This window comes from Sphingobacteriaceae bacterium, assembly GCA_016715905.1.
Taxonomy (GTDB): Bacteria; Bacteroidota; Bacteroidia; order B-17B0; family Aurantibacillaceae; genus Aurantibacillus.
On the sequence record JADJXI010000007.1, the window covers coordinates 57672 to 115342 of the forward strand.

At 35.6% G+C, this 57671-nt stretch carries 41 protein-coding genes and 5 pseudogenes (2 of these 46 cut by a window edge); 33 read left to right on the forward strand and 13 right to left on the reverse strand.

Features of this window, described 5'->3' with window-relative positions; translation table 11 throughout:
• A protein-coding gene (locus IPM51_10580) for an AAA family ATPase (GenBank protein ID MBK9284747.1) crosses the window boundary here: on the forward strand, positions 1-531 show its final stretch. The gene continues 768 nt to the left of window position 1, outside the view; the window shows 531 of its 1299 coding nt (coding positions 769-1299); its start codon lies beyond the left edge, outside the window; it ends in the stop codon at positions 529-531.
• Between the two features lie 274 nt (positions 532-805).
• Here the strand turns inward: IPM51_10580 and IPM51_10585 are convergent, their stop codons facing one another.
• Complete coding sequence (locus IPM51_10585; GenBank protein MBK9284748.1) at positions 806-1507, reverse strand: hypothetical protein; 702 nt, start codon at positions 1505-1507, stop codon at positions 806-808.
• A gap of 560 nt (positions 1508-2067) precedes the next feature.
• Between IPM51_10585 and IPM51_10590 the strand changes: the two genes are divergently transcribed.
• The 3 genes from IPM51_10590 to IPM51_10600 all read left to right on the forward strand — a co-directional run bounded on the left by IPM51_10590 (position 2068) and on the right by IPM51_10600 (position 4738).
• Complete coding sequence (locus IPM51_10590) at positions 2068-2592, forward strand: hypothetical protein (protein MBK9284749.1); 525 nt, start codon at positions 2068-2070, stop codon at positions 2590-2592.
• Between the two features lie 274 nt (positions 2593-2866).
• Positions 2867-3571: a hypothetical protein gene (locus IPM51_10595; protein ID MBK9284750.1), complete on the forward strand. Its 705-nt coding sequence runs from the start codon at positions 2867-2869 to the stop codon at positions 3569-3571.
• A 513-nt stretch (positions 3572-4084) separates the two neighbouring features.
• Entirely contained in the window at positions 4085-4738 is a 654-nt protein-coding gene (locus IPM51_10600; GenBank protein MBK9284751.1) for a hypothetical protein, read from the forward strand.
• 91 nt (positions 4739-4829) lie between these two features.
• Here IPM51_10600 and IPM51_10605 read toward each other — a convergent pair whose 3' ends face one another.
• On the reverse strand, positions 4830-5045 hold the full coding sequence (locus IPM51_10605) for a helix-turn-helix transcriptional regulator (GenBank protein ID MBK9284752.1): 216 nt from the start codon (positions 5043-5045) through the stop codon (positions 4830-4832).
• A gap of 173 nt (positions 5046-5218) precedes the next feature.
• Between IPM51_10605 and IPM51_10610 the strand changes: the two genes are divergently transcribed.
• Positions 5219-5692 carry a hypothetical protein gene (locus IPM51_10610; GenBank protein MBK9284753.1) on the forward strand — a complete coding sequence of 158 codons (474 nt, stop codon included), beginning with the start codon at positions 5219-5221 and terminating at the stop codon, positions 5690-5692.
• A gap of 13 nt (positions 5693-5705) precedes the next feature.
• Positions 5706-8759, forward strand: a complete 3054-nt coding sequence (locus tag IPM51_10615; GenBank protein MBK9284754.1) for a T9SS type A sorting domain-containing protein — start codon at positions 5706-5708, stop codon at positions 8757-8759.
• Between the two features lie 49 nt (positions 8760-8808).
• On the opposite strand, the gene IPM51_10620 is transcribed toward IPM51_10615, so the two are convergent.
• The 3 genes from IPM51_10620 to IPM51_10630 are packed head-to-tail and all read right to left on the reverse strand — an operon-like array spanning position 8809 to position 9936.
• Positions 8809-9123: a hypothetical protein gene (locus tag IPM51_10620; protein ID MBK9284755.1), complete on the reverse strand. Its 315-nt coding sequence runs from the start codon at positions 9121-9123 to the stop codon at positions 8809-8811.
• A gap of 44 nt (positions 9124-9167) precedes the next feature.
• Positions 9168-9581: a hypothetical protein gene (locus IPM51_10625; protein MBK9284756.1), complete on the reverse strand. Its 414-nt coding sequence runs from the start codon at positions 9579-9581 to the stop codon at positions 9168-9170.
• The gene (locus IPM51_10630; GenBank protein MBK9284757.1) at positions 9532-9936 is read right to left on the reverse strand and encodes a hypothetical protein; all 405 of its coding nucleotides are present in this window, start codon (positions 9934-9936) and stop codon (positions 9532-9534) included. The genes IPM51_10625 and IPM51_10630 overlap by 50 nt, the downstream gene beginning before the upstream one ends.
• A 1769-nt stretch (positions 9937-11705) precedes the next feature.
• Between IPM51_10630 and IPM51_10635 the strand changes: the two genes are divergently transcribed.
• From IPM51_10635 to IPM51_10680, 10 genes are all read left to right on the forward strand, one after another.
• On the forward strand, positions 11706-12005 hold the full coding sequence (locus IPM51_10635; protein MBK9284758.1) for a hypothetical protein: 300 nt from the start codon (positions 11706-11708) through the stop codon (positions 12003-12005).
• Positions 12006-12089: 84 nt separating this feature from the next.
• The gene (locus IPM51_10640; protein ID MBK9284759.1) at positions 12090-12401 is read left to right on the forward strand and encodes a hypothetical protein; all 312 of its coding nucleotides are present in this window, start codon (positions 12090-12092) and stop codon (positions 12399-12401) included.
• 152 nt (positions 12402-12553) lie between these two features.
• Positions 12554-12823 carry a hypothetical protein gene (locus tag IPM51_10645; protein ID MBK9284760.1) on the forward strand — a complete coding sequence of 90 codons (270 nt, stop codon included), beginning with the start codon at positions 12554-12556 and terminating at the stop codon, positions 12821-12823.
• Complete coding sequence (locus tag IPM51_10650) at positions 12811-13284, forward strand: Appr-1-p processing protein (protein ID MBK9284761.1); 474 nt, start codon at positions 12811-12813, stop codon at positions 13282-13284. The genes IPM51_10645 and IPM51_10650 overlap by 13 nt, the downstream gene beginning before the upstream one ends.
• 166 nt (positions 13285-13450) lie before the next feature.
• Positions 13451-13915 carry a hypothetical protein gene (locus IPM51_10655; protein ID MBK9284762.1) on the forward strand — a complete coding sequence of 155 codons (465 nt, stop codon included), beginning with the start codon at positions 13451-13453 and terminating at the stop codon, positions 13913-13915.
• A gap of 339 nt (positions 13916-14254) precedes the next feature.
• Positions 14255-14563 carry a helix-turn-helix transcriptional regulator gene (locus tag IPM51_10660; GenBank protein ID MBK9284763.1) on the forward strand — a complete coding sequence of 103 codons (309 nt, stop codon included), beginning with the start codon at positions 14255-14257 and terminating at the stop codon, positions 14561-14563.
• A 2-nt stretch (positions 14564-14565) separates the two neighbouring features.
• A complete protein-coding gene (gene dcm, locus IPM51_10665; GenBank protein MBK9284764.1) occupies positions 14566-15936 on the forward strand; it encodes a DNA (cytosine-5-)-methyltransferase in 1371 nt (456 codons plus the stop codon).
• Between the two features lie 2 nt (positions 15937-15938).
• Complete coding sequence (locus IPM51_10670; GenBank protein ID MBK9284765.1) at positions 15939-17000, forward strand: hypothetical protein; 1062 nt, start codon at positions 15939-15941, stop codon at positions 16998-17000.
• Positions 17001-17285: 285 nt separating this feature from the next.
• Entirely contained in the window at positions 17286-17840 is a 555-nt protein-coding gene (locus IPM51_10675) for a hypothetical protein (protein ID MBK9284766.1), read from the forward strand.
• Positions 17841-18043: 203 nt separating this feature from the next.
• On the forward strand, positions 18044-19609 hold the full coding sequence (locus IPM51_10680) for a T9SS type A sorting domain-containing protein (protein ID MBK9284767.1): 1566 nt from the start codon (positions 18044-18046) through the stop codon (positions 19607-19609).
• Positions 19610-19941: 332 nt separating this feature from the next.
• Here the strand turns inward: IPM51_10680 and IPM51_10685 are convergent.
• A pseudogene (locus IPM51_10685) lies at positions 19942-21383 on the reverse strand (IS1182 family transposase).
• 179 nt (positions 21384-21562) lie between these two features.
• Here IPM51_10685 and IPM51_10690 point away from each other — a divergent pair.
• The 6 genes and pseudogenes from IPM51_10690 to IPM51_10715 all read left to right on the forward strand — a co-directional run bounded on the left by IPM51_10690 (position 21563) and on the right by IPM51_10715 (position 31281).
• Positions 21563-22955 (forward strand): annotated as a pseudogene (locus tag IPM51_10690) (BamA/TamA family outer membrane protein).
• A gap of 357 nt (positions 22956-23312) precedes the next feature.
• A complete protein-coding gene (locus tag IPM51_10695; protein ID MBK9284768.1) occupies positions 23313-23660 on the forward strand; it encodes a hypothetical protein in 348 nt (115 codons plus the stop codon).
• A gap of 545 nt (positions 23661-24205) precedes the next feature.
• Positions 24206-26988: pseudogene (locus IPM51_10700) on the forward strand (DEAD/DEAH box helicase family protein).
• A 137-nt stretch (positions 26989-27125) separates the two neighbouring features.
• Positions 27126-28428, forward strand: a pseudogene (locus IPM51_10705) (IS3 family transposase).
• A gap of 100 nt (positions 28429-28528) precedes the next feature.
• Positions 28529-29803, forward strand: coding sequence for a T9SS type A sorting domain-containing protein (locus IPM51_10710; protein ID MBK9284769.1), 1275 nt, complete (start codon positions 28529-28531; stop codon positions 29801-29803).
• Positions 29804-30483: 680 nt separating this feature from the next.
• Positions 30484-31281, forward strand: coding sequence for an IS21 family transposase (locus IPM51_10715; GenBank protein ID MBK9284770.1), 798 nt, complete (start codon positions 30484-30486; stop codon positions 31279-31281).
• A 56-nt stretch (positions 31282-31337) separates the two neighbouring features.
• Here IPM51_10715 and IPM51_10720 read toward each other — a convergent pair.
• Positions 31338-32702 (reverse strand): annotated as a pseudogene (locus IPM51_10720) (IS3 family transposase).
• 616 nt (positions 32703-33318) lie between these two features.
• Between IPM51_10720 and IPM51_10725 the strand changes: the two are divergent.
• The 7 genes from IPM51_10725 to IPM51_10755 all read left to right on the forward strand — a co-directional run bounded on the left by IPM51_10725 (position 33319) and on the right by IPM51_10755 (position 38245).
• Positions 33319-33915 (forward strand): hypothetical protein, encoded by a 597-nt coding sequence (locus tag IPM51_10725; protein ID MBK9284771.1) that lies wholly within the window; start codon positions 33319-33321, stop codon positions 33913-33915.
• A gap of 119 nt (positions 33916-34034) precedes the next feature.
• Positions 34035-34457, forward strand: a complete 423-nt coding sequence (locus tag IPM51_10730; protein ID MBK9284772.1) for a hypothetical protein — start codon at positions 34035-34037, stop codon at positions 34455-34457.
• Positions 34458-34677: 220 nt separating this feature from the next.
• Positions 34678-34881, forward strand: coding sequence for a hypothetical protein (locus IPM51_10735; GenBank protein ID MBK9284773.1), 204 nt, complete (start codon positions 34678-34680; stop codon positions 34879-34881).
• Positions 34882-34903: 22 nt separating this feature from the next.
• Positions 34904-35284: a hypothetical protein gene (locus IPM51_10740; GenBank protein ID MBK9284774.1), complete on the forward strand. Its 381-nt coding sequence runs from the start codon at positions 34904-34906 to the stop codon at positions 35282-35284.
• 154 nt (positions 35285-35438) lie between these two features.
• Positions 35439-37022 (forward strand): sulfatase-like hydrolase/transferase, encoded by a 1584-nt coding sequence (locus tag IPM51_10745; GenBank protein MBK9284775.1) that lies wholly within the window; start codon positions 35439-35441, stop codon positions 37020-37022.
• Between the two features lie 153 nt (positions 37023-37175).
• On the forward strand, positions 37176-37448 hold the full coding sequence (locus tag IPM51_10750; protein MBK9284776.1) for a heavy-metal-associated domain-containing protein: 273 nt from the start codon (positions 37176-37178) through the stop codon (positions 37446-37448).
• A 134-nt stretch (positions 37449-37582) separates the two neighbouring features.
• Positions 37583-38245: a DUF1801 domain-containing protein gene (locus tag IPM51_10755; GenBank protein ID MBK9284777.1), complete on the forward strand. Its 663-nt coding sequence runs from the start codon at positions 37583-37585 to the stop codon at positions 38243-38245.
• On the opposite strand, the gene IPM51_10760 is transcribed toward IPM51_10755, so the two are convergent.
• Positions 38229-44453, reverse strand: a complete 6225-nt coding sequence (locus IPM51_10760) for a hypothetical protein (GenBank protein MBK9284778.1) — start codon at positions 44451-44453, stop codon at positions 38229-38231. The two genes, IPM51_10755 and IPM51_10760, sit on opposite strands and share 17 nt — an antisense overlap.
• 192 nt (positions 44454-44645) lie before the next feature.
• Between IPM51_10760 and IPM51_10765 the strand changes: the two genes are divergently transcribed.
• From IPM51_10765 to IPM51_10780, 4 genes are read left to right on the forward strand one after another with little or no spacing between them, the layout of a single operon-like run.
• The gene (locus IPM51_10765) at positions 44646-45170 is read left to right on the forward strand and encodes a hypothetical protein (protein ID MBK9284779.1); all 525 of its coding nucleotides are present in this window, start codon (positions 44646-44648) and stop codon (positions 45168-45170) included.
• 9 nt (positions 45171-45179) lie between these two features.
• On the forward strand, positions 45180-46526 hold the full coding sequence (locus IPM51_10770; protein MBK9284780.1) for a hypothetical protein: 1347 nt from the start codon (positions 45180-45182) through the stop codon (positions 46524-46526).
• A 15-nt stretch (positions 46527-46541) separates the two neighbouring features.
• Positions 46542-48668 (forward strand): methylmalonyl-CoA mutase, encoded by a 2127-nt coding sequence (gene scpA / locus IPM51_10775; protein ID MBK9284781.1) that lies wholly within the window; start codon positions 46542-46544, stop codon positions 48666-48668.
• A gap of 8 nt (positions 48669-48676) precedes the next feature.
• Positions 48677-50692, forward strand: coding sequence for a SpoIIE family protein phosphatase (locus tag IPM51_10780; protein MBK9284782.1), 2016 nt, complete (start codon positions 48677-48679; stop codon positions 50690-50692).
• On the opposite strand, the gene IPM51_10785 is transcribed toward IPM51_10780, so the two are convergent.
• From IPM51_10785 to IPM51_10805, 5 genes are all read right to left on the reverse strand, one after another.
• On the reverse strand, positions 50689-51063 hold the full coding sequence (locus tag IPM51_10785; protein MBK9284783.1) for a DUF1987 domain-containing protein: 375 nt from the start codon (positions 51061-51063) through the stop codon (positions 50689-50691). The two genes, IPM51_10780 and IPM51_10785, sit on opposite strands and share 4 nt — an antisense overlap.
• Before the next feature lie 61 nt (positions 51064-51124).
• A complete protein-coding gene (locus IPM51_10790; protein ID MBK9284784.1) occupies positions 51125-53134 on the reverse strand; it encodes a hypothetical protein in 2010 nt (669 codons plus the stop codon).
• A complete protein-coding gene (locus IPM51_10795) occupies positions 53131-54123 on the reverse strand; it encodes a MoxR family ATPase (GenBank protein ID MBK9284785.1) in 993 nt (330 codons plus the stop codon). The genes IPM51_10790 and IPM51_10795 overlap by 4 nt, the downstream gene beginning before the upstream one ends.
• A gap of 1 nt (position 54124) precedes the next feature.
• Positions 54125-56707, reverse strand: a complete 2583-nt coding sequence (locus tag IPM51_10800; GenBank protein MBK9284786.1) for a transglutaminase domain-containing protein — start codon at positions 56705-56707, stop codon at positions 54125-54127.
• 29 nt (positions 56708-56736) lie between these two features.
• Positions 56737-57671: the 3' portion of a DUF58 domain-containing protein gene (locus IPM51_10805; protein MBK9284787.1), read on the reverse strand. The gene runs 445 nt beyond the window's last position; only the last 935 of its 1380 coding nucleotides appear in the window; its start codon lies beyond the right edge, outside the window; the stop codon is at positions 56737-56739.

Here is a 57671-nt window from a genome sequence, read left to right on the forward strand (position 1 = left end):
AAAACAGATGAAATAATAAATAGTTCCTTGAACGGAATTCTTTTTATAGACGAAGCATATACGTTAAAACGTGGCGACTCCTCAAATGATTATGGCCAAGAGGCCATTGACATTTTGCTCAAAAGAATGGAAGATCATCGTGATGAACTAATAATTATTGTAGCTGGGTATAAAAAAGAAATGGTAAATTTCATCGAATCTAACCCCGGTTTAAAATCACGTTTTAATAAATATTTTAATTTTTTAGACTACGAACCCTTGGAGCTCGTTAAAATTTATGAAAAAATGATTGGTGCATCTGGTTTTATTATCGAACCGGACGCTCTTGAAAATATCTCAACGCTCTTTACAACATTGCACGATCGCAAAGATGATAGGTTTGGAAATGCCCGTTTAGTCAGAAATATATTTGAAAAGACTTTCGAAAAACAAAGCAATAGAAATGCAAGCTCCGAAAATATTACAAAGGAAATGCTAATAACGATAAAGTCCGTAGACATTCCAATAAACGAATTTACCCCTTTAAATTAGTTCTATGAATCTTATAAAATCTAGTTTAATCATAATACTTCCAATAATCGCGGCGATTATTTCATGGATATTTTCGGGATATTTTCTTTCAAGAAAAGATAATTATCAAAATAGCAAATATAAAATCTTTAGGAAAAAAATCAGCTGGAGCTTTTTCTGGTTAATTTTCACTCTGTTAGTAGCATTAAAAGTACTCGGCAAATAATGATTTTTATTACATTATCTGTGATACAGAACAAAGTTGTTTAATTTCTTGACCTTTTTAGAATTTCTGTTATTTTCTAAAATAAGGCTCCATTTCTGTGAGATTTCTAAAAATAAATGATCGCCATCCAGCAGTTTTATATCCTCTGCTCCCAGATGGATGATTGATGAAAATAACAATTAATTCATAACCAGTCGTGTGGCTAATTTTATAACATCTTTCATAAATACCTAGCTCATTATTTTTAATTATTTCCGGGCTCTCTAAAAAGTCCCAATCGGTATTTTGATTAATCTCATTTATAAAAATCCCATCTCCAGCTATACCAAATTTAATACAGCATTTAGGTTTTAGTATCAACAATACCTTTAGCATTACACGCCAGCCTTTTTGAAAATCTTCTCCTGTTGGCCTATCATATATTCCATCCTCAACCTTAACAGCTCTTTGTGATAAATTCAAATACGCAACACTTGACCAAAGCAATTTCCTTTTGTTAATATCATAAGCATATTCGTTCAAAAAAGTCTTTTCTACAGAACGAAGTAACCTTGAGTTACCGTTTTTCGATAATTCTTTGTTGAAGCCTTGATCGAAAATAAAATCTCTGGTCCAGTTAACTTTTTCATCGACATTTCCCCCGTCTTCATAATTACTATCACCTATAAACAATGTCTTTAAGGCTTCATAATTTAATCCAATCCACGGCAACCATTTTAGTTCCTCTTTTTGAATCAAAGGATTAATTTCATTATCGTAATCTATATTCATAATGCAATATAATTAATCTTTAAATAATTACAAAGTGTTTCCAAATCTCTTGTGCCGAAAACATTACTTACTGGTCTGTCAGTTGAGACCTTTACATCACCACTACCCTTAGACCAAAACCCGTTCACCAGTACTTACCAACCGCACATTTTGCAAGCACTTGTGTCGCTTTTAGATTAAGGCAGATAATTTATTTGGCGCCACAAAAGCTTGCAAAATCTTCCGCCCTCCTGTGTGTATCGAACTGTGTGTAAAAAGCCGACGCAAAAAAATTTTAAAAAGGGGCCGGTGTTAAAAAGACATTCGGAGAGCTGCTTTCCTCCCCTGCAATCACGTAGCAAAAAAAATGTATGCAGACACGTAACCAGTCGCCTGATCTGGGTGCGCCCCTACGACGCTATAACACCACCTACACGTAATTGGCGCATTTGAGGTAATAAAAAGTTTTGTATCTTTAAATAACCTTTTGTCGGTATAGACAGTTGAGTGTTCCAAAACGCCAACTACGCGTAGCCGGAAAACGTTAGCGGTCAGTTTGCGGACAGACATTCCGGTTGAAAATGACAATAAACGAAGACGAAATAATCAAAACAATAATAGCGAAAGTCCCAAAAGGACCTTTTCATAAGGACGTTCATACTGCGACAGACGCTTCTTTAAATAGACAAGAAAAGGCCTATGCGCTCGGACTCTTCTTCGAAAAAATTAAAGCGGATCAAGATCTTTACAATTCATTGAATAAAGACTTCGGCAAATTGGCAGACACTTATAAAGCGTTAGACCTTGACAAATATTTCTCTTTAAAAATAGTAGCGCGTAAGCAAACGAAGGCTACGACATATGAAATTATCTTAGGACTGATAAGTATAATTTTTATAGTTGCAGGTTTAACAAGACCATTCTCATATTCAATCCTTCATACTAAAAGTAACACGCCTGTTTCGGTAACCGGCATTTCTGTAATTTGCCTAGGACTTATACTAATTTATGTAACACTTTCATTTTATCGACGCAGACAAAGACTTAAAGTATTTTATTTAAATAGTAACGGACAAAACAACGGCGGACACGTGAGCGAGACGTAAACTGTGTGCGCAAACCGAACCGCTAACAGCACCTACTTGCAATTTTTTGCGGGTTAGCGCTCAAATGCGTAACTTGACATAGCAAAAAACTGCAAGTAGCTGCAAAACGTTATAACTAAGCCGCCGGGACATCGGAAATGAAAAAAAATTTCACACTGACAATAACACTTCTACTTTTATTTGGCTTTTCGGTCGGACAGATAACCTCTAAAACAATTTTACTTAAAGGTCGCGACTCGACAATAGTAATAATGAGGCTATTCCTTTCGCAACAGTGGTAATCAAAGGGACGAAAATTCATTGTACCACAGACAATTTAGGTAATTACTCAATAGACCTAACGACTATTGCGGACACATTGAAAAACGTGATATTATACTGCTCTTATGTCGGCTACAACACAAAAGAAATTCCCATAAAACATAAAATTACCAAGACAATTACTCTTGACTTTAAATTAACTAATCGACCTGCGTGTGAAATGCCTGACCCATGGAGCGCGATAAAAATAAATAATTCGGACACCGCTCAGTTTACAAAAATTCTTAAGCGCGGTCTCGACACATTAACATTTTATAGGCGACATAGTAATTGTGACACAGTGACCTATTACAAATTTCAGGTCTTCAAGCAATCTCAGACATATGGCATACGTACTTTTATTCCAGTAAAATATGCGCAACCAAAAAGATGCAAAGACTTATTTTCTGCTGACCCAAATAAAATAGTTTTTAAAGTAGCGCAATCTTGTCTTCACTCTCCCGCTACAATAAATTTTACGAACGCGTTTGAACAAGGCATACGAAATATAAAACGCGACACTGCGACTTGCTCGAATAAAATACAATATTCGATGACAATCGGGACTAAAAATTATAAAAGTAAAATAAAGACTTGCAATCAAGACATCGAAAGACTAATGAATATGTATTTTGGTTGCGCAATTGTTGACGAAAAGACAATACAGAATGGCTATTAAACTGTGTGCGGCGGCCAAGTTATAACAGCACCTACTTGCAATTTTTTGCGGGTTAGCGCTCAAATGTGTAACTTGGACATAGCAAAAAACTGCAAGTAGCTGCAAACCGTTATAACCAATGGCGGCGGACTTTCGCTCCGTAGACAACTTTACGATAGACAAAAAACTTTTCGTCCGGCCTTTAAGGACAGCTTTAATGTTCCATAGACACATTTGAGGTAAATAGATAGGTGTACTTGTTATTGCTTTCCTTTCGCTCTTCGGGCGGACACGCCCGTTAGTACAGCTATCGCGACATCCCAACGCACTTTTGTGGTTTTTTCAAAACCATTTTGGCTAACCCAAACTGCGGTCATTTGTAATTTTTCCGTTACACTCCAAAATTCCAAATCACCTCGCGCAAACGCACACAATAAGGTGCGGGGCGACAGCCCCGCGTTTGTGCGCCTCTCGCTCCGCTCAGTCAAAGGCGCAAGCCACAGGCGTATGGTTTTTTTTGCTAACTTTAATATTATGAACCCTTTTTTAGAATTTTTAATTTGTGACGATGCGCAGTTATATTCTTATAAAGCAATGCAAAAACAATTTTCTAATATCATTAAAAGCATTAAACCTTCAATTTTAAAATCTCTACCGCAACTACAACTCAATGGAATTTATATTTCTGATTCTGTTTTTGCAAATAGTGGAGATGTTATAATTCGCTCAATGGATCTTTCAAGTTTAGATAAACGAATAGAGCATTATGGAATTGTCTACGGAACCACTACCGTAGGAGAAAAACTAATATTTGATATGTCGCCTCAAACAAACGTAATTTACAAAACATTGGATGATTTCATGGACGGCTTTTTTGAAATAACCATTAAATCCAAACCAAGCGGTACTAGTTTTGAAGAAATATTAAAAAGAATTGAAGAATGGGAATACGAAAGTTATTGTTTCTATGACAAAAACTGCCAGCAATTTGCAAACTATTGTGTTTTTGGCGAAAAATTCAGCCCAGGAATAGAATTTGTAAAAGAATTATCACTACCTCTTGTTGATTTAAGACTCTCAATATGGCTAAATCGTAAAAACAATCCAGAAAACTCCAAATATTTAGATTTAATAAACAATAGAATAAAATGTTTATCGAAACTGAAATCAGAGCTTATAAAAAAATAGTTTGCCGTTCCCCTTTGGGTCGGGCTTTTCATTTCAATCTTTGCAGGAGGCAGGCAAAGGATTTCCATTGCAATCCCTAACGGAAATAAAACTAAAAATTAAAGATGTCAGAAACCCTTACACCCAAAGCGTCCGCTAGTTCTTTAAGATAAAATGCTGTTGGATTTGATTTGCCGTTTTCAATGCGTTCAATACTTTGTGGCTCTTTACCGCATTCGAATGCAAGGTCACGTTGCGACCAACCCTTTTTCTTTCTGAGTTCAACGATTCTTTCGCCTAATTTTTTAAGGTAGCGTTGCTTTTGCATTATCAACACAAATCAACATATAAGCTGATTTTTTTACATCAACAGATGTGTTGATAATTGTATTTATTTCCTATATTTGATGTGCAAAACAATCAATTACAGCTTTATACACAGTTTTGGTGACAAAAAGGATAAATTATTATATTAGTAAAAGAATTAAGGGTATCATTTAAATGCGTTTTAAAACTTCATTCCTGATTAATAGCTCAAAGCTTCCTATATTGGTAGCCTTAACTTTTGTCCTACTAGCATTCTCAATTATTAAGTGTGATTTAAAATTAGTTGGGGCTACATCGGAAAGATGGAATAGCGGTATTAATGGAGGAGGCAGTGGAACGGAGTATTATTTTAACATAAAAATCAACACGGCTAAAAATTTACAGTTTGATTCCGTTTGGGTAAATGGTAAATGTCTCCCCACGTACATTTCCAATACAAGTTTATCTGTTTCTCAAAATCCTGTAAACTTTAAAAAAAACGAAACGATCACTTTGAGGGCATCTGACCTTAGTTTAAATAACACTATTTCTATATCTAAACCAGTCAAATATAAAGGTGATGCATTAATAAGATATTATTTAGATGACAAGACTAAATATTTAATTATCAAAAAAATTACTCCAAAAGAAAGTATAAATCGCCCTTAAAAAAGTAAAAAGAATGAGAAATAAAAACCTACTTACAATTGCAATTTTATTTATTGCGTTAATTGCTAAATCGCAAGAGTGGACAAAAAATTTAAAATCTGAAAATCCAAACTTTTTCGAAATTCAAAAGGCATTTAATGACTATTGGAAAGATAAACCTGTTGAAAAAGGAAAAGGTTACAAACAATTTAAAAGATGGGAATGGTATTGGTCTCAGCGTGTTGGGCAAAATGGTGAATTTCCTAAAGCAACTGCTTTATATGATGAATTTGAGAAGTATAATAGTTCAAATGCAAGTCAAAAAATGCAAAGTGCAGTTTCAGCCACAACAGCTAATTGGACTTTTAAAGGGCCAAGTTCTAGTCCAGGAGGATACAGAGGTTTAGGTCGTATTAATTGTATTGCGTTTCACCCTACAAACGCCAATACATTTTGGGTTGGTACTCCTGCAGGAGGTTTATGGAAAACAACCGATGCTGGAACAACATGGACTACCAATACCGATAATCTTCCTGTATTAGGAATTAGTGATATTGCAATTGACCCAACGAATGCAAACATTATGTATGTCGCAACTGGGGATGGCGATGCAGCAATTAGTTTATCAAATGGTGAAGGAGATACAAAAAGTATTGGAATACTAAAATCAACCAATGGGGGTTTAACATGGTCTTCAGTACTTACTGCTTCAGTATCACAGAATGTTCTAATAAGACGTTTAATAATTAACCCTAGTAATCCTCAAAATTTATTGGCAGCTACTAGTATCGGTATTTGGCGCACAAATGATGGCGGCACAACTTGGAACGCCGTTACTTCGACAGGTTTATGGTTTATGGATGTAGAATTTAAACCTACTGACCCGAATTTTGTTTACGCTGCAACTTATAGCCCTGCGGGTAATGCGCAAATATTCACTTCATCTAACAACGGTGTCACTTGGTCACAGGTTACGAGTTTCACTGGCTACACAAGAATTAATCTTGCAGTCACCGCAAACTCACCTGCGTTAGTTGATGCCGTATGCGTAAACTCCTCATATGGCTTAGGTGGTCTTTGGTTTTCAAGTAATAGCGGTGCTTCTTACACTCAATACTTTAATGCTAATTGCACTAATAATTTATTACACAATACTTTCAACGGCTCAGGATGCGGCGGACAAGGTAATTACGACCTTGCATATGCAATAAACCCCTCTAACATGAATGAAATTTGGTTGGGCGGCATCAATAGCTGGCGTTCAACTAACGGAGGCAGCAATTGGTTTTTAAATAATATATGGTCGTCCTCACAAACGACACTAGTTCCTGAAGTTCACGCAGACAAACATTTTATCGCATTTCATCCATTAAATAATTCTTTTGTTTACGAGTGTAATGATGGGGGATTATATGTTACAAATAATGGCGGAAGCTCTTGGTTTGATATAACGAATGGAATGGGTATTAGTCAAATATACAGAATTGGAACAAGTGCAACTGTAGCTAATAAAGTAATATGCGGCTTACAAGATAATGGGACTAAAGAAGTGCAAACAAGTACTTGGTATGAACGTACAGGTGGCGATGGAATGGAATGTATTATTGATTATACAAATTCAAATATTCAATATGCAACTTATGTTGAAGGTTTAATTTACAAAACAACTAATAACTGGTCAACCTTCACGACAATAGTTCAAAATAATGGCACTGGGGTTAACGCTCCGGGTGCTTGGGTGACACCTTACATTATGCACCCGACAAATAACAATATATTACTTGTTGGAAAGGCTCAAGTATATCAATCTACAAATGGCGGCTCAACTTGGTCACAACTTGGGAGTTTGCCAGGTGCAATTGGCAATTTAATTTCAATGGCATACGCTCCTTCAAATCCAGCTGTAATTTATGCTGCAACTGCCACCCAAGTATTCAGAACAACTAACGGTGGTTCAACATGGTCATTGATGGGAACTTCCACTACACGTATCACCTATATTTCAGTAGATCCAACAAACTCACAAAGAATTTGGGTGACGAAATCTGGGTACACAGCCGCTGATAAAGTTTGGTACTCTCCCGATGGCGGTACTACTTGGACTAATTTTTCTGGTTCTTTACCTAATTTACCTGTAAACTGTATAGTTTATCAAAATGGTTCTGCGGATGGCTTATATATCGGAACAGATGTAGGAGTTTACTTCCGTGACGCAACAATGGCTGATTGGATTTTTTATAATACTGGCTTACCAAATGTGATTGTTAATGAATTAGAAATATCATATGTAAATAATAAACTTTGGGCAGGCACTTTTGGTAGAGGTTTATGGAATACTGACTTATATTGCGCAACTCCTAATCAGCATTCTGCAATAAACGGCATAACAAATATGTGCGCTGGTAGTGGCTCAACTCAATACAGCATTGCCGCAGTTTCAGGTGCAACATCATATGTTTGGACTTTACCAGGTGGATGGTCTGGTTCAAGTTCTACTAATTTGATTAATGCAACGCCAGGTAATTCAGGTAATATTACTGTTGCTGCAAGTAACTCGTGTGGTTTGTCTCCAACACAAAATATATTTGTAACAATAAATCCTCTGCCAACAATCAACGCATCAAGCTCAACTAGTATGCTCTGTGTTGGACAATCAGCAACTTTATCAGCAACAGGGGCGTTAAATTACACTTGGAATCCGGGTGGTACAGGCTCTAGCATCATAGTTTCTCCGACAAGCAATACAACATATACTGTAACTGGTATTAATGGCAACAACTGTACTAATACTTCATTATTTACACAAAACGTATCTGCTTGTACAACCATTAATCAGTTAACAAATATTTCAGAACAAATATCAATTTATCCTAACCCATTTAATTCCAAATTAACCCTATTGTTTAAGTCAACTGTTTGTGAAAATTGCAACATAACTGTGTTTAGTTCATTAGGTACTCTTATTCATAAACAGAATATAACTAGTTCTGTTACTGAAATTGATTTAAGTGAATTAAGTTCCGGCATTTACTTTATAAAAATATATGACGGCTCAACAACCTTTACAAACAAAATAATAAAAGAATAAAAAAAACGCCTCGAAATATCGAGGCGTTTTTTTTTTGATATTTAAAGATCTATTGCCCTTTACCACCAAAAACAACTTTAAGTTTTCGGCTTAAAGTTTCAGTTATGATAGGAACAACACGCCCTGCATCAGCTTTTGTTAGTTTTGCTCCTTCAGCAATTGCATCAATCAATTTTGTTTTGCTTGTGCCGAAGTAAATATTTATCAGCTCTTCATCTGTAAATCCTTTTGCAATTCTTCCTGCATCTGCTTTTGAAAGTTTCGCGCTTGCTGCAATAGCATCTATTAATGCCACTTTATCTTTTTTACTCATGGTTGACATTGTATCAATAATGAGCATTTTAATTATTTCATTTGCTTTCATCTTTTCTGTTTTTAAAAAGGAGCGGGTTGCCCCGCACCTCTTGTTTACTTCATTTTTCTGAACTTTAATTTACTCACTTGTTTGTACTGTGAACTTGTTGCTCCGTAAATTGACTTCACATAGTTTTTACATTCTAAAGCAACGTCAATCAGTCCAGTGGTTTTCTTATACAACAAATCATTTCTCACAATTCTTGCATTACTCCATGTTGTGTAAGCATTAATCACAGCTGTGTTCGCAGCTTTTAAACTTGTAAGCAAAGTGTTTAGTGAAGAAACTTTCAGTTCGTTCTCATTCGGGTTATAAGCAGGTATTGAACTTAAAAGATTGATGAGCTTTTCTAAGTGTTCAATCATGCTGTCATAACTTTGTTGAGACACGCTTATTTGTTTCGGTTCTTCTGGTACTTCAACAGGTGGGTCTTGCGGAGCAATTTTGTTCGCATTTTTTTCCCGCATCTGCTTTGGTAAGTTTACCACGCTTACCTTGTATTTTGTGATTTATCGTTAGTGCATCACTTATAGTAAGGTCGTTTGCGCCACTGGCTTTTAAAGCAGCCATAACTTTTGTGATTAACTTTTTCACTGGTTCAAATGCAAGTTCCCTGCTATTGGTTGAGTTTTTAAAAGCGGTATGCGCTGTTATTGCAGCCGTTAAAGAGTTGCTTGCGTTTGATTTTAAAGTATTCATGTTCGCTACCTTAATTGCGTTAAGAATTGGATTATAAGTTACACCGTATCCGATGCAAAAGCTTATAAGATCTTCAAAATTGGCTACATTCTTAGCATGGCCAACTTCACTAATTGATGCCATAATTATATTCTTTTAATTGTTCGTTTTTAATTTTGCCCGATTCTAAATCCCGATTATCATCGGAACTTTTGCATGAGGAATAGTATCGGAAAAGAAAAACCCCACTATAAACGGCCAAGTGTTGGTGGCTTATAGAAATATACCTATGTTTTGTTGAGGCTCCATTTTTACCTTCCTTTCTTTTTTTAATTAATAACTATAACGCACATCTTATGCCGAAGTATACATTCATTTTGTGAATGAACGTTAAACACATGAAATTTTCTAATATGTGGTTATCTAAAACATATTAGTGCGCAGTACTATTTTAAGTTATTTGAGTAAAAATGAAAGTGCAAACAGTATTCTTGTAACTGCACCGAGTATTTTTCTTTATGCACGGAGTGTTTTGCTTTATGTACGCAGTATTCTTTCAACTGCACACAGTGTTTTTTCTTATGCACAGAGCGTTTTTCTTTATGCACGCAGTAAGCTCTCGAATGCACGTAGTATTTTTTGTTTGTGCGCTGAGTATTTTTCTTTATGTACAGAGTATTCTGCTAACTGCTCAGAGTATTCTTGTTTGAGCACGGTGTATTTTCCCACGCACTTATAACGATACGCCTTCGGCGGACTTTTTTTTTAACGGACGCCAATTAGTTTAAATTGGCGCCATTGCGTTAGGGTGCTAAAGTACAATGTATGCAGACACCTGTATGTTGTGTGTAAGCCCTCGCACAAAATGCAAGCACATGTGCCGCTTGCTTTTTAATGGTAGAAATTTTAGTTGGCGTCACATAAGCTTGCATTTTTTCCTGCCCCATGCGTGAGGTGCTAAAGAACGGGCGGTTTGACAAAACCGCTTTTTGCCATCGCACGCAATAACAAGTACAAGTGCAATAAACAAACATGGGTGGACAAAGGCCGGAAAAGAATTTACGGTTTGACTTTCGTAACGGGACAATTGACAGCTATAAACAACCATTTTCCTAAGTAATGAGCGGACGTGTTTCATAGACACATGGGGAAACTTCTGTGTGGCCGCCACTGGGTTATAACACCACCTTGGCTCAATGCGGGCAGACGAGGTAACAGAAAGTTTAGTATCTTTATATAACCATTTTCGGTATAGACACAGGAAGGTTCCAAAAGCCGCACTGAAGCCAAGCCGGAAAACGTTAGGTTCCATTTGTAACGCACCTGTGTGTGTTAAGCTAGACGTAGCAGTAGAAATTTTTTTTTAAGTTGCGGGACGTTAAAGCAAGGCGTAAAAATTTTTGATTTTTTTATTAAATAAATCCTGACCTTTTGTCTAAGCAGTTTTTTTGAAAAAAAAACGTTTTGCTTAGCAAAACAAAACGATTAGTGGATTTGGAGTGTTGCGAGTGCACTCGCATAAGTGACAAAGACGCTAAGCGTTTTTGCTTAGACAAAGGTAGCGAAAATTTTTTACAAAGTCAACGGTTTGACAAGGGGTAGACTTTGTTTTTATAAACAAAATCAAAAATTTTTACCCTTTTATTTTGTCCCGACAACTTAAAAGTTGGCTTTCTAAGACTGCGTCAAGCTGTCGCGCTTGAAGCAATAATAGAAAGCCTAAAATTTCTCCTGTGGACCCTAGACTTTAAAAGCTTGACCGCTGCTGCGGTCAGTGCGCCACAAACGAAACCTAACAACGGCTAAGCACAATGCCTTTTTCTTTTATCTATTGTTACCTTCATTTCATTTCGGTAACTTTGAATATGGAAAAAGGCACTGATGCCTAGCCGTTATCCGTTATGTGTAACCTTATGACGACAGAAACCGACAAAAAGAAACTAATTGAACTGCTCGACAAAGCAGAACATTTGGCTGGACAATATTCAGGTGGTTACTCTGGACAATTTTTATCAGCAGAAGAATTTCATTCGGCATTGGTTGACAGCATAACAAAACTCAAAAACGGAGACAATTCGCAACTTGACAAACTTGATATTTGGTTTTTGCCGACTTCTTGTTGGGACGACTTTGTAGGCAGTGACGGTCAGGACTTGGCAAATCAAATAAGTGACCTATTAATTAAAATGACAAATGATAAAACTCGAAAATAACTGGCGACAAAAATCACTTGAAAGTCTTGAAAAGAAGACCTGGCCAGCGTTAAGTGCAGACGAAGGTTCTTATTTAATTAAAACTTGCAACTCGTTACGAAAAAACAACTTCAAGACTTTACGACCGAAGACTTGCGAATAATGATTGGACAGGAAATTGGACTTTATTTTTTAATGCCATTAGCAATTGAAACATTAACAAATGACTTGTTTGCTGAAGGTGATATGTATGAAGGTGATTTATTGAAAAACGTATTAGAAGTGGACACTAAGTTTTGGGACGACAATAAAAATTACTGGCAACAATTAAACGACATAATTAAAGACAGACGACAAGAAATAACAAAAATAAAGTTTGATATTTCTAAATTTGACAACTGCAAACACAGACAATGAGAAGAAAGGCTACACATAACAGCACCTACAAGAAATTGGCGGTTCAGTGGTTAAATGAAGCTTTGTGCTTCGTATCAAGTTTTGTGGTGGCAGACAGTTTTCGTCTCCGAAATCGCCAACTTCTTGTAGCTGCAAAACGTTAGTGGCAACCTATGACGACACAATACTATAAACGACATTTTGACGAACCTCGGACAGAACAATCCGAAGTTTGGGGAACTTGTGACTATTACTTTGAAACAAATCAGAACGGAGAAGTACTTCGACAAATTGAAGTTTATGAAAATGGAAAAACATTAAAATATGGCGAACAATTTATCAAAGATGAATTTGGATTTCTTGCCGACCAACCCCTTATCCTTTCCGATTTTGAAAACTTTGCAATAAATAAAACTGACTTTGAATATCAATGGCAAAAGTGAATTACATAACTGGTGACGCTACAAATCCGCAGAAAAATGGAAACAGAATCATTGTTCACGTTTGCAATGACATTGGTGGTTGGGGCAAGGGTTTTGTAATGGCAATTTCTAAACGTTGGAAAGAACCTGAACATGAATATAGACAATGGTTTAAATCAAATGACAATTTCAGCCTTGGACAAGTTCAATTTGTGCAAGTCGAAGAAGAACTCTGGGTTGCTAATTTAATAGGACAACATAAAATCAAAAAAGGCGAAAATGGTTACGCACCAATTAGATATGAAGCAATTTTGTTAGGTCTTGAAAAAGTGGGACAATTCGCCATTGACAAAAAAGCCACAGTACATATGCCAAGAATTGGTTGCGGACTTGCAGGTGGAACTTGGGACAAAATTGAACCATTGATAAACAAATCACTTTTAGAAAACGAAATTGAGACTTATGTTTATGACTTTGACTAAAAGAAGGGCAGCCACTAACAGCACCTACCCAAAAGGCGGGGTTTCGTGTTCCAAAGACAGTTTGGTGGTTAATCAAATATTCGTTTTTCAAATCAAGTTTTGTGGTAAAAGTCCCGCCCTTCGGGTAGCTGCAAAACGTTACCGGTAATTTATAGACGACCAAAACATGACACCTGAATTTCCACTAATTTCAGTTTATAAAGACCGCGGTCTGAATGTTTTTAAAGACGATTCACTATTTCGTAAGGTTACGACCTATACGCTCATTTCTCAAAACCCAGACGAGAATAATTTTTACGACCGCTATGGAAAACGCTGGACATTTAGATTTATTAACGACAAAATAAAAAACGACTTTAAAACACGCCTTTTAGCAAATACTATTTATAATCCAATGGTAAGTGTCGACCTTGACTGGAAACTAAATGGTAGCTACGACTTGAGTGAATTAAAGAATGCTATATTTCTGTGTGTTGACAAAGACGATGATATAATAACTCAATTCGAGGAAGCAGACATTATTAAAAATGCAATACGCAACTGCGAGACTTTTGACGACATTGTTTTCGCGCTTAACAAGTATGTGTTTGAGGTAGACGAACAAAGACTTTTGAAAGAACGAGGCAACTAAACTGAAAATTAAACTACCGGTAACACAGGTCTGGCGCCATTTGGGCATTTTGCTTCGCAAGACAAATTATATTAACTTTGAAATCAGGCTTCGCAATTAAAAATATAGTAAGAAACCCAAACGAGCGCCAGGCCTGAAAACGTTATAGCCAATGCTTAGACGGACAAACCAGACGCACATTTTAGCACTTTTGGTTTTGCCCGACAATATATCCGACCCTTCGCAAAACCAAAAGTGCTAAAATCTTCCCACCGCACGACTGTTAATAATTTCCCTACAAACAATTTGCACTTTCGGACTTGACCAATTACATTTGACAATTATTGTCAATTAAATAAAATGGAAACAGTAGGGCAAATTATTAGAGCAAAGAGAGAAGCTCAAGGACTGCTTTTAAGGCAGGTTGCAGCTTATCTCGACATCGATCAAGCAATATTGAGCAAAATCGAAAGAAGTGAACGCAAGCCGACAAAAGAGAATATTCTAAAGCTTTCTGAAATTCTAAAACTCGACAAAGACGAGCTAATGGTTCAATTCATGAGCGACAAAATCGCTTATGAAATTGCAGACGAAGATTGCGCTAATCGAGTTTTAAAAGTAGCAGAGAAAAAAGTAAAATATTTAAAGGCTCATCCCATTAAAAGCTAATAATGAAAGACACTTATCAAAAAACTTCAACTCTTAGTGTAGTTGAAGAACCTCAATTAGATATGCGATTTTCTATAAATCCTGCTTATCAGACAAACACAAAAAAAAATAATGCAACAGAAACTTTAAATGTACTCTCACTGTTTTCTGGTTGTGGTGGTATGGACTTAGGTTTTGAGGGTGGATTTTCAGTTTTATCTTCATCAATAAATGAAATTTTAACACCTCATTTTATTGAGAAGAAAATTGATAAAAAGTTTATTCAACTCAAAAAGACGAGATTTAAAACTGTATTTGCCAATGATATTTTAACCGATGCAAGAAATGCTTGGGTAAATCACTTTTCAAAAAAAGGACACAATGCCGAAGCGTTTTATACGGACAGCATCGTTGATTTGGTGAAGCTACATAAAAACGGAACAGAAATTTTCCCAAAAAATATTGACGTTGTAACAGGCGGATTTCCTTGCCAAGATTTTAGTATTGCGGGTAAAAGAAATGGTTTTAAGTCTCACAAAAATCATAAGGGTGAAATAAGTGCAAAAAAAATTCCTTCAACAGAAACTCGCGGGCAACTTTATATGTGGATGAAAGAAGTTATTGAAATTACAAAACCAAAAATATTTATAGCCGAAAATGTAAAAGGCTTGGTTAATTTATCTAACGTAAAGGAAATAATTCAAAATGACTTTTCATCTGCTGGCGACAATGGATATATTGTTTTAGACCCTCAAGTTTTGCATGCGGCTGATTATGGTGTTCCACAATCAAGAGAAAGAGTAATTTTTATTGGTATAAGAAAATCTGCGCTTAAAAAATCTGCGCTTGAAGAATTAGAAAAACTAAACATTTCAGAAAAATATAATCCATATCCAAATCCGACACATTCATACACTGTTGAGGGAGAAGATTTGAAAAGACACGTGGAATTAAAGGAAGTATTTAGTGTATTGGACGAACCCGAAAAAACAAATGACCTTTCTCAAAAGTATTATTCAAAAGCAAAATACATGGGTGCACACTGCCAAGGTCAGACTGAAATAAAACCAGCAGGTATTGGTCCGACAATAAGAGCAGAGCATCACGGAAATATTGAATTTAGAAGACTATCTAAAAAAAATGGCGGCAAAATCATAGAAGAACTTTCAAAGGGACTAAAAGAAAGACGCTTAACGCCAAGAGAATGTGCATTAATTCAAACGTTTCCGCCCGACTACGATTTTGTAATTGAAAATAAAAGCGGAAGAAAAGGTTCGTTTTTAGTTAGTCCCTCACAAGCATATAAAATTATTGGTAACGCAGTTCCACCACTTCTTGCATATAATCTGGCAAAAAGACTTGAAGACGTTTGGGATTTATATTTCAAAAAATAATTATGATAATTTCAGCTAATTCAGAACCTAACAGAAAAGAGTTTAATAGTTTATTAGATTCAACAGTCGCAGAACTAAGTAGCCATGCAAACAAATCATCAAAATCTATCTCAAAGCTTTTGGGTCGAGACCTTGAACCCTATGTCAAAGATGTAATGACTGATTTAGCTGTTGGAACTGCTTTTGAAAATTCAATTGAATTAATTGGCGGACAGAAATTTCCAGATATAGTTGCGAAAAAATATTACGGAATTGAAGTAAAAACGACAACACAAAATCATTGGAAAACAACTGGAAATAGTGTTTTAGAAGGAACAAGAGTTGAAGATGTTGAAAGAATATTTATGCTTTTCGCAAAGTTAGCAAGCCCAATTGAATTCAGATGCAGACCTTATGAAGAATGCTTATCAGAAGTGGTAGTAACGCATTCGCCACGATATTTAATTGATATGAATTTAGAAAAGGGTAAAACTATTTTCGATAAAATAAAAGTGCCTTACGACACTTTACGAAAAAAAGAAAATCCGATCAGACCAATTGTTGATTATTACAAAAGCAAACTAAAACCTGGTGAAGACCTATGGTGGATTGACCAAGAGAATAGTAAAGCAAGTAATCTTGTTATAAAAATTTGGACGAATTTGAGCGTGACAGAAAAACAAGAAGTGAAAAATAAAGCAATGGTTTATTTTCCCGAGTTGTTTAGTAATAGTGGCGACAAATTCGCTAGACTTGCAATTTGGTTAGTTACTCGTGAAGGAGTTGTTTGCCCAAACATTCGGGACTTATTTACCGCTGGTGGCAAAGGACAAATATTAGTTGGTAAAAAAACTTACAAAAATGTTCCTCGAATATTCTTAAATCTATTCGACAACTTAGATTTTATAATTGAAACCATCGGACAGACTTCATCAATTGAGCTATCTGACTATTGGGGCATAAAGACAAGTGAAAAGAAAAAAATTGCAGACTGGATTGAATTGATTTCTTTGCAATCGAAAAAAATATCGGACGCAAAACACTTAAACGTAAAACAAATACTGACAGAAATAATTGCAGAATGAGCCTAACCCTTCGCAGTCATACACATTTGCAAGCCGCACAAATCAGTGCACAACCAAAGCTTACAAATAAGTATGCCTGCCCGACACACACCGACAGACATAAAAGCACTGGCTATAACAGCACCTACCCAAAAGTGGCGCAGACGTGGTTAAACGAACATTTGTGTTCCAAACAAACTTTGGTACGTATAGACAATTTAGTGTTTCAAAACGCCACCTTCGGGTAGCTGCAAACCGTTAGCAGTAATTGTAAGACCTGAACCCGACACGAACGAAAAGACAACTATGGATGACGCATCAGTGCAAAAAGAATGGGACAGATTTTCAAAGTCAATTGGCGGACGTGTTGAAAAGAGAAAAGAAAATTATTCTAATCCAGACAACATTTATAGAATTGTTACCGACAAAAATACAATTGAACTTACGTGGGCAAACCGACCTCAAAAGGGAAGAGGATTTTATTTAATATTTGAATCGTTATTAACTTACGAACTTACCAATTCTGAAACTATAAAATTAAAAGTGCAGCCGACAGACTTTCTTTCAAAAATATTTAGCTTCTTAACCCAGAGTAGAAAAAAGACTGGTATTAAAGAACTTGACAACGCTTACATCTTTATATGTAATAGCGACAGTTTAATTCTCGAATTGACAGATGAATTTATATCGTTTTATAAAAACAATACTTACAAGAATTTCAACATTGAAATTGAGACAATAACTGACAAGCGGACATTAAGAATATTCATCCCCGAACTATTGACATCGCAAGAGAAACTTGAATACTATTATAACTTTGGACAGCGAATAGCGAAAATCATTGACGGTGGAAAACACTAATTTGACAAGCAAAAAGAACAACTACTGCTAACACAGGCTCACACGCAATGCGGAGTTCGTGCAAGTTGCAAATGCATTTTTTCAGCGGCAGAATATTTTTTGCATTTGCCATTTAGTTCAGTACATTTAATAAAGTTTTTCGGTCAAGACAGTTTTGTGGTTATTTAATCCGCACTGCGTGTAGCCTGAAAACGTTACCAGTAATGCTAAAAAAAACGACCATATTCCTATCAATTAGCATACTGACTTTCACAGTATCAGGACAAAGTATTTTTCAAAAGACATTTGGAACGACAGCTTACGAAGAAATTTGGGGTCTCGACAAAACTTATGACGAAGGATTTGTTCTAGGTGGATATACTGGATTTGGAAATGCTTACATAATCAAGCTAACTGCTATCGGAGACACATCTTGGACAAGAAATATTAATGTCGGAGGAATGGATTTGATTTATACAATTCAACAAACTAACGACAGCGGATTTATTGCAGCAGGACGAACTAATGGATTTGGAGCAGGAGGATTAGACATGTTATTAGTAAAATTAGATGCTAATGGAAACAACCAATGGAACAAAGCGATCGGAGGAAGTGCTGATGAAACTGTAAATTCAATCGAGCAAACATTGGACGGAGGATTTATTATTGCTGGAAATACTTATAGCTTTAGTTCTGGGCTCAATGACTTTTATATTGTTAAAACAAACTCAATCGGAAATATTGTTTGGAGTAAAAGTATTGGAGGCGCTGGAAATGATAATGCATATTCAATTATTCAGAATACCGACAGCAGTTATACCGCAGTTGGTTTAACTTCAAGTGTTGGAGCTGGGGGCAACGACCTTCTTGCAACTAAACTTGACAAAAATGGAAATGTGACGTGGATGAAAACTTATGGAAGCGGAGGAGATGACAGGGCAAATTCAATTCAACAAACTTCCGATGGAGGATTTATTATTTCTGGAGTAACGAACAGCTTTGGCGCTGGGAATTACGATTTTTATTTAATCAAAACAGATAATAGCGGAAATCCTACTTTTCAAAAAACATTTGGAGGAGTTGGGAATGAATGGTCTTATTGTGTTCAGCAGACAAATGATTTAGGATATATGTTGACGGGATATACAACAAGTTTTGGAGCAGGGAGTTCAGATTATTACTTTATCAAAACTAATTCAATCGGAGATACAACTTGGACAAAAACATTTGGTGGTTCAATGGACGACTATGCAACAAACGTAAAACAAACTCCCGACAATGGCTACGCCATTGTTGGTTATGGGCAGAGTTTTGGTGCTGGAAGTCATGATTTTTATTTTGTGAAAACCGATAGCAATGGAAATGGAATTTGCAATCAAAATACGACAGCCACAATCGTGAACTCTCCAATCTCAACTGCAACTATTCCAACTTTGACAATTTCTAGTGGCGGGACTGTGAATAGCGCAATTCCAATTTTAAATACCGGAACAATAATAAACACATTGTGTACAAATGTTGGAATAGAAATAATTCCAAAGGAAAACGGAGACGTTAATTTTTTTCCGAATCCTTTGACAGATTATGCCACACTGAATTTTGAAAATCCTGAAAACAGAAAATACACTTTTAATTTATATAATGTTCAAGGACAATTGGTTCGTAAAATTGAGCAAGTAACAACAGAAACAATAATTCTTGAGAGACAGAATTTATTGAATGGTTTATATTTCTTCCAACTTATAACAGACGCTGGAGTTGAAATGAATGGTAAATTGATAATTGAATAAAGCACAACTGGTAACACAGGTCTGGCGCCATTTGGGCATTTTGCTTCGGAATACAAATTTGAGTACATTTGATAATCAGGCTTCGCAATTAAAAATATAGTAAAAAACCCAAACGAGCGCCAGGCCTGGGAACGTCAGGTTGTGAAAAAATTCAGTTTATTTTTTGGATAGCAAATTTTTGATTGTAAAATTTATTGAGGCTTACATAATTTGTATATAGGGATAGCAAAATTTTAGGCTGCCATTTTTACTTCAAAAAATAATGTTCTTATAACAGCTTCTTTTTTGTTAGTTTTTTGTGCATAAAGCCATCCCTTGTTATACTTTGGCTTCCAGGCATGGAGTTTTTGCATCAGTTCTTCAAAACCAAGTATGTTTATTGTTCGTTTTATGTTATAAACTGTCATAATTAATGCCCATTCCCCATTTACTTTTTTTAATCCTTTAAGGTTAGTGTAATTATAGCCCCAAACTCTTTTTATCGTGCCAAAAATATGCTCATTAATTTCTTGTCGTTTGCGATAGAGCCCGTATTGTTCTTTGTAATTTTTATTATTTATTTCTATTGCCTCTGCATATTCGCTTCGTTCTATTTCCCTTCTACCATCAGCCTTTGCTGTGCATAGTTTTAAAGCAGCACAGGTTTTACATGCTGTGGTTCGGTATTTTTTAAATTTATGAGAACCATTGTCGCGTTTCTTTGTGTGCCAGGTACCGGTTGTTGTTAGTGTTTGCTTTTGCGGGCAGGTGTATGTGTCATTCTCTTTATTATACGTGAATTTAGTTACTAAATAATCTTTAGTGGTGCCTTTATCGTTACTGTTAACTATCTCTTGTTGCGCTACAATGGTGCTTAATCCGTGTTGTTGACACGTTTGTATTTCCTTTGCATTGTTATATCCTTTATCTGCTAACACGGTAAAGGTCTCTGCTTGTATATTTTCTTTAGTCTCTAATGCTATGTTGCTTAATGCATTTCTATCGTTACGATTAATTGTGTGGGTTGCTACTACTAATTTATGCTTGTCATCTACTGCCGCTTGTGTATTGTAACTTACCTCTACTACTTGACCTTGTATTAATAAGGCTCTTGCATCTGCATCCGTTGTGCTTATTTGCGGTTCGTTACTTTTAGTTAAGTAATCCTGAAGTTGATCATACTTTATCTTTTGCGTTTTAAGTCTTCCTAATTTCTCTTCTATGTTTTTTACTTTTTCGTTTTGTTCGTTTTTATCGCAGGCATCTAATTCTTTGAGATATTGATTGGCTTTTTCTTCAATGTATGCAAAATGTCTATCTATCTTTTTTTGGTTATAGTTGTTTTTCTTACTATTGTGTGCCCTTACTTTGGTGCCATCTATGGCTATAACTTCTCCTGCTACTAAATCAGCATCTTTTAAAACAATACAAATAATTTAAACGTGTTGCGCAAGGCTTGGGGATTAACTTTTTCTGAAATCCGCTATGGAATGATAGTTTGGTGTTAAGCCATTACACAACCATTGCATTTCAATATTACGGCTACTTTCTTTTGACAATTTACGTGATGAACGGATTCCATTCATATACCCGTAAATGTAAATTTTTAAAAATAACTGATTAGTAAAACTCGGACGGCCTTCTGATTTTACAGATTTATTTACAAAAATAGTTTTTCTAATTCCAACTTCTCTACAAAGGCATCTATAAATCTAACTGTATTTTCTTTTTCTATACAATCTTCAAGGCTTTTAAACTCAATCTGACTGCGGTTTTTAGAGATTACATTTGGCATAATCAAAGATAATTCATATTCGTTTTTTTTATTTATCTTTATTTCAGTAATAACAAACAGTTGCTGTTAATAACAATGTGTTTTTTCACAGGCTGACGTTATAGCTAATGCGGCGGACAGCCCTAAAGACTGACAAATGACAACAGAATTAAAATAGAATTGCAAGGTATCTTTGACTTATGAGCCGAATCATATTAACTCTCTCTTTATTTCTTTTAGGTTTCTCTTTCCTTAAATCACAAGACAAAGACACTCTTTCATTTATTAAATCAAAAAAAATGTCTGACGCCGACCTTGCTAAAAAAAAGGAAGGTACTTTTTGGACAGGCATCCCCGACATTTCATCCGACCCCGTGACAGGTTTTGGCTTTGGTTTGCGAAGTAATATTTACTGGAATGGTACTCGTGAAAATCCTCTCTTTGCTTACACTCCATATCTCGCCAAGCTAAAAGCAAACGCCGCATATTACACGACCAATGCGCGCGAACTTATTTTATCGTTTGATGTTCCTTACTACAAAGGCTCGTTGGCGTTTCAGAGTTGATTTTAAAGCGCAACAAAATCCTTCTAATTTGTATTTCGGTTCAAGCGAGCGAACACTTGGTGCACTTCGTTTGCCTTCGACGCCGACCGGCGGACAGACATACGCAACTTTCAACGAGTATGATAAAGCAAGAAAAACGCTTAGACCTGGCGACTCGACCGAATACGCTTTCGTGACTGACGCGCTCTCAAATCGTTTCCGAGAAACTGAATATATGCTAAACCTTAAAGCAGACCGCGCTCTTGGTAAAGGAAAGTGGCGAGTAATGTGCGGTTACGAAATACAACATTTGAGTTACAAGACTTTTGAGGGGTTTAAAGCCGAAGCTATTGACTCGACAGGTAAAACAACGACAGCACCAAACGGTACTTCGCTACTTAGACGCGATTATGAACAAGGACTAATACATGGACTTAATGGTGGCTGGGTTTCCTTATTTCAAACAGCTTTAATTTATGACACAAGAGATTTCGAGCCTGATCCTTCTCGCGGACTTTACTTTGAACTTGCAAATGAGTTTTCAAATCCAATTATCGGCTCGCAATTCGACTTCAATAAAATATTTGTTCAAGGGCGTTACTACCAAAAAATACCTGTCGGACCTCGGACAGTTTTTACAGCCCGACTTGGAGCAGGAAATATTTTTGGTTCTAAAGCACCGTTCTTTGAGTATCAAGACCAATGGAGTCCCGATGGAAGTATTAACGCAATGGGTGGCCGACAATCGTTAAGGGGTTATCGCGCGAACAGGTTTTTATCTCGGTCTATGTGGTTCAGTAATTTTGAACTTCGCGTAAGACTTGCTGAAACAAAAATTCGTAAGCAACGCTTTTCATTTACCTTGGTTCCGTTCTTTGACGCAGGGACTGTTCGCGACAAGTGGCAAGACCTGAACTTTAATAACGTAAAGACTTCTTACGGCGGTGCATTTAGAATTGCGTGGAATCAGTCAACGGTTTTGTCCTTTGATTATGGCATTTCAAACGAAGACAAATTGTTCTTCTTTGGCATTGGACAAATATTTTAAGCGGACACGTAAGCAAGACGTAAGCTGTATGCGCCGCACAAGCTATAACAGCAACTAATGGCCATTGGGCGGAAGAGGGTCATCGCCGCGCGCTATTAACAAGGTCGCTAGCGCGAATTTTTATTTGCGGCGGCTAATAAACATTGGTATCTTTAAATAACCTTTTGTCGGTTAAGAAAGTTGAGTGTTCCAAAAGCCCAACGGCCATTAGTCGCAAAACGTTATGCGTAAGCTTAAAGACGATAAATGAAACGACACTTTTTGACCATCATCGGAGTTTTAGGACTTCAAATTATTTATTGTCAAAACAAGACAAAGCTTTTTGAATACGAAAAAAGCCTGGAGCCTTCGGTATCAATGTATGTCAATATTTTTATACCATCATTCCAAAAAATAACCGCCGACACTCCGCAAATAGCACTTAAACGCAAAAATGACGTTTGGATATATGTTGGCTATCGTTATCAGACAAAGAAAAAAACTTCGTTGGACACCTGTTATATTTCAACATATACGGAGAGTAAAAGACAATATTACGAAAGCGCCGGAATGACCACTTCGCAAATTGCACAGACTCATGAAGGGCCTTGTTACGACTACTCTAGTGGTTATTGCAATTTCATCATTTCGTCATCAGAAGTGCATTACGTTAGATTTCGCTCAGGACAAAAAACTAAGACTTACAAACTAATAGTCACGGACTGAAAAGCCAACGCATAACAGCAACTAATGGCCATTGGGCGGAATTGGGTCATCGCCGCGCGCTATTAACAAGGTCGCTTCGCGAATTTAATTTGCGGCGGCTAATTACCTTTAGTATCTTTAAATAACCTTTTGTCGGTTAAGAAAGTTGAGTGTTCCAAAAGCCCAACGGCCATTAGTCGCAAAACGTTACCAGCAAGCGTAAAGACAGACACGACATCATTAAACAGACCACCAAAAACTGAGAAAAAGTAAACCATTTTGACAGGTGAAAACAGACATAGAAACGATACAACAAACGGACAACGAGTAAGCCGACACTCATTGCCGACCTTCGTGTTTTATTTTTTTTCCCACCGCACAAAAAATTTTGAAATTCTATTAGCCCGCATTGGCACATTTGGTTTTGCCCCTACCCACAAGCCGACACACAGGCAAAACCAAAAGAGCCAATCTTGCCACCGCACCAAAGACCGAGAATAACATCGAAAACAAGGTTTATTTTGCGTATTTTAAACCGACTAAAAATTGTAAATATTTAAGTAAAAGTGAATCAAGACCCAGAACAAATAGCAAGAGATAACATTGACAAGCAATTGATTGCTTGCGGCTGGGTTATTCAGGACAAAGACAAGATAAACCTGAATGTAGGAATCGGTGTGGTTGTTCGTTACTATTTGACACAAGACGGAAAAGAAACAGATTACGTTTTATTCGTTGACAAAAAACCAGTCGGAATTATTGAAGCGAAAAGAGAAGAAGAAGGATTTCGATTAACAACTGTTGAAGAACAATCGAAGGAATACGCTGATAGTAAATTAAAATACTTAAACAACGACCCTTTGCCTTTCGTGTATGAAAGCACAGGAGATGTAACTCGGTTCACTGACTTTCGTGACCCAAAGCCACGTTCAAGATCAGTATTTACTTTTCACAGACCAGAAACTTTCAGGACTTGGTTAAAAACAGAAAATCACTTCGTAAAAGTTTGTTGGACATTCCTGTTTTGCAGACAGAAGGTTTAAGAGATTGCCAAATAAAAGCCATAACCAAACTTGAAAGTTCTTTCAAAGAATTTAAGCCAAAGGCTTTAATTCAAATGGCTACTGGTTCAGGTAAAACCTTTACAGCAATTTCTTTCATTTACCGTTTGCTGAAATTTACAGAAGCAAAAAGGATTTTGTTTTTGGTTGACACCAAAAACCTTGGAGAACAAGCGGAACAAGAGTTCATGTCCTTTCTACCAAATGACGACAACAGAAAATTTACTGAATTGTATGGAGTGCATCGCTTGAAATCAAGCTTTGTGCCTACCGACAATCATGTTTATATCAGCACTATACAAAGGCTTTATTCTATTCTGAAAGGAACTGAATTAGAAGAAACAGCCGAAGAAGAAAATCCGAATGAATCTCGTTGGCAAGCCAAAGAGCCTATGCCAGTAGTTTACAGCGAGAAATTACCAATTGAATTTTTCGACTTCATTGTAATTGACGAATGCCACCGCAGTATTTATAACTTGTGGATGCAGGTTATTCAATATTATGATGCTTTTCAAATTGGCTTAACAGCAACTCCAGATAATAGAACCTTTGGTTATTTCAATCAAAACATTGTGAGTGAATACACCCACGAACAAGCTATTGCAGACGGGGTAAATGTTGGCTTTGATGTTTTCTTAATTGAAACACAAATAACCCAACAAGGCGGAACCATTTGGCAAGGTGAATATGTAGAACGTAGAGAAAAGCTATCAAGAAAGAAACGTTGGGAATTACAAGACGAAAACGAAAACTACTTAGCCAATCAGCTTGACAAGGAAATTGTAAATCCGAATCAAATCAGGCTAATCATAAAAACATTTAAAGAACATTTACCCGAAATATTTCCAGACCGCTTAACGGAAAACGGAGAATTTGAAATTCCGAAAACTTTAATCTTCGCAAAAACAGATTCACACGCTGACGACATCATCAATATTGTGAGAGAAGAATTTGGAGAAGGAAATAGTTTCTGCAAAAAGATTACATACAGAAACAAAGACGAAGACCCAAAGTCGGTTTTAGCACAATTCCGAAATGATTATTTTCCAAGAATAGCGGTGACCGTTGACATGATTGCAACTGGAACAGATGTAAAACCTTTGGAGTGTTTGCTTTTTATGCGAGACGTAAGAAGCAGAAACTACTTTGAGCAAATGAAAGGCAGAGGAACAAGAATTATTACCCTTGATGATTTAAGAAAAGTAACGCCAAGTGCAAAATACACTAAAGACCATTTTGTAATTGTGGATGCCGTTGGTGTTACAAAAAGTATTAAATCTGACAGCCGACCATTGGAAAAGAAACCAGGCGTTCCGCTTAAAGATTTGTTGGGAGCAATTGCAGTTGGAAACCGTGATGAAGATTTGTTTTCATCATTAGCAAATCGATTGTCAAGATTAGAAAAGCAAGTTACCGAACAGGAAAAGCAACAGTTCAGCGAAAAAGCGGAAGGCAAATCCATAAAACAGGTTGTAAATGAATTGCTACAAGCATACAATCCAGATGTATTGGACGATTTGAAAGCAAAAGTTGAAACCGAATTGATTGGCGAATCCCCAATGGCAAAAGAAGAAGCATTCAATAAATTGCATGATGAACTGAAGGAAAAAGCAGCAGAAGTTTTCAACGGAGAACTGAATCTGTTTATCGACAATGTTCGCAGGGCACACGAACAAACCATTGACATAACAAATCCCGATACATTACTAAATAAAGGTTGGGCAACCGATAGTAAAGAGAAAGCTGAAAACCTTGTTGCTGATTTTAAAACTTGGATTGCTCAACACCAAGACGAAATAACAGCTTTGCAAATTTTTTATTCGCAACCAGTAAGAAGGCGTGAACTGAATTACAAAATGATTCAGGAGGTGTTGGAGAAATTGAAATTAGAAAGACCATTGCTTGCTCCTATGCAAGTTTGGCGGGCTTATGAGCAATTAGAAAAAGCAACAGGAAGTCCAAAATCGGAATTGATTGCATTGGTTTCATTGCTTCGCAGAATTTCAGGCATTGATTCAACGCTGATTGATTATTCAAACAAAGTGGACTTGAATTTCCGAGACTGGATTTTGAAAAAAAATGCAGGGCAGCACAACCGATTTACCGAAGAACAAATGCAATGATTAATAATGATTAAAAACCACATTGCAACAAGTATTCATTTAGATGCAGACGATTTGGACTACACCCCTTTTGATGCAGAAGGCGGCAAAGGCAAAATGTGGCAACTATTTGGCGAAGGCATGAACGATATTATTAACGAATTAAACGAAGCACTGGCAGCATAAAATGGCGAGCAATGTAAAAATTGTAAATCGTCAGCATAAAGTGGACTAAATTTAACTAAAACTAAGAGAGTGTTTCCAGAAAAACAATAAATTTATAATACTATGGAAACAAAGAAAAACAAACAGCGGAGAACTTTATAAAAGAGATACGTCGTAAATCAAAAGAATATTTAGTTCAGAACAAAAAATAAATATTGTAATGGAAGCTATACGAGCTGAGATGCCAGTAGCTGAATTATGCAGGAAGTATTCCATTAACCCATCTCAATTCTATAAATGGAACAAAGAGTTTTTAGAAGCGGGAAAGAAGAGATTATCAGGGGATACAACCAGGGAAGCAACCAGTGATGAAGTAGCGGAGCTCAAGAAAAGAAAATCAAAAGCTAAAGGAAACCGTAGCTGATTTAGTATTGCGCTATGATATCGTAAAAAAGCTTGAACATATTGGAGAATCTGTAAAATTCAAAAAGTATATGAGATTTACAGCTTCCGAAAAACAAGAGATAATCAAAATTGTTGTCCGTTCCGAAATCGGCGTTAATAAAACGCTTCGCGAAATCGGTTTAAACAAAAGCACGTTTTACAATTGGTACAAATCCTATTCCGACAATGGTATTGATGGTTTAGAGCCTTGTAAGCGCACTTCTAACAGGCAGTGGAACACAATACCCCGGGAACAAAAAAACTTAGTTGTAGAGCTTGCTTTAGAGTGTCCTGAATTATCGTCAAGAGAGCTCGCGCACAAATTAACCGATGAACAACAAATTTTTATTTCTGAATCGAGTGTTTACCGGATTTTAAAAAGCAAGAGGACTGATAACAACACCCGAGCATATTTTTTTAGCAGCTAAAGATGAGTTTACAAACAAAACAGGATTCGTTCATCAAATGTGGCAAACTGATTTTACTTACTTTAAAATAATTGGATGGGGTTGGTATTACTTGAGTACCGTTTTAGATGATTACAGCCGTTATATTGTACACTGGGAGCTTTGTGCAGGAATGAAAGTGCAGGACGTAAAAAGAACCGTTGACAGAGCAATTATAAAAGCAAGAATTGTAACTAAACAACGGCCCAGATTATTATCCGACAATGGTTCATGTTACATTGCAGGCGAACTCAAAACATATTTGAAAGACAATCATGGAATGGATCAGGTACACGGCAGACCCATGCATCCGCAAACGCAAGGCAAGATTGAACGTTATCACCGAACAATGAAAAACGTTGTGAAGCTTGATAATTATTATTCACCGGAAGAATTAATTGCGGCCATTGAAAAGTTCGTGGAAAATTACAACAATGCTCGTTATCATGAGTCTTTAAAAAATCTAACGCCTGCTGATGTTTATTTTGGACGAGGAGAACTAATTTTAAAAGAAAGAGAAAAAATCAAACAAAATTCATTAAAAAAAAAAAGGAGGAATATGAAAAAATGAGAAAAATTATGAAACATCAAAAAACTAACTTAACTTTAAATTAAACTTAAAACACTCTCTTGTGAAAAGTTCACTTTACTTTGACTACATACATTAATAAATGAAGATCATCATGATGTGCAAAAAATTATTATACAAAAGTAATAGTTGCTCAAAATATTTTTTAGTTGTTGCTAGCGTAATAATTAACTTTTGTTGTTTCCCGCAAGGAGTTGCGAATTATGTAAATAATGGAGGATTTGAAGATTTCTACAATTGCAATATTCCGAATGTAATAAATAATGTAAAATCTTGGAAAACTATAGATTCAACTCCACAGCCTGTCTACCGTTACAACTCTTGCTACTCAGTGGTACCATGGGATGGCTCCAGCTTTCAACTTCCAAGAACCGGACAAAGCTTTGGAGCAACAGGTTTTTTATGCCAACCTCCTCAATGTGATCCTAATGCTAATCGTGGGTATTTTAGAAATAGACTAAAGGGGCTTTTGCAAAATGGCAGTATTTATTGCGTAAAATTTTATGTTAACATTAGAGACATTAGCAGTTACGGAATTGATGGGTTTGGTGCATTTTTTGGTGATAATTTGCTTGATACAATCACAAAAGTATCTATTCCACTTACTTATATCAGTCCGCAAGTCCAAAATTCTATTGGAAATATTATCACTGATACGATGAATTGGGTAATGGTTACCGGAACATTTGTCGCTACCGGAACTGAAAAACACATGGTAATTGGCAATTTTAAGTCAGATGCAAACACTAATAAAGTTCTTATAAATCCAGCAATCCTCCCAACAATTGGCACCGATGTTTATATCGACGATGTTTCCTGCATAGACATTGATCTCCCTGCCTATGCAGGTCCTGATGTTGCGTTTATACCCGGAGGTACTGTTTACATTGGCAGGCCACAAGATGTTGGCATTGATGAGGCTTGTACTTGGTATAATCTTACAAATACCAATACACCCATTGCTAACGCCGCCGGCATTACCGTTACCCCTGCCGTAACTTCAACTTATATTGTTCGTCAAGATATTTGTGGTAATATTAAATGGGATACGGTTGTTGTTCATCAAAGTGCGGTTGGTTTAGCGGAGTTAAAAATGAAAAATGATGCTTTAATACTAAGTCCTAACCCTGCACAGAATTTTTTAAATGTAAGTTTTGAGTGGAGCGATTTAGATAAGGAATTTACCAAAGCCGAAATATTTAATAATACTGGTCAATTGCTTACGGTTATTGAGCTTAATTATAGCAATAATAAAACATTTATTGATTTAAAAGAATTACCGGATGGGGTTTATATGCTGAGTTTAAAAGGAAAAAATACTCAATCAATAAATAAAAGGTTTGTTGTTGCAAGATAAAATTAAAATACGGAAGAAAAAATAATTTCAAAATTCCGCAAAGGCAAAATGCAAACCAATTTACAGCGTCTTTTCAGCGATTGAGAATTTATTTGGCTGTAAATCCATTCGCATTTTGCCCCCACTTTACCGAGCGTAGGGTTAGTGTTATAGAGTACAAGCGCGCCGACGGCGACGCAACTCCTATCGCACGGAAAAAATCTTGTGGTGAGCATAGCCGAACCATAAAAACCTTTTAAGAGGACACTGTAAAAAAAACTCTCAGACAAATAATCAGGCAGACAGGGGTTTTATTCTTACAGACACGACTAAACATCTTTGTGGGGGCACACATACGCCTAACAGCGGTCTTGCGCCATTTTTTGCGGGTTTGCGCCTAAATGCGTAAATTGGACTTAGCAAAAAACAGCGCAAGGCCGCAATCCGTTAGGCGAAATAATGGCGGACAAATCCGTTTCTTTTTTTAATTCAGCCTCATTATCCAACGTGCAAAAACCGATGAAATTGACCACCCTCGACCGGTTTAAACTGACCACCTCTGGCCGGTTTAAATTGACCACCCCGCACCGGGTGAAATTGACCACCTGATTCGAAGAAAAAAGTTCATGCTTTAGAGGTACCATTAATTATTAAGCTTTGTAAATCAAACTTAATAAAAAATGGCAAACAAACCAATAAACATGAGTAAAATACGACACATATTACAGCTGCATAAGCAAGGAAGAAGCAAACTTTTAATTGCCCAGCAAACCGGTATCGCTAGAAATACCATTAAGAAATACATTAAAGCTTTTATTCAAAGCGGACAGAGTTATGATGAAATAAATTCTTTAAGCGATAAAGACCTCGAAGATTTATTTATACAACCCGATGAAAAGCCGCTTACTGAAAAACACAGAATACTTTTTGATTTGTTTCCTCAATTAGACAAGGAGCTTCGAAAAAAAGGAATTACCAGGCAAATACTCTGGCAAGAATATAAGCAACAGTATCCCGATGGTGTTGGCAGGAGTCAATTCAATCACTATTTCGCTCAATGGAAAAAGCAAGTAAATCCTCGCATGCGTATGGATCATAAGGCCGGTGATAAACTCTATGTTGATTTTGCAGGAGATAAATTACAAATCATTGATAAACAAACCGGAGAAATACAAGATGTAGAAGTATTTGTGGCCGTGTTAGGTGCCAGTCAGCTAACCTATGCAGAAGCGGTTATGACACAACAAAAGGAAGATTTTATTGGGGCTTGCGAAAACGCACTTCATTATTATGGTGGAGTTCCGGCGGCAATTGTTCCGGATAATTTAAAATCGGCTGTTACAAAAAGTAGTAAGTACGAACCGGTGTTAAATGAAACTTTTGCTGATTTTGCCCAGCATTATAACACAGCCATACTTCCGGCAAGAGCGTATCGCCCAAGAGATAAGGCCTTAGTAGAAAATGCGGTAAGAATTTTATATACCCGCGTTTGTATGTAGTCAAAGTAAAGTGAACTTTTCACAAGAGAGTGTTTTAAGTTTAATTTAAAGTTAAGTTAGTTTTTTGATGTTTCATAATTTTTCTCATTTTTCATATTCCTCCTCTTTTTTTTTAATGAATTTTGTTTGATTTTTTCTCTTTCTTTTAAAATTAGTTCTCCTCGTCCAAAATAAACATCAGCAGGCGTTAGATTTTTTAAAGACTCATGATAACGAGCATTGTTGTAATTTTCCACGAACTTTTCAATGGCCGCAATTAATTCTTCCGGTGAATAATAATTATCAAGCTTCACAACGTTTTTCATTGTTCGGTGATAACGTTCAATCTTGCCTTGCGTTTGCGGATGCATGGGTCTGCCGTGTACCTGATCCATTCCATGATTGTCTTTCAAATATGTTTTGAGTTCGCCTGCAATGTAACATGAACCATTGTCGGATAATAATCTGGGCCGTTGTTTAGTTACAATTCTTGCTTTTATAATTGCTCTGTCAACGGTTCTTTTTACGTCCTGCACTTTCATTCCTGCACAAAGCTCCCAGTGTACAATATAACGGCTGTAATCATCTAAAACGGTACTCAAGTAATACCAACCCCATCCAATTATTTTAAAGTAAGTAAAATCAGTTTGCCACATTTGATGAACGAATCCTGTTTTGTTTGTAAACTCATCTTTAGCTGCTAAAAAATATGCTCGGGTGTTGTTATCAGTCCTCTTGCTTTTAAAATCCGGTAAACACTCGATTCAGAAATAAAAATTTGTTGTTCATCGGTTAATTTGTGCGCGAGCTCTCTTGACGATAATTCAGGACACTCTAAAGCAAGCTCTACAACTAAGTTTTTTTGTTCCCGGGGTATTGTGTTCCACTGCCTGTTAGAAGTGCGCTTACAAGGCTCTAAACCATCAATACCATTGTCGGAATAGGATTTGTACCAATTGTAAAACGTGCTTTTGTTTAAACCGATTTAGCGAAGCGTTTTATTAACGCCGATTTCGGAACGGACAACAATTTTGATTATCTCTTGTTTTTCGGAAGCTGTAAATCTCATATACTTTTTGAATTTTACAGATTCTCCAATATGTTCAAGCTTTTTTTTACGATATCATAGCGCAATACTAAATCAGCTACGGTTTCCTTTAGCTTTTGATTTTCTTTTCTGAGCTCCGCTACTTCATCACTGGTTGCTTCCCTGGTTGTATCCCTGATAATCTCTTCTTTCCCGCTTCTAAAAACTCTTTGTTCCATTTATAGAATTGAGATGGGTTAATGGAATACTTCCTGCATAATTCAGCTACTGGCATCTCAGCTCGTATAGCTTCCATTACAATATTTATTTTTTGTTCTGAACTAAATATTCTTTTTGATTTACGACGTATCTCTTTTATAAAGTTCTCCGCTGTTTGTTTTTTCTTTGTTTCCATAGTATTATAAATTTATTGTTTTTCTGGAAACACTCTCTTAGTTTTAGTTAAATTTAGTCCACTTTATGCTGACGATTTACAATTATGCCGACACAGGGACAATCCAGACAAAAATATTCGTAGACAATCATTTATTTTGTTGGTACTGAATGTTCTTCCATTGATATTTATTTATTTTGTTTTAATGTGAGAGGATATTGGATTCGGCAACTACCCGACATCAAGTCGACAAAAAAATGAACGTTGTTCCAATGACATTAATTTATTACGAGACTCACTAACAAAAGCTAAACGTACCTTTGTGCCAGCAACAACCACTAACCAGCAAGCAAAAGTAAGCGGGCAGACTCGGGTCATCGTTCGCGCGCAAAACAGCGGCCCCTTCGGGAAATTTAATTTGCGGCTCACTAATAAAGTAAGTATCTTCAAATAACCTTTGGTCGGTTGGGAAAGATGGTGCTTCGAAAGCCCGCCTACTCTTGCTTGCCAAACGTTAGTGGCAAGCTTTATGACGACGACAATCAGGACAATATTCATATTTATTTCGTTGACTTCGGTTGTTGACAGCTTTTCGCAAAAAAAACTTCAGGACACAATCGTTTTAAAACGCGGCGACATGGACACCGTCCTAAACAAGGTCTTTGTAGACCCGAACAAAAATTCAAAAAAATACAGTTATCTCACAGACTTCAGTTATGACAAAGCATATTTTGCTGAAACTGTAAAATCACTCAAGGACACTGTTAAAAAAACTCCTAAAGCGAACAAATTGCCTTTATTACCAAAAAAATGGCTTCCTCTTCAACTCTATAAAGGACAGTATTACGCATACTATCCATGTGACGGCATTAATGACTATAAAGTTTTAATAACCGACGAGTATATCTGTCAAACAGACGCTATGGGTATGTATGCTGCAGAATTCAATTCACTGAAAATGGTTGACGAGTTAACTTATATTAATTCCGAGAAAAACTACTATTGGGACGAATACAATTTAACTATTAATATTATAGACAAACCAAAAGGCATTGCAATATTTACTTCAAAGAGATCAAAGGACAACTCCCTTCATCATAGACTAATGGTCGACGCGACTAAAATCAAATCATTTCCATTAATAATAAACTTTTGTCCAGGTGGTAAAGAATGGGAATTTATCTTCGACACGCCGGACTATGTAAATTTGCTTGACTTAAAAGCCAGCCACTAACAGCAGTCTTGTGCCATGCCGGGTTACTTTTTATTTTAGCATTTCGGCGGACATTTGTATCTTTATAACACCACGTTAGACCGGCACGGCACAAGGCTGCAAAACGTTATGCGCAATTAATGCAAAAACGACACGTATATAGACAACTAATCCTAATTTTCAGCTTTCTTCTGACTAATTTAACCTTCGGACAGACAACTTCATTTAAAGTAGTAAAAGAATCGACAAAGCCACGACTGACTATTGCAAAAACAGACACAGGACTTGTTACTTTAGAACAAATAATCTCGGACAATAAATTGACTATTCAAAATGGCACAGACAATATTAAAATTCGGTGTTATGATGCTGCTGTGACAAATGGCGGAGAACCTAAAATATTTTTCGGTAAAAAATCTACATTGACAAAAAAAATTGTTTCCGAATTAAAGCGCAACAATAATACGAACTTGGTGACATTGACCATTTTCAATGTTGTAGCTTTCAATGACTCCAAAGAGACTATTCGACTAAATGACATTCGAATTACCGTACTAAAATAAATTTGCAGACATTAAAATACTAAACATTGTGGCATTAAAAGCGCATAACACCAAGCAAGCGACCACTTTTTGCGGGTTTGCGCCTAAATGTGTTGTAAGCGCGTGGCCTTGTTTATTTCAATTTTAATATAATTGTCGCATTAAATAATTTTAAATTTAACACTGTCGTCCTTCGCGATATCATTAAAATGATCTATTTTTACTTTATTAAATCATTACTATGAAAATAACCTTGAAAATCTCTTTAATTTTATTTCTAATCGCCAGCTTCACATCTTGCGAAAAAGAATACACCTGCCATTGTGAAAAAATTGGTGGAGGCGACGAGCACTTCACGGTAAAAGCAAAGAAGAAGGATGCTTCAAAGGCTTGCGAAGACCTTCAAAAAGCTGCACCAACACTATACTCGTCTTGTTCATTATAATTTAATTAAATAACTTTTCAATATGAAATCCAATTCAATTCTTAAATTAATTTTATTGATGGCCATTGTTATTACAGCTTGTAAAAAAGAAGGCACAGGTGGCTCAACTACCGTTGCCACATTGGTAGCTCACCATGCCAAACGTATTCCCTCCGCAATGGTTTATGTAAAATATGGGGCCAAAGATTTTCCGGGTTCTGATGTTTCAAAATATGATGCCTCAGAACTTTGCGATAAAGATGGACATGCGCACTTCGAAAATTTACAAAAAGGAGATTATTACTTTTATGGAGTTGGTTATGATAGCGCCATTTCTATGCCGGTATATGGCGGTGCTCCGGTAAAAATTACACGTAAGGACAAAGGAAAACATATTGATGTTGATATTGCGGTAGTGGAATAATTCACTAAACTTTATTGCATTAATTTCTCAGATTTCTTAAACGCCATTCAAACAGGCCTCTCCATTTAAACGAAATTATTTAAATCAAATTGAGTTCGCCAAATCTAACTGTAAATGAAATTATTTCTTTACATTTAATTAAGAAATTATTTCCATGAAATCATTTATATATTATCTAACATTCCAAATCCTATCTCATTTTATTTTTTCTCAACAGAATACTATCTTAATTATTGCCGATGATGTAAGTCCCGATTATTTTGGAGCTTTTAGCAACACTACCGATACGGCAAATGTTCCAAACATTACAGGTTTAGCTCAGCGCTCAGTTCGATTCTCCAAAGTATGGGCCTCGCCCGTATGCTCCCCTACCCGTGCCGGAATATTTTCAGGTCGATACTCCTTTCGTACGGGTGTAGGACAAGTTATCACAGCGGGCACATCACCACAATTGGATACTGCCGAAATGAGCATTGCCAAACTCCTAAAATGGCATGCACCCAAAAAGTATAACACGGCTTGCGTGGGAAAATGGCATTTGCACAATAACCAACTAAACAAAAGACCATTTCCGAATAACATGGGGTATGATTTATATTCCGGAAATTTTAATGGAGCACTAAGTAATTATTACAATTGGATCCGGGTTAAAAATGGAATTCAGGACACACTTACCACTTATGCAACCACACAAACTATAGATGATGCCATTGCCTGGTTAGATACGGTAAACACGGTAAAACCGTTTTTTTTATGGATTGCCTTTAATGCCCCTCATACACCCTACCACATACCACCGGCCAACTTATGTAATACCGTTGGCTTAACCGGAACCCCACAACACATCACTGCGAATCCTAAACTTTACTTTAAAGCTGCATTAGAAGCGATGGATACAGAAATAGGAAGATTATTTCAATACCTAACAGCCAACAATAAAATGGATAGCACCAATATTATTTTTATGGGTGATAATGGTAACGATGGCAAAGTTGCTCAAATCACCAATACACTAAATGTAAAAGGAACCATTTACGATTACGGAGTTAGGGTTCCATTTATGGTTGCGGGTCCGGCTGTGGTAAATCCAAACCGAACTTCAAACGAATTGGTAAACACCCCCGATTTATTTGCCAGCATTGCTGAATTGTGCGGCTTTATGAATTGGATAAATGCAATTCCTACTAACACAATAGTGGACAGCAGAAGTTTTTTACCCATCATAAAAAATCAAGGAAGCAACAACAGAACCTGGATTTTTTCAGAAAAATTTACTGCGCCAACTGTGCCAACAGATGGAAAAACAATCCGTAATCAAGACTATCATTTGTTGCGTTTTAATAATGGAACGGAAGAATTATACAACCAAACCTTGGATACACAAGAAAATAATAATTTACTGTTGGGAACCATGACAGCTACAGATATTTATAACTATCATTTTTTATGTGATAGTTTAAATGCCTTAATCGGATCGGGTACTTGTCAACCCATTTCAGTACCGGAAAGAACTCAGCCATTGGGATTCCATATATACCCCAATCCATTCACTCATAAAATTTTTATTGAAAATCAAATGTATGCAATACGCATTCAGTTAAAAAATATTTTAGGTGAGTTAATTTGGGAAGGCGAAAATATTGAACAAGAAAACTTTTCATTTCTATCTGAAGGAGTTTATTTTCTTTTGATTGAAACTTTAAAAGGAAAACAGAACCTTAAAATGATTAAAAATTAATTTTGAATATTCACCTATTTTTTTTTCGGTCTGTTAATAAAATGAAATTAAATGCAGATTAATGTTAATCAAACACAAGTAATTTCAAAAACTAACAAAAGTCATATTGTAAACCGCTGTTTTTCGTTAACTTTAATTTAAACACTTGTAATTATGAAAACAGAAAAAATATTAATAGCCAACCTAAAGTGCGGTGGATGCGAAGCCACCATTAAGAATAAACTTGGCGAACTTAAAGGTGTAGAAAGCGTTAGCGTAAATCACGAGGAAGATGCCGTTACGATTACGCATTCTGAAGAATCAACTCGCGAAGATTTTACAAAAATGCTTCACAAATTAGGCTATCCGGAAGCTACGGAAGAAAATGGATTATTACTTCAACTTAAAAGTTATGCCAGCTGTATGATTGGCAGAATTAATAAATAAAGTTTACAATTTTTCCGGTTTGTATAGAAGTACATAAACAAACCATCAATATTCATTTTTCTTCATTCGTCAATTAATTCTTTTCCTTACATTTACTACGGTATTATTTTATTTAAATTCTGTTTACTTGACCTATGAAAAATGCTGTAGATTTATTTATAAGCGAGCAAAAAAATTGGAAAAAAGAATTTGAAATTCTACGCGAAATTATTTTGAGTTGTGGTTTAGAAGAAGAGCTAAAATGGAAACAACCTTGTTATACCTATGGCGGAAAAAACATGGTCATTTTAGGAGGATTTAAAAATTACTGCATGCTTGCCTTTTTTAAAGGAGCACTAATTAAAGATGAAGAAGGCATTTTGGAACAGCAAACCGATAACGTGCAGGCTACCAGAGTTATTAAATTCACCAAGCCCAAAGAAATTATTAAAATAAAAGATACTATTAAATCTTTTATATTTCAAGCCATCGAAATTGAAAAATCAGGAGCTAAAATCAGTTATAAAAAAACGGAAGATTTTAAAATACCGATTGAGTTAAGTAAAAAACTAAAAGCATCCGCGAAATTTAAAAAAGCATTTGAATCACTTACACCGGGCCGACAAAAGGCCTATATTTTATTTTTCTCCTCAGCAAAACAAACCAAAACCATTGAAAGCAGAATTGAAAAATATACCGAACGCATTTTAAAGGGTAAAGGTCTTTTAGATTGCGTTTGTGGTTTATCCAAAAAATATCCTGCTTGCGATGGATCGCATCAACAGCTTAAAAATAAATTTTCTACTTCCTCACGTTAACCCGTATTCCTTCGCTGTGGCTGGTAAATTCAGGTGCATACATACATTGAATTTGTGTGATTCCATTACTGAAATTACCCAGTTGATTTACGACCAAAGGATACTCAAAAACAAAAGTACCCTTATACAACTTCGAGAAGAAGAAATGAGTGGCAGCATCACGAGTACTTTCATAATAACCTAATCCATCCTGCCAGCGATATCCGCTAAATACATTTGTGGGTTCAAAACCGGAAGCTCTCATATCTTTCATGTGCACATAATCCATATCTCTATCCACGCGCAATTCAATTCTCACTTTAATTTTATCACCTAAGTTTAACTTGGTATCCGATGTTATTGGCGTAATAACCGGACCACTTGCTGTGTTTTTTTGCAGGAATAATTGTTTTTTCAGTTTTAATGGTGTTTCATGCGGTGTTATTTTATCCAACTGTTCAAAATACTGCCAGTAAACTGCTCCCCAACTCACCCCTTCATCTTTTTTCTGAACTTTTATTTTACCCATTTCAGGTTTAATATCTCCCTCACTCCATATTTTTTTGAAATAGCCTGTTCCGGGTTCCACTTTAATTTCCGGATCATTTTTAGGATCTAACTTTATATTGCCCACCGTAATTTCTACATTCGGCTCTGTACTTAACCAATCTGTTCCTTTTAATAACAAAGCGTAAACGGCCTCGGTTGTTGAACGTGTAGTACCCCAATGTTGAGTTTGTTTACTTTTAATCAACCAAGTTTTTAAATCATCTACTGATTTTTGATCATTAATTACTTCATCAAAAGCTTCAATCATCATAGCTTGTTGTTCTATAGGTGCTTGATACCAGTAGTATCCATAATTCTCTTTCCAGTACATGCCCATTTCTTCACTGTTTAAGGAATTTTCTTTCAATGATTTTAAAATATCTTTTGGTGTTTTTAGATCGGCGTTACGGTGTAAACTCAAAGCAATCATGCCTTGCGCGTATCTGCCCATATCATTCCAGTAGGTTTGCTCCTGTTTTTTGTAATAATCAAATTGCTCCTGATTCCATTTATTCAATTTAATATCTTTAAAGAAACTACGCATGTATTGGTATTGAACAGCGTTATAACTCAAATGATTTTTGGTTAAATAATTTTTATCGTATTTTTTCACCCATTCCAACTCTTCACGCATACGATCATCACAATAACGAACCGCTTTAGTAATCATGCTCCAAACCGCCTGATCTTCTCTTACTTTTAATACGCCTAATTTATCTAAATGACCAAATCCACTCGCAATGTGTTGCGTGATATACCAATCATCCGGTCCGCCCTCAAACCACCAAAATCCGCCATTAGAAGTTTGTGCTTTTTGAAGTTTTCGGAAAGCTCTGGCCAATTCATTCGACATGCGATTTAAATCAAATAATAATCCCACTCTTTTTTTATTCTCCGATTCATTTTTAGCTTGTAACACCCAAGGTGTTTCTTCTAATACCACCGCTTTCAATTCTTGATTCTTCTCCAGGTTAGAAAGAAAAGCTTCCTGACTATTCATTTTCCAGGCTTCAAAAACCGCTTTAATTTTGGGTTTAGAATTTACCACATAAGTTGCTAAACTATTGGCATAATATCTTGCAAAAGTTTGTTCGGCACATTCATACGGATACTCCATAATATACGGCATGGCTTGAATCGCATACCAGGCCGGATTAGCTGTAAACTCCAGCGTATACTTGTGATTTTTTAAGGTTGTAGAATTATTATTTTGACTGATGAATTTTTCAAAATTAAATTCTTTGGATTGTTTGCTGCGTATAGGTAAAGGCATGCTTTCGGTAACAAGCATACGGTTAGTAAGTACCGGAATAACCATTTCTTCTCCATCTGAAAAATTTCCTCCTTTAGCAACGATACGATATTTAATAGCCGAGAGTCCGAATGGAATTTCTATATTCCACTCCAAATTAGTACTTAAACCTTTTTTAGCAGAAAAATTTCGGGAACCAATAGTAGGAAACGGACCGGAAACTGCTTCAATCATTTTTGTTGAAATTTCTTTTTCCGTTAAAGCATCAAACAATTGAAGTTCGGCGCTTCCTTCCATATCTTTGTCAGACAAGTTGGAAATTTTACTCATGAAGGTCATTTTATCCCCCTCTCTGAAAAAGCGAGGCGCATTGGGTTGAACCATTAATTCTTTTTGGGTAATCACTTCTTTTTGAAACTGGCCAAACTTTAAATCTTTAGTATGCGCTAAGCCAATTACCTTCCATTTAGTTAAACTTTCAGGCACTTTAAATTTAATAACCGTTTCACCTAGCTCATTGGTTTCTAATACCGGGTAAAAGAATGCCGTTTCATTAAAATTACTACGAGCCTTTATATTTGACATTTCTCCACCCGATTCTTTTCCTCCTTTTTCATTTTGTTCTTCCAACTTATCGCCCTCTTTCAAAGCTGCACCAGCAACGGTTTGCGCCATATTTTTATTGTCGGCTATTTCTTCTTCCGGCGCAAAATTGGCATCGGCTTTTGATTTTTTTGAATACTCCTTCGATTTACGAGGAGAGTCTTCACTTTTAGACACTACTTCATCTGCCGCTAATTCTCCGCTGGAAGGTGAATAATAGCCATCATCGTAATCGTAATCATAACCACCTCTACCGTATCGGTTGCTGTAAAAATATAAGCCATAATAATTGAGCGCATCGTAACTTCTATACGGATAACTTACATGGGAATTATGAATATTATTAAATTCTTGCGAGTTTACCACAGAAGCAATTCCACTTCCCCAATGTAACCGTCCATAAAAAGTTTTATAAATATCAAACGACCAGTAATTGGAACGGAAAGCATCTAAAGACGCATCATACATGCAAGCCATTAATTCGGCAATAGCTTTATCTCCTTTTTTATCTTTTATATTAATCTTCCACTCTTCTTCCTGGCCCGGTAATAATTTATTTCGGAAGGTTGAAAATTCTATATCCAGCATTTTGTTAGTATACGGCACTGTAATTACGTTCGTATGCGAATAAAAACGATTTTGTTTAACGAAGGAAATATGATAGGCTACGTTACCACGATATGATTCATCAATTTCAATCTCCTGCGTTTTCATGGAAGCACTTTGTATTTTACTAAACAATACATTATCTTTTGATTCCAACTCAAATAAATAATTTAAACCGGGATAAGAAGAAGCTTGAATATAATTCACTTTTTCACCGGGCTCTGCACTATGCGTTTTGGAATAGAACCAATCCGGACTAACAACAGGTAAATCTGAACTACCGGGAACAAATAGCGTAAAATATGCAAAAGCCGTAACTTTTTCACCAAACTTATCGTTACATTCCGACTCAATAATGTAAACTCCGTTCTTTTGATTTTTTAATTCTTTACTAAATTCATATTTAGTTGATTTTTCGGTATCAAATTCTTTTTCGAGAATTTTCTCTCCTTTTTCCCACTTGTATTTATTCAATTCATCAGCATATAAATCATTTGGAAAAGTAGTATAATATTCCGTTTTGCTTAAGCTGTGTCTATCGGGCTGCTGCCACAAGCGCGATCGGAATATTTTTTCGGGCTGATTGAGTTTATAGATACGGTACTTCCCTTTTGTGGGTTCATGAATTCCGTTTAAATTATTTGTAGTAATAGTTAAAGGTTTTATTTCATTTTTATCCATCAATTCTTCAATTCCAATACTAAGTGCTAAACTTTGATAACCCACTTGAACAGAACCCGCAGTACTGTGGGTTTCACCATTAATATCTACAACATCTGCCAACACTTCATACCTATAAGTAGCCTGACTTATTTTGGAAACGGATTCATCCGGCAAAGCTTTAAAGCGTATTACATATCCTCCTGTATCATTAGTAATAGTTGTACCATTACAAATTTCGGTATTTGCCGTGCGATAGTACGATCTATACCACCAGTACCAATAGGGATAATTTACTTTTCGGATTACCCGATAATTTACTTTTGCACCGTCAATTACATTTCCGGCGTAAGCTTTTGCGATACCACCTACAACAATCGAATCATTAATTCGATAGGAGCCAACAACCGGATTTATTTTTGTTTCAAATTTTGGCCGCTTATAATCCTCAACCGAAAAATAAACGGAACCATAACCATCGTGAACACTCATCTGCCCGTTAAGCACACCTTGCGGAGCAGTAAAAGATCCATTCACTGTACCGTATTCGTTAGTAGTTAAATCCAATGAGCTAACTTTCTGATGATTTACATCGTAAAACGTAACTGTAACCGGATAATTAGCCTTTATTTTATAATCTTCTTTAGTTTTTCCTTCCAGCACTATGGATTTAAAATAAACGGTTTGTCCGGGACGATAAATTGCTCTATCGGTAAAAATAAAAGAGCGAATGTGGGTATAATCATTTTGGTAGGTTTTGTAGGAGTAATAATTGTTGTTATTGAAATAACTATCTTTTCCATTAATCATTTCCACAAAAAAGTAACGATCCTCATCCTTTACACTTTTAACCTGAAAATATCCCTTATCATCCGTGTGTAAAAATTCTCCTTTTTTGATTTCGTAATCACGGGTTACATAACTGTATTTTTCATGCCAAAGCTGTACACCAATATTTTTTAAAGGCTCTCCGGTTTGACGGTGCATGGCATAAAATTCGTAAGATCCATCTTCACGCGTACGTTCAATAGTGGCAATATCCGAAACAATATAATTGCAATAAGCAGTTAAATTATTGTTGAATTTAAAATCCGGGTGAACAGAAGCCAGTACTACATAATATCCGTAAGGCAATTCGGGCAAAATAATTTCCTGATTGTGTTTTTGATAATCGTCATCATTTATTATTTCACGGGTAAATGTATTTACAACAGGCAAACTATTTAAGGCATTAAATAATTTTTCACCCCATTCTTTTCTGTTTATTCTTCTTAAATCCAGATGAGAGGTTTTGACTACTTTAAAATAAAGTTTATTTACATTTTGTGATTGCACCAAAGCCCTGGCCTTTTTCCCCGGCTCATTCACTTGTTCGGCAGTAAGATTTATGAATTTAGATTTTAAAGAAGTGATTAAATTTTTGCACTCTGCGGCACCGTAGGAATTAGGAAATAATGGAAAAGCCTTTTCACAAATTTCAATAGCCGTTTTTTTATGCCATTTATAAGCATTCCCTTCTAAGGGTTTGTACCCATTAGATTTTTCAACATACCATTGGGCTTCTTTATGATAAACTTCGGTAACACGTGAAGTGCTTGCAAAATCTTTTTCGAGTACTTTTAAAGTCTGTAAATACAAGGTATCTTTTTGCAAATTAGCCGAATGATTTTTTACATAATGTAAACGAAGTAGCTCTGCTTCCAACAAGGCATCTTTGTCTGCATCATTTAAATGAAAACGAATTAAATCCTGATACAACTGAAGGGCATAATATTTTATTTCTAAACTATCCGAAGGATTGCTAAGCTTGGTTTCTAAAAATTGACTGTATGGCCTTAAATACACATCATCATTTACCTGAAAGCGAACTGCGGGTCGGCTCACATCCGGTTCTGTTCCGGTAAAAAAACTCAAAGCCCTATGCGCTAAAAAATCGTACAAGGTAGGTCTCCATTTCCTGGTTTCCACTGTGCCTTTGTGTAAAATTTCGTCATAATAATCAATTTTAGTCCGTTGCAATGAATCCGTATTTTCTAATGATATTTTATAGTTTTTAATGGTAGCATCCACAATATTTTTTAAATCCCAGGTTGTGATATCATCATTTTTAAAATTTACAGCTGCTGATCTTTGATAAAAACGCCAACGGTTATTATTAAAATATTGCCAGTACGCATCTGCCAACACACTATGTAAAACAGGTTTTATAGGGTATTTAGCAGCATCGCATTCAATACGTAAATTGTTGATTGATTTTTCTAGAGAAAATTCTTCTTTTCTGGCCTCAAACTTCATTTTGTTTAGCACAGCTTTTATAAATTGAGGGGCATTGTTGCTTTCTTTCGCCTTGGTATAAATTACCTCAATCACTTTCAGGGCCGACTCAGTTAATCCCTTGCGCTCACAACTATCTACTCTTTTCCATAAAACTTCATAAGTACTTCCTTTGCCAAGTAGAATAAAATCATTCTTATGATTAATTTTTTTAATGAAACCAACGGCTATAATTGCTGAAAAGGCAAATAAAAGCACACCTGTAAAGAATTTTTTAATGTTCATATGAATCGTTTTTAATTGAGATGCTCACTTTCAATACATTCCATAATTTAACCTGAAATATATGTAACTGAATCTTAATTAGTTATTATAATAAAGAGCGTTCCTGTACATTAAATTTGAACAGAATAAATTAAACTTAGAAATAGTAATTTCATTTAAAATTAGATAAATTTATAGCAATCGTAATTAGATATGGATGGATTAATTGAAATACTGAAAATCATACTTCCTGCAGGCGCAGTATTTGCTGCAGCTTATCTTTTGGTGCAAAAATTTTTAAGCAACGATGAAAAAAGAAGGGAGCACGAACTTAAAAAAAGCGGGCAAAGTACGATTACCCCATTAAAAATTCAGGCTTATGAAAGGCTTGTGATTTTTCTGGAGCGTATTCACCCTAATTCAATAGTTGTACGTGTTAACAAACATGGAATGAATTCGCATCAGTTACATCAGGAATTGGTAAAAGCCATTAAAACTGAATACGAACATAATTTATCGCAACAAATTTACGTATCACATAATTGTTGGGAGTTAGTGAAAACCGCCAAGGAAGAAGTAATCAAATTAATTAATATTTCCTCCACTAAAGTAGCACACGATGCCGGCAGTAATGAATTAGCCATGATGATTTTAAATATCACCTCAGGCCTTGAAAAGAAAATGCCCAGTGAAATAGCATTAGAATATTTAAAGAAAGAAGTCAACCAGAACTTTTAGAACTTGAACATGAAACTATTTGAGGAATTTAAATCAAGTACTGCGCAAGATTGGGAAAATAAAATTTTAAAAGACCTGAAGTTAAGCAGCCTTAACGATTTGATTAAAAATCAAAACGGAATTAAAATACATCCCTTTTATACCGCAGAGCATTCAGCTTATTCTCCAATAAACACAAGAAGTGAACAGGGCTGGGAAACTTGTGAAACCATTATTGTTCGGGATGAGAAAGCCGCTAACAAACAAGCTTTAAATGCTCTTAGCGGAGGAGTTAGCGGACTAATTTTTGAAATTCATAAAAAAACGGATTTAAACACTTTATTAAAAAATATTGAACTTGAAAATATTTACACGCAGTTTAATATTTCAAACGATAGTTTATATGTGTTAGATGAATTGCAAAAAAAATATTTGTACAAAAATCAATTCAACAGCCGAACAACCTGTTACATCAATATTGACCCGCTGCGCTTGGCCCTTCAATTTGGTGAGTGGCACAAAAATGAGGAAGCTGATTTGAAAATAACCAAGCAATTAAAACACATTTCTGTCCAGGCATCTATTTACAAAGAAGGTGGTGCAAATCGAATTACGGAGCTGGCACTTGCCTTGGCTCACCTGAATGAATACCTGAATAATATTGACGATAAAATATTAAAGAATTATCAAAAAATTCATGTGCAATTTTCAATTGACGGTGATTTTTTTGGTGAGATTGCCAAGCTCAGAGCTTTTCGTTTGTTGGTTTCATTTTTGCTGGAGCAATATAAAATTGAAATTCCATTACACATGCACGCACAAACGGCACGGATCAATAAAAGTACAATGGATGCCAATACAAACTTACTACGAACAACCACGGAAGCCATGAGTGCCATACTAGGAGGAAGTGACAGTATATCGGTTCATCCCTACTTTACAAATACTGAACTAACTGAAGAGTTTTCGAATCGCATTGCTCGAAATCAATTATTAATTCTGAAAGAAGAAAGTTACCTGGGTGTAGTTTCCGATGCGGCATCAGGTTCATATTACTTAGATGCTTATACCAAGCAAATGGCAGAAGCTGCCTGGAAATTATTTCAACAAATTGAAAAGGAAGGCGGATTTTTAAAGGGAATAAAAAATAATACCGTTCAGGATTTGATTGAAAACGACGCCAATCAGCAATTAATTGAAGTAAACGAAGGGAAAAAAACATTGATTGGAGTAAACAAATATTTAAATAAAAATGAAGGCACTTTAAAAACAGAATTGAGTAAACCCGAAAATACAGAAGGAATAATTAAACGAGTTTTACCGATAAGATTAGCCAAAAGTATTGAAAACGGTAAAAACGCCACTCCGGTTAAGTAAAAGGTACTATAGCAAATGAGAAAAGATTTTAGTAAAATTTCATTTAAGGCCGTTCAACAAGCTTCAGAAAATAAATCTGAAAAATTTATGACTGCCGAACAAATTGAAATTAAAAACAATTTCGCCGAAAGTGATATTAAAAATATTGAACACAAAAATTTTATTGCAGGTGTTACGCCGTTTTTAAGAGGCCCTTACTCGAGTATGTATGTTCAGAATCCTTGGACCATCCGACAATACGCCGGATTTAGCACTGCAGAAGAGAGCAATGCTTTTTACCGAAAAAATTTAGCCGGTGGACAAAAGGGATTATCCGTAGCATTTGATTTAGCCACACACCGCGGTTACGACAGTGATCATGAACGAGTAGTTGGTGATGTAGGAAAAGCCGGAGTAGCTATTGACAGCATATTGGATATGAAAATTTTATTTGATCAGATTCCTTTAGATCAGATGAGTGTATCTATGACAATGAATGGCGCTGTGTTACCTGTTTTGGCTTTTTATATTGTTGCTGCCGAAGAACAGGGTGTTAGCATGGATAAGCTAAGTGGCACCATTCAAAATGATATTTTGAAAGAATTCATGGTGCGCAATACCTACATTTATCCGCCCAAACAATCCATGAAAATAATTGCGGATATTTTTGAATTCACTTCTAAAAATATGCCCAAATTTAATTCCATATCCATTAGCGGTTATCACATGCAGGAAGCCGGCGCTACTGCTGATATTGAGTTAGCTTATACTTTAGCAGATGGATTAGAATATATAAAAACGGGAATAAAGGCCGGATTAGATATTGATGCCTTTGCCCCTCGCCTTTCTTTTTTCTGGGCCATTGGCATGAATCATTTTATGGAAATAGCCAAATTAAGAGCAGGAAGAATGTTGTGGGCTAAAATCGTAAAACAGTTTAATCCTAAGCTCGAAAAATCGATGGCCTTGCGAACCCATTGCCAAACCAGCGGTTGGAGTTTAACAGAACAAGACCCATTTAATAACGTAGCTAGAACCTGTATTGAAGCCTTAGCAGCAGTCATGGGCCATACGCAAAGTTTACATACTAATGCGCTAGACGAAGCTATTGCTTTACCTACTGATTTCAGCGCTCGAATTGCCCGGAATACTCAATTGTATTTACAAGAAGAAACAGGAATTTGTAATGTTGTTGATCCCTGGGGAGGTTCTTATTATGTGGAATATTTAACACACGAATTAGCACATAAAGCCTGGGCATTAATTGAAGAAGTAGAAAAACTAGGAGGAATGGCAGCGGCTATTGAAACGGGCATACCTAAACTCCGTATTGAAGAAGCGGCGGCTCGAAAACAAGCACGCATTGATAGTGGTAAAGATATTATTGTTGGTGTAAATGCTTTTCAAACAGATGAAAAAACAAAAATCGACATATTAGATGTAGATAATGATAAGGTTAGAAAAAATCAAATTGACCGATTAGAAAAATTAAAGCGCGAAAGAAATAATGACAAAGTGTGTCAGACTTTAGATGCCTTAACTGAAGCAGCAAAATCCGGAAATGGAAATTTATTGGAATTAGCCATACATGCCGCCAGAGAAAGAGCAACTTTGGGCGAAATTTCATTTGCATTAGAAAAAATTTATGGGCGATATAAAGCCAATATTAAATCTTTGTCGGGAGTTTATAGTAAAGAAATAAAAATGGATAAAGTGTTTTTAAAAGCCCGGGAACTGGCAGATCGTTTTGCGGAGAATGAAGGCAGAAGGCCACGAATTATGATTGCCAAAATGGGACAGGATGGACATGATCGCGGCGCTAAAATTATAGCAACCGGTTTTGCCGATATGGGTTTTGATGTAGATATTGGTCCTTTGTTCCAAACTCCGGCTGAGGCCGCCAAACAAGCCATGGAAAATGACGTACATATTTTAGGTGTAAGTTCATTGGCTGCTGGACATAAAACACTGGTACCACAAGTAATTGAAGAATTAAAAAAATTAAAAAGGGAAGATATTATGGTGGTTGCCGGCGGAGTGATTCCTGAACAGGATTATGATTTTCTCTTTAACAAAGGAGTAAGTTTTATATTTGGGCCGGGAACTGTATTAGCAAAAAGTGCAATTCAGATTTTAGAACAACTCATAAAAAATCAAAAATAAGCAACAACTTGTTCAGCAAAAAGCTTTCACAAATATTTATCCTTTTCATCACTTTATTAAGTGTATCTTTTTCAGCTCAAAATCTGGATGACAGTCTTGCCAATATTTTAGAAAATGAAAACAATGATTCATTAAAAATATTTCGTTTAACGCAGTTAGCCAGAAATAACCGACAGTCTACCGCATTTGCTTTGGATGTTGCTGCAAAAACATTATTAATAGTTGAGAAAATAAATAATCCTAAACTGGAGGCCATTGGGTACCGAAGAATTGGAATAATTTATAGTGATATAGGTAATTACGATAAAGCGATAGAATATACTTACAGCAGTATAAAAATAATGTCGAAGTTAAATGATAAGCATGGCTTGGCATCCGCCTATAATAATATTGCAAATTATTACAATCGAAAAGGCAATTTAACAGGGGATACAATCTCTATCAAAAGAGCCATTGATTACCATTTCAAAAATATTAACCTAAGAAAAGAAATTAATGACACTACTTGGCTTTACATTTCGTATAACAATGCTTCAGGACCATTTATTAATTTAAAAAAATACGATGAAGCTATAGAAATACTCAATTTATCATATGCTTACATGGTTAATCGAAAGGAAATGGAAGGCTCGCTCAGGATGGTGATGGATAATTTGGCGGATGCGTATATGGGTAAAGCTGAAATGATGAGTAAACCCGAATATTTAAGAAAAGCGCAATCGTATTTAACCGACATTATAACAAGATATAAAATAGAAAACAACACAACTAATCTTAATTATGGTGTTGCATTAGAAAAAATCGGAGTTATTTATTTTAAAACAGGGCAATACGAGAGAAGTTTAGAAAGCTTATTGTCCGCTTATGAAATTGGCAAATCTTTCAATGAACATGAATTATTAAGTTCCAGCGCATTACACTTAGCCAAATTATTTGAATTGAAAAACGATTATAAAAAATCAAATGAATATTTCAGATTACACGTAGCTTATAAAGACACCGCTTTAAATAATATCAATAAAAGTAACCTTGAACAAATGCAAATGATTTATCAAAGTAATCAAAAAGATAATCAAATTGAAAAATTAAAAACAGATCAGGTTCTACAAAAAGCGCAATTATCTAAACAGCGAACATTTACTTTAGCAACAGTGGGCGGACTTGCTTTATTATTGGTAATTGGATTTGTTTTGGCTAAAAGTTATTATTCAAAAAGAAAAGCGAATTTAAAATTAACATTGGCCTACAATAACATTGAATCGAAAAATAAATTAATTACAGAAAGTATTCATTACGCCAAACGTTTACAAAGTGCTATCCTACCCCCACTTGGTTTGTTAGAAGATAACTTCAAGAATTTCTTTTTATTTTATGCTCCAAAAGACATCGTTAGCGGTGATTTTTATTGGTTTACCAAACATAGAAATAAAAAATATTTTGCGGTTGCTGATTGTACCGGCCATGGCGTACCCGGCGCATTGATGAGTATGATTGGAAACACGATCTTACATGAAATAATAGATCAGAAGAATATTGAAGAACCGGGTAAAATTCTGCATCAACTCAATAAAAAAATTACGAGTGCCTTACGTCAGCAAAATGCGGATATTTTTTCTCAGGATGACGGAATGGATATTAGCCTAATTTGTATAGAAGAACATAATAAAATAACCTACGCCAGTGCAAACCACAGCATATTTCTTAAAACTGAAAATCGAGTACAGGAACTTAAAGGGGACATTTATTCCATAGGCGGAAGTTTAGGTAATAGCGAAAAAGAATACAATACCTATGAATTAAATGCTTCACCCGGCGATGTAATCATTCTGAGCAGTGATGGTTACGCAGATCAGTTTGGTGGAGAAAAGAATAGTAAATTTTTGGTTTCAAGACTAGAAGAAAAAATCAAAATAATAAATTTTATCAAGCCTGGAAGTGAAAAAGAATTTGAGAAAATTTTTAATGACTGGAAAGGAATTCATCCGCAAACGGATGATATTCTTATTACGGGATTCACCGTTTAATTCTCAATAAATTCAAAAGGACGAGCACATAATTTTGAAAAGCGCTCCCCTGAATTCAGCATATCTCTATCCCCTTTATCATAGTGCCACTGAATTTGCACATCAAACTTGGCGCCTAAATCGTGAATTAAGGATATAATTTTAAATAGCTGTTTAGCAGAAGCCGTATTAAAATACTCTAAATTGATAATTAAAGTAGTTTTGTTTGCCGGAGATAACAAATATTCCGATACCCAATCAATAATCGGTTTGTAATACGAAAAAGCATCTTCCGGAAGTGAACGTCCGGAAATTTTAAGCAAACCACTATCCTTTTCAAAATGAATAGTTGGTTTATCATTTGTTCCATCTACACGTAATTGGTTCTCCATAACGCAAATTTATAAGTTTTACTTATATATCAAAATTTCAATTCTACAAAATGAGTATCCCTTATTCAATTTGAACGGCCCCACCTTTTCCTAAAATCCGCAAAACAATTTCTTTTCCAGCCAGATTGGGGTCTTTAAACACAATTCTTCCATCTTGTACCACCTCATTTCCAAATTCATCCAACACCGAAATTCCGGCTGTATAAAAACCACCTTTTTTCTCAAAATTCACCCTCGCTTTATATGCCGCTATATTATTAGTCCAATTAACATTAGCCTTTTTCAGCTCCTTTTTTACTTTTTCTGTCATCTCGTCTTCCAATCCACTATATTCTAAATAAATCTCCGCTTGCATTTCTGAAAAAGCTAATAATTGGGGATAGTACTGTTGTATTTTTGAAATACTGTTTGCTTTCAAATTTTCATCATCCGTGGCATTGGCTATTATTTCATAGATTCGCGCCAATAATAATTTCTCATTTTCGACATCAATAAAACTCGTTTCACCATCCTCCTTTATATTAGAAGGCAAACATTCCCTTAATATCTCCTGGGCAATTTGAACTGCATCCTCTTCTTCTCCATCTTCCAACTTAAACTTTGCTTCAAAATATCTGAAATAAGGATTAATTCTTTTTCGAATATCATATTTTGCATAGGAAGCGTACATTTTACGGAAGTAAGGCAAACTAAAATCCTTCAATAAATACATCGATTCATCATAGGTAACGGTGGTTTCGGCACAAAACAAGTCATAAACAACTCTTGTCCTTTCCGGATTATTTGCCAAGGCATTCACTACATTGTATTCCAACATTAACTTTTCAATTTTCACCAAGATAATATTGTACCAGTCGGACACGTTATACCACCAGCCTGTATTCAGAAATTGGATTAAATTTATTTTTCTATCGAGTAATTGTATTCTCAATAAATTGATGGTGAATTCATATTGTGATTGTGTTAGCGTGGTATTGATATGCAGCTCTTTAAAGTTGGCTGCTTTGTTCAAGTAAAATTCGCAACTATCCAATTGTCCGTCGTACAAATAGCCTCGGGCTAAACCAATGGTGTACCAACCAAAGCCCGGCGTTGAAGGACTCTGAGCTATTTTTTGAGCTGAAATACGAATGGCTTCTTTTGTTTTGGCGCCATAAATAAGCATCAAGGGCAAATAGTAATCTGCTTCTTCCAAGGCAAATCTACTTCTGTATTGTGGTTTTTTATAATAAGTTATAGCATCTGCAAAATGCCCTACTTCATGCATCATATTACCATAATTACTCCAAGATATCCGACCACCTTGTGCTAATAAATTATAATAGTATTCAGCGCTGTCATATCTCCTATTATAATTATGTAATAGCGCCAAATAATGATATACCGTTAAATAATCTTCTTCGCTTTGATAATTTCCATACCAATAATCATTCAATGTTTTATTTCTAGAAATTTCTTCAATTTGTTTGTAGCAATAATGAAAAGCCATTTTTTCATTTTCCTCCACTGAATTTTTCAAAAATGGATGATTTTCTTTTTTAAAAAATCTATTTCGATGGAAAATCCAGGCTCTATCGCTTTGTACACTAAAAAAATCCTTCTGAAAATGATAAGCTTCAATTTTCTCAAGCAGGTGCATGGTGGAATCGGGCATTTCTATACTATTGTAGCACGACTTGAGTGTATTGGCTATCATGAAAAAATCATCAAAGCGGGAGGCGTTTTGCTGAAAAAAAGAATAAGATGAATACAGGTTTTTTAATTTGTAAGCAAAATCTTTTTCGAGCAGATAGAGGGCTTTTCGCAATGGTTTAATGGCCAACTGATATCCCAAATAATCACTACTCCGTTCAAATTTATACATCCCGTCATACATCCATCCCACGTAATAAGTACTATCTAATCGTAAAAATTCACGGCTTCGCGGCAATGCATCTTTTTCAATAGGGCTTACGCCTATTCTTTTGGCATCAATTTCATAACGGGCCGCAGTAAGATCCTGACTAAACAATTGAATGTTTAGTAAACTAAAAAGTGTATAAAATAAAATAATATTTAGCTTAAATTTCAAATCGTGGTTTTTGTTGTAATATTCAGTTTTCTTAATCTATCCATCTCTTTAGCTAAAATTTGTCCTAATGCTTTTGCTTTAGCCTCCTTATTTCGATAAATTAATCGATGATCCATTACAGTGTAGGTAATTTGCAAATCATCTTCGGTAACATAATCTCTACCATTAACAATAGCAAATGCTTTAAGGCATTTTAAAAATGTAATACCACTCCGGGTGGATGCGCCTAAAGTTATTTCAGGATGATTTCTGGTATCTCTTACGATATTACGTACTGCTTTTATCAACTCTTCATGCAAAAAAACATGATCTACTTGCTCCTGCAAATAAAGTATGTCATTCATGGTTAATACTTGATTTATTGTATTTAAATTATTTTGAATACCTAAATAATCTTTATATATCTCCAATTCGGTATTTTCATCCACATAGCCAAAGTAAATTTTAATAAAAAATCGGTCTAACTGTGCAGAAGGTAGTGGATACGTTCCTTCCATTTCAATTGGATTTTGTGTGGCAATGGTAAAGAATAATTTCTCCAATGGATATGTGGTTTCTCCTATGGTAATTTGATTTTCTGCCATACACTCTAACAAAGCGGATTGTACTTTAGGCGAAGCCCGGTTTATTTCATCGGCCAACAATAAATTACAGAATAAAGGTCCCTTTTTAAATACAAATTCTTTTTTTACGTCATCAAATATATGCGAACCGATTAAATCCATTGGAAGTAAATCAGGGGTAAATTGTATTCGTTTAAAATTGGCACCACTTCCATTTGTACCTGCTATACTTTTAGCTAAAGTTTTTGCCATAACCGTTTTTCCGGTCCCCGGATTATCTTCCATTAAAACATGGCCCTTTGCCAACAAGGCGGTAAGTACATATTGGATTTGCGCTCGCTTTCCTTTAATTACCGTTTCAATATTATTGGTTAAGGCGCTGATTTTTGCTATTACTTTTTCAAGTTCAACTTTATGATTTTCCATATTAATTTATTTTTGGCTTAGTAAAAAAACGAATGGTGTTATATACATTAAAAAATGGGAGAATGCGCTTTTGTAATTTAAAGTGCTTTCGAATATCCTTTAGTATCAAAGAATAAGTATTAGCCAAATCCTGTAATTCCTCTTCTGTACAATTGGCCGGACTATATTTATGTTTTTGATACAATTTGCTAAATTTCGTAAAATCACTTTCAAATTTAGAATCTATACGGCCGGCAAATTCTAAAGGCGTTTCTTTTTCCGGGTAATAATTAAACTGATTTAAATAAAACGTTAAGGCCCTGTACTTTTTGTACACGCTATTCTTCTTTTCTGATTTAGCCGAAGTATTTAAATACATCCAAATAAATACGGGTGATAAACCAAAGCATATGGCAAATACCAAAAGTAGTAAACCAGTGTATTTCAAAAATAACATCCAATTAAATGTCTTTTGCTCTTCCTCTTTCTTTTTTACCTCTTCTTTCTTTTGTTCCTTATGCATTAATTTAATTTCATCAATTGGCACAGGAGATGGAATTTTACGAACAATATCCATAAATTTATCATTGGCCGAAGTATAAATGGTTTTCAAAACTTCAGCATGCGAAACGGCCGTTATCCGATCTCCTTTTTTAACATCATGTATTTGCACTTGTCCGGTGTCACTTATAAAATTGGCCATTTTTACATCCAAATCCAGTTCAACAAAAGCCACATGTACAAATTCCGTATCATGATAAAGTAAAGTTGAAGTTTTTAAAAGGATATTTTTTTGAACGGTATCACAGCTTATCACTTCCCCATCTGCTACAAAATAAGTTTGAGGCATATCGGTTGGGGGTGTACCATCAGGTTGCGAGGCTTGCTGTGTATTTAAATCCGGAATAGTAGTATCAAAATCTATCCAACCATAATCCTGAAAAAAGACTTGAACCCAGGCATGAGCCTGATCTTGATAAAACCAATACCAACCCGGATTTTTGCTGCTTCTATCGGTAATAGAATAACCGGCCACCACGCGAGAAGGAATGCCCAAAGACCTTAACATAAATAAAGTTGCTCCGGCAAAATACGCGCAATACCCTTTTCGATTCTCAAATAAAAAATAAGTAAGTTTATTTGCGCTTGGAAGGCCCGGGATGCCGGGATTATCAGAATACTTATACAAAGGCTGATCAAATTGATCCTTACTTAAAAAATAATCTCTTATGGCAATAATTTTATCAATGGGTGTTGAAGCTTCGGCCGTTACACTATCCGCCAAACGAGTTATTTTTTTATACTCCGCATCTTTTGGCATGTAAGTGTAATAATTCATGAATTTTTTATCCGGACCTTTGATTTGTTTTATTTCACGCAAAGCTTCGAAGCGGGATTCCTGAAATCTTTCCAACTGATAATTTCCGGCAGGATTATAAATAAAATAAGCGCTATTTAATTCACTCACCCACATTTTAGCAGTATATGCACTTTTATATTGCTCGCGATACTCTTTAGGAACTGAAACAGGCTGACAATAAAATGCAGTAGAAGGTGCCACGAATTCCGAAGGAGACATGAATACTTTATAAATATCTGCGCTAACAATTTTTCTGTTTTTTATGGCCAATGAATTTTTGATGTATTGCTGTTCATTTAATCGGAAATACATAGGAATTTGAGAAGGATCGGGTTTAAACAAGTCGTTATAGGGTATGTCCTTATCAATTTCAAAAGTTTGCGTTGCTGTATCAAACTTGGTGTAATAATGTGAAGTGAAATAAAGTGGATTGGGCGTACGATTATCATAAAAATAATTATCGAGGCGGGCTACAAAAATTAGTTGTTTATCCTTATTCAAGGAACCGGCCAGTTTTGATTGATCTTTATTCTTTACACCACCATCTTTACCCTTTTCTGTCATGGATTCACCGCCGGAATTTCCATTTTTAGTTTGAGTACTGCTTCCACCCCATTCCTTTTCAATGGCCGTAAATTTAGGCCCAAACCAATTAAACACAGCCAAAAAGATGAAAAGTAATAAAATAGCAAAACCAAAAACTCGCTTAAATAAAAAAGGTGCAAATCGGGTTTCATCTTCATTCATGTTCCGAATTAATTCGGCAGTATATATAATATAAAAAGAATAAGCTAAAACCGGAATACCTGCATTCATTAATGCGGTAGCGGTGAGTACACTTGTTTTACTTAGTAATACGATTTGAATAATCAAAAAAAGTATACTTAATAATATAGTGAAATAACGTGATCTACTAAAGCCATAACCACAAAACCAACCCAAAGTAAAGAGCAAACTAAAAATTAAATATTCAATTGAATAATAAAAAGCATCAAATTCGCCAATGCTGATACTGCCTAAACCTTTGTAAATAACTGCATTTAATAAAAGGAGAAGAGCCGACGTAGTTAAAAATCTGAATTTAAAAGCATAAAATACCAAAGAAATCCATAAACCGAATAAAAAATAAAGTGATTGATTGAACCATTTATTTTCTAAAATAGCATAAAAGGAATTTAAATTGAATAAAAGCATGGCCATATATACAACGGTTGGCAAACCCAATAACAGGACTTGAACAAACATTTTTTTACGACTATGTACTTTGCCTATACTCACGCTTTTAATTCATTTATTTTAAAAACACTGCTTTTATCAAATTGTTTCAAAATTTTCTCTATGTTTTGTTCGTTTTGCATGATTTTATAATGTAAGGGAAAAAGTTTCCAAGCTGTTTTTTGTAAAGAAGCAGAATCCGGGTCCTCCACAAAAACCCATCGAAACCAATCTTTCATTTTTTTACTTTTAATTGAATCACTTAACTTTACAAATACAAAAGAAATTTCGTTTCCCTTTTCGTTTATTATTTTTTCCAAATCAGCTACATCGCACAATGATGAAACAATAACTACTGATGCCGCTTTACGATCAACAAACGAAGATAAAGGATTTGTGTTATGCCAAACGCTTTTAGCTATACTTTGTTTCACGTCTTTTTTCTGCTCTATGATATGCGCATACGAAAGTTGATTATCTACAGAATACTTAACAACAAATCCCTTGCTGACTAGATTCTCAAAAATGGTCCAGCATGCCGATTTATAGTAATTAATAAAATGCGCATTAATACTTTCATTCATAAAAATGTCGAAAGTGCTGTAAAAAGAAGGAAACATATAAACATGAGAAGCGTAAGGATCCATGATTTCAGGAATACGCACTACCAGTTCTTTATTTTTGGCGTAAATTTTCCAAACAATACGGCGCACATCATCATTTGTTTCAAAATCCTTATAATTTAAAAATTCACCTTCCACTCGCTTCAATTCCTCAATACGAATTGAAGTTTCTTCTGTTTTTCGGGGAGAAGCATCCATTTTATCTGACTCTACAAATTTTGGGGAAGTTGTAAACCGCACAGGAACTTGCAAAGAAAAAGTAAAAGAAAAAAACTGAAACAAATCTTCCAGGTAAACAATTATTTTATTTACGGAATATTCTTTCACATCCGGAAGGTCCCAATTAAAAAATCCCACGATGGATTTAGAAA

Bases quoted from the DNA above. Each gene is read 5' to 3' on its own strand.
- IPM51_10585 (MBK9284748.1), bottom strand. From the start codon at position 1,507: ATGAATATAGATTACGATAATGAAATTAATCCTTTGATTCAAAAAGAG.
- IPM51_10590 (MBK9284749.1), top strand. From the start codon at position 2,068: ATGACAATAAACGAAGACGAAATAATCAAAACAATAATAGCGAAAGTC.
- IPM51_10600 (MBK9284751.1), top strand. From the start codon at position 4,085: ATGAACCCTTTTTTAGAATTTTTAATTTGTGACGATGCGCAGTTATAT.
- IPM51_10605 (MBK9284752.1), bottom strand. From the start codon at position 5,045: ATGCAAAAGCAACGCTACCTTAAAAAATTAGGCGAAAGAATCGTTGAA.
- IPM51_10610 (MBK9284753.1), top strand. From the start codon at position 5,219: ATGCGTTTTAAAACTTCATTCCTGATTAATAGCTCAAAGCTTCCTATA.
- IPM51_10615 (MBK9284754.1), top strand. From the start codon at position 5,706: ATGAGAAATAAAAACCTACTTACAATTGCAATTTTATTTATTGCGTTA.
- IPM51_10620 (MBK9284755.1), bottom strand. From the start codon at position 9,123: ATGAAAGCAAATGAAATAATTAAAATGCTCATTATTGATACAATGTCA.
- IPM51_10625 (MBK9284756.1), bottom strand. From the start codon at position 9,581: ATGCGGGAAAAAAATGCGAACAAAATTGCTCCGCAAGACCCACCTGTT.
- IPM51_10630 (MBK9284757.1), bottom strand. From the start codon at position 9,936: ATGGCATCAATTAGTGAAGTTGGCCATGCTAAGAATGTAGCCAATTTT.
- IPM51_10635 (MBK9284758.1), top strand. From the start codon at position 11,706: ATGACGACAGAAACCGACAAAAAGAAACTAATTGAACTGCTCGACAAA.
- IPM51_10645 (MBK9284760.1), top strand. From the start codon at position 12,554: ATGACGACACAATACTATAAACGACATTTTGACGAACCTCGGACAGAA.
- IPM51_10650 (MBK9284761.1), top strand. From the start codon at position 12,811: ATGGCAAAAGTGAATTACATAACTGGTGACGCTACAAATCCGCAGAAA.
- IPM51_10655 (MBK9284762.1), top strand. From the start codon at position 13,451: ATGACACCTGAATTTCCACTAATTTCAGTTTATAAAGACCGCGGTCTG.
- IPM51_10660 (MBK9284763.1), top strand. From the start codon at position 14,255: ATGGAAACAGTAGGGCAAATTATTAGAGCAAAGAGAGAAGCTCAAGGA.
- dcm (MBK9284764.1), top strand. From the start codon at position 14,566: ATGAAAGACACTTATCAAAAAACTTCAACTCTTAGTGTAGTTGAAGAA.
- IPM51_10670 (MBK9284765.1), top strand. From the start codon at position 15,939: ATGATAATTTCAGCTAATTCAGAACCTAACAGAAAAGAGTTTAATAGT.
- IPM51_10675 (MBK9284766.1), top strand. From the start codon at position 17,286: ATGGATGACGCATCAGTGCAAAAAGAATGGGACAGATTTTCAAAGTCA.
- IPM51_10680 (MBK9284767.1), top strand. From the start codon at position 18,044: ATGCTAAAAAAAACGACCATATTCCTATCAATTAGCATACTGACTTTC.
- IPM51_10695 (MBK9284768.1), top strand. From the start codon at position 23,313: ATGTATGTCAATATTTTTATACCATCATTCCAAAAAATAACCGCCGAC.
- IPM51_10710 (MBK9284769.1), top strand. From the start codon at position 28,529: ATGAAGATCATCATGATGTGCAAAAAATTATTATACAAAAGTAATAGT.
- IPM51_10715 (MBK9284770.1), top strand. From the start codon at position 30,484: ATGAGTAAAATACGACACATATTACAGCTGCATAAGCAAGGAAGAAGC.
- IPM51_10725 (MBK9284771.1), top strand. From the start codon at position 33,319: ATGGACACCGTCCTAAACAAGGTCTTTGTAGACCCGAACAAAAATTCA.
- IPM51_10730 (MBK9284772.1), top strand. From the start codon at position 34,035: ATGCAAAAACGACACGTATATAGACAACTAATCCTAATTTTCAGCTTT.
- IPM51_10735 (MBK9284773.1), top strand. From the start codon at position 34,678: ATGAAAATAACCTTGAAAATCTCTTTAATTTTATTTCTAATCGCCAGC.
- IPM51_10740 (MBK9284774.1), top strand. From the start codon at position 34,904: ATGAAATCCAATTCAATTCTTAAATTAATTTTATTGATGGCCATTGTT.
- IPM51_10745 (MBK9284775.1), top strand. From the start codon at position 35,439: ATGAAATCATTTATATATTATCTAACATTCCAAATCCTATCTCATTTT.
- IPM51_10750 (MBK9284776.1), top strand. From the start codon at position 37,176: ATGAAAACAGAAAAAATATTAATAGCCAACCTAAAGTGCGGTGGATGC.
- IPM51_10755 (MBK9284777.1), top strand. From the start codon at position 37,583: ATGAAAAATGCTGTAGATTTATTTATAAGCGAGCAAAAAAATTGGAAA.
- IPM51_10760 (MBK9284778.1), bottom strand. From the start codon at position 44,453: ATGAACATTAAAAAATTCTTTACAGGTGTGCTTTTATTTGCCTTTTCA.
- IPM51_10765 (MBK9284779.1), top strand. From the start codon at position 44,646: ATGGATGGATTAATTGAAATACTGAAAATCATACTTCCTGCAGGCGCA.
- IPM51_10770 (MBK9284780.1), top strand. From the start codon at position 45,180: ATGAAACTATTTGAGGAATTTAAATCAAGTACTGCGCAAGATTGGGAA.
- scpA (MBK9284781.1), top strand. From the start codon at position 46,542: ATGAGAAAAGATTTTAGTAAAATTTCATTTAAGGCCGTTCAACAAGCT.
- IPM51_10785 (MBK9284783.1), bottom strand. From the start codon at position 51,063: ATGGAGAACCAATTACGTGTAGATGGAACAAATGATAAACCAACTATT.
- IPM51_10795 (MBK9284785.1), bottom strand. From the start codon at position 54,123: ATGGAAAATCATAAAGTTGAACTTGAAAAAGTAATAGCAAAAATCAGC.
- IPM51_10800 (MBK9284786.1), bottom strand. From the start codon at position 56,707: ATGTTTGTTCAAGTCCTGTTATTGGGTTTGCCAACCGTTGTATATATG.